The sequence below is a fragment of the Streptomyces sp. NPDC021100 genome, assembly GCF_044333095.1.
Lineage (GTDB): Bacteria > Actinomycetota > Actinomycetes > Streptomycetales > Streptomycetaceae > Streptomyces.
The window spans coordinates 661,423-719,093 of sequence record NZ_JBIRQH010000001.1; the positions used below are offsets into that span (position 1 = coordinate 661,423).

At 70.1% G+C, this 57,671-nt stretch carries 46 protein-coding genes (2 of these 46 only partly in view); 18 read left to right on the forward strand and 28 right to left on the reverse strand.

The window, feature by feature from the left end:
* On the reverse strand, positions 1-338 hold the start of the coding sequence (locus ACH4PU_RS03035) for an ABC transporter substrate-binding protein (protein WP_398264916.1). It extends 1,291 nt beyond the left edge of the window; only the first 338 of its 1,629 coding nucleotides appear in the window; its start codon is at positions 336-338; its stop codon lies beyond the left edge, outside the window.
* 609 nt (positions 339-947) lie between these two features.
* Here ACH4PU_RS03035 and ACH4PU_RS03040 point away from each other — a divergent pair.
* From ACH4PU_RS03040 to ACH4PU_RS03055, 4 genes are all read left to right on the forward strand, one after another.
* On the forward strand, positions 948-1,109 hold the full coding sequence (locus ACH4PU_RS03040; RefSeq protein ID WP_398264918.1) for a hypothetical protein: 162 nt from the start codon (positions 948-950) through the stop codon (positions 1,107-1,109).
* Between the two features lie 89 nt (positions 1,110-1,198).
* Positions 1,199-4,285 (forward strand): lantibiotic dehydratase, encoded by a 3,087-nt coding sequence (locus ACH4PU_RS03045; RefSeq protein WP_398264920.1) that lies wholly within the window; start codon positions 1,199-1,201, stop codon positions 4,283-4,285.
* A 1-nt stretch (position 4,286) separates the two neighbouring features.
* Positions 4,287-5,609 (forward strand): lanthionine synthetase C family protein, encoded by a 1,323-nt coding sequence (locus ACH4PU_RS03050; protein WP_398264922.1) that lies wholly within the window; start codon positions 4,287-4,289, stop codon positions 5,607-5,609.
* Between the two features lie 390 nt (positions 5,610-5,999).
* Entirely contained in the window at positions 6,000-7,091 is a 1,092-nt protein-coding gene (locus ACH4PU_RS03055; RefSeq protein ID WP_398264924.1) for a cytochrome P450, read from the forward strand.
* 67 nt (positions 7,092-7,158) lie between these two features.
* Here ACH4PU_RS03055 and ACH4PU_RS03060 read toward each other — a convergent pair whose 3' ends face one another.
* From ACH4PU_RS03060 to ACH4PU_RS03090, 7 genes are all read right to left on the reverse strand, one after another.
* Entirely contained in the window at positions 7,159-8,328 is a 1,170-nt protein-coding gene (locus ACH4PU_RS03060) for an ABC transporter ATP-binding protein (protein WP_398264926.1), read from the reverse strand.
* Positions 8,321-9,373, reverse strand: coding sequence for an ABC transporter ATP-binding protein (locus tag ACH4PU_RS03065; RefSeq protein WP_398264929.1), 1,053 nt, complete (start codon positions 9,371-9,373; stop codon positions 8,321-8,323). The genes ACH4PU_RS03060 and ACH4PU_RS03065 overlap by 8 nt, the downstream gene beginning before the upstream one ends.
* Positions 9,374-9,384: 11 nt before the next feature.
* The gene (locus tag ACH4PU_RS03070) at positions 9,385-10,398 is read right to left on the reverse strand and encodes an ABC transporter permease (protein WP_398264933.1); all 1,014 of its coding nucleotides are present in this window, start codon (positions 10,396-10,398) and stop codon (positions 9,385-9,387) included.
* On the reverse strand, positions 10,391-11,317 hold the full coding sequence (locus tag ACH4PU_RS03075) for an ABC transporter permease (RefSeq protein ID WP_398264936.1): 927 nt from the start codon (positions 11,315-11,317) through the stop codon (positions 10,391-10,393). Before ACH4PU_RS03075 ends, ACH4PU_RS03070 begins: the two co-directional genes overlap by 8 nt.
* 93 nt (positions 11,318-11,410) lie before the next feature.
* Positions 11,411-13,039, reverse strand: coding sequence for an ABC transporter substrate-binding protein (locus tag ACH4PU_RS03080; protein ID WP_398264939.1), 1,629 nt, complete (start codon positions 13,037-13,039; stop codon positions 11,411-11,413).
* 486 nt (positions 13,040-13,525) lie between these two features.
* Entirely contained in the window at positions 13,526-15,433 is a 1,908-nt protein-coding gene (typA, locus tag ACH4PU_RS03085) for a translational GTPase TypA (protein WP_398264942.1), read from the reverse strand.
* Positions 15,434-15,751: 318 nt separating this feature from the next.
* Entirely contained in the window at positions 15,752-17,848 is a 2,097-nt protein-coding gene (locus ACH4PU_RS03090) for an ABC transporter family substrate-binding protein (protein ID WP_398264945.1), read from the reverse strand.
* A 332-nt stretch (positions 17,849-18,180) separates the two neighbouring features.
* Between ACH4PU_RS03090 and ACH4PU_RS03095 the strand changes: the two genes are divergently transcribed.
* The 5 genes from ACH4PU_RS03095 to ACH4PU_RS03115 all read left to right on the forward strand — a co-directional run bounded on the left by ACH4PU_RS03095 (position 18,181) and on the right by ACH4PU_RS03115 (position 24,134).
* Entirely contained in the window at positions 18,181-18,456 is a 276-nt protein-coding gene (locus ACH4PU_RS03095; RefSeq protein ID WP_185941779.1) for a hypothetical protein, read from the forward strand.
* A 68-nt stretch (positions 18,457-18,524) separates the two neighbouring features.
* A complete protein-coding gene (locus ACH4PU_RS03100) occupies positions 18,525-19,367 on the forward strand; it encodes a hypothetical protein (RefSeq protein WP_185941780.1) in 843 nt (280 codons plus the stop codon).
* 13 nt (positions 19,368-19,380) lie between these two features.
* On the forward strand, positions 19,381-21,330 hold the full coding sequence (locus tag ACH4PU_RS03105) for a fumarate reductase/succinate dehydrogenase flavoprotein subunit (RefSeq protein ID WP_398264950.1): 1,950 nt from the start codon (positions 19,381-19,383) through the stop codon (positions 21,328-21,330).
* Positions 21,327-22,106 carry a succinate dehydrogenase/fumarate reductase iron-sulfur subunit gene (locus ACH4PU_RS03110; RefSeq protein WP_398264953.1) on the forward strand — a complete coding sequence of 260 codons (780 nt, stop codon included), beginning with the start codon at positions 21,327-21,329 and terminating at the stop codon, positions 22,104-22,106. Before ACH4PU_RS03105 ends, ACH4PU_RS03110 begins: the two co-directional genes overlap by 4 nt.
* A gap of 54 nt (positions 22,107-22,160) precedes the next feature.
* On the forward strand, positions 22,161-24,134 hold the full coding sequence (locus ACH4PU_RS03115) for a TPM domain-containing protein (protein WP_398264956.1): 1,974 nt from the start codon (positions 22,161-22,163) through the stop codon (positions 24,132-24,134).
* A 159-nt stretch (positions 24,135-24,293) separates the two neighbouring features.
* Here ACH4PU_RS03115 and ACH4PU_RS03120 read toward each other — a convergent pair whose 3' ends face one another.
* From ACH4PU_RS03120 to ACH4PU_RS03140, 5 genes are all read right to left on the reverse strand, one after another.
* Positions 24,294-26,843, reverse strand: a complete 2,550-nt coding sequence (locus tag ACH4PU_RS03120) for a SpoIIE family protein phosphatase (protein WP_398265361.1) — start codon at positions 26,841-26,843, stop codon at positions 24,294-24,296.
* A 191-nt stretch (positions 26,844-27,034) separates the two neighbouring features.
* Positions 27,035-27,448, reverse strand: coding sequence for an ATP-binding protein (locus ACH4PU_RS03125; protein WP_398264959.1), 414 nt, complete (start codon positions 27,446-27,448; stop codon positions 27,035-27,037).
* Positions 27,449-27,673: 225 nt separating this feature from the next.
* Positions 27,674-27,883 (reverse strand): SPOR domain-containing protein, encoded by a 210-nt coding sequence (locus ACH4PU_RS03130; RefSeq protein WP_398264962.1) that lies wholly within the window; start codon positions 27,881-27,883, stop codon positions 27,674-27,676.
* 158 nt (positions 27,884-28,041) lie between these two features.
* A complete protein-coding gene (locus ACH4PU_RS03135; RefSeq protein ID WP_398264965.1) occupies positions 28,042-29,694 on the reverse strand; it encodes an APC family permease in 1,653 nt (550 codons plus the stop codon).
* A gap of 402 nt (positions 29,695-30,096) precedes the next feature.
* On the reverse strand, positions 30,097-30,849 hold the full coding sequence (locus ACH4PU_RS03140; protein WP_398264968.1) for a GntR family transcriptional regulator: 753 nt from the start codon (positions 30,847-30,849) through the stop codon (positions 30,097-30,099).
* A 263-nt stretch (positions 30,850-31,112) separates the two neighbouring features.
* On the opposite strand from ACH4PU_RS03140, the gene ACH4PU_RS03145 reads away from it, so the two are divergent.
* Positions 31,113-32,504 carry a M1 family metallopeptidase gene (locus ACH4PU_RS03145; protein ID WP_398264971.1) on the forward strand — a complete coding sequence of 464 codons (1,392 nt, stop codon included), beginning with the start codon at positions 31,113-31,115 and terminating at the stop codon, positions 32,502-32,504.
* Positions 32,505-33,050: 546 nt separating this feature from the next.
* Here ACH4PU_RS03145 and ACH4PU_RS03150 read toward each other — a convergent pair.
* The gene (locus ACH4PU_RS03150; RefSeq protein WP_398264974.1) at positions 33,051-34,670 is read right to left on the reverse strand and encodes an endonuclease NucS domain-containing protein; all 1,620 of its coding nucleotides are present in this window, start codon (positions 34,668-34,670) and stop codon (positions 33,051-33,053) included.
* Between the two features lie 279 nt (positions 34,671-34,949).
* Here ACH4PU_RS03150 and ACH4PU_RS03155 point away from each other — a divergent pair, with 279 nt between their 5' ends.
* Positions 34,950-35,249: a hypothetical protein gene (locus ACH4PU_RS03155; RefSeq protein WP_398264977.1), complete on the forward strand. Its 300-nt coding sequence runs from the start codon at positions 34,950-34,952 to the stop codon at positions 35,247-35,249.
* 18 nt (positions 35,250-35,267) lie between these two features.
* Here the strand turns inward: ACH4PU_RS03155 and ACH4PU_RS03160 are convergent, their stop codons facing one another.
* The 3 genes from ACH4PU_RS03160 to ACH4PU_RS03170 are packed head-to-tail and all read right to left on the reverse strand — an operon-like array spanning position 35,268 to position 37,616.
* Positions 35,268-35,729 (reverse strand): hypothetical protein, encoded by a 462-nt coding sequence (locus ACH4PU_RS03160; protein WP_398264980.1) that lies wholly within the window; start codon positions 35,727-35,729, stop codon positions 35,268-35,270.
* Positions 35,726-36,262: an NUDIX domain-containing protein gene (locus ACH4PU_RS03165; RefSeq protein ID WP_398264983.1), complete on the reverse strand. Its 537-nt coding sequence runs from the start codon at positions 36,260-36,262 to the stop codon at positions 35,726-35,728. Before ACH4PU_RS03165 ends, ACH4PU_RS03160 begins: the two co-directional genes overlap by 4 nt.
* Position 36,263: 1 nt before the next feature.
* Entirely contained in the window at positions 36,264-37,616 is a 1,353-nt protein-coding gene (locus tag ACH4PU_RS03170) for a tetratricopeptide repeat protein (protein WP_398264986.1), read from the reverse strand.
* A gap of 223 nt (positions 37,617-37,839) precedes the next feature.
* Between ACH4PU_RS03170 and ACH4PU_RS03175 the strand changes: the two genes are divergently transcribed.
* The 4 genes from ACH4PU_RS03175 to ACH4PU_RS03190 all read left to right on the forward strand — a co-directional run bounded on the left by ACH4PU_RS03175 (position 37,840) and on the right by ACH4PU_RS03190 (position 40,850).
* A complete protein-coding gene (locus ACH4PU_RS03175; protein WP_398264989.1) occupies positions 37,840-38,589 on the forward strand; it encodes a hypothetical protein in 750 nt (249 codons plus the stop codon).
* Positions 38,590-38,667: 78 nt separating this feature from the next.
* Positions 38,668-39,579: an aminoglycoside phosphotransferase family protein gene (locus ACH4PU_RS03180; protein WP_398264992.1), complete on the forward strand. Its 912-nt coding sequence runs from the start codon at positions 38,668-38,670 to the stop codon at positions 39,577-39,579.
* Position 39,580: 1 nt separating this feature from the next.
* The gene (locus ACH4PU_RS03185) at positions 39,581-40,273 is read left to right on the forward strand and encodes a class I SAM-dependent methyltransferase (protein ID WP_398264995.1); all 693 of its coding nucleotides are present in this window, start codon (positions 39,581-39,583) and stop codon (positions 40,271-40,273) included.
* A gap of 31 nt (positions 40,274-40,304) precedes the next feature.
* A complete protein-coding gene (locus ACH4PU_RS03190; RefSeq protein ID WP_398264998.1) occupies positions 40,305-40,850 on the forward strand; it encodes an HAD domain-containing protein in 546 nt (181 codons plus the stop codon).
* 120 nt (positions 40,851-40,970) lie between these two features.
* On the opposite strand, the gene ACH4PU_RS03195 is transcribed toward ACH4PU_RS03190, so the two are convergent.
* The 6 genes from ACH4PU_RS03195 to ACH4PU_RS03220 form a co-directional block, all read right to left on the reverse strand.
* Positions 40,971-41,543 (reverse strand): hypothetical protein, encoded by a 573-nt coding sequence (locus ACH4PU_RS03195; RefSeq protein WP_398265001.1) that lies wholly within the window; start codon positions 41,541-41,543, stop codon positions 40,971-40,973.
* Between the two features lie 169 nt (positions 41,544-41,712).
* Positions 41,713-41,949: a hypothetical protein gene (locus ACH4PU_RS03200; protein ID WP_398265004.1), complete on the reverse strand. Its 237-nt coding sequence runs from the start codon at positions 41,947-41,949 to the stop codon at positions 41,713-41,715.
* A 262-nt stretch (positions 41,950-42,211) separates the two neighbouring features.
* Positions 42,212-43,909, reverse strand: coding sequence for a relaxase/mobilization nuclease domain-containing protein (locus tag ACH4PU_RS03205; protein ID WP_398265007.1), 1,698 nt, complete (start codon positions 43,907-43,909; stop codon positions 42,212-42,214).
* Positions 43,899-44,474: a hypothetical protein gene (locus tag ACH4PU_RS03210; RefSeq protein ID WP_398265364.1), complete on the reverse strand. Its 576-nt coding sequence runs from the start codon at positions 44,472-44,474 to the stop codon at positions 43,899-43,901. Before ACH4PU_RS03210 ends, ACH4PU_RS03205 begins: the two co-directional genes overlap by 11 nt.
* A gap of 315 nt (positions 44,475-44,789) precedes the next feature.
* Positions 44,790-46,070, reverse strand: a complete 1,281-nt coding sequence (locus tag ACH4PU_RS03215) for a DUF3631 domain-containing protein (RefSeq protein WP_398265010.1) — start codon at positions 46,068-46,070, stop codon at positions 44,790-44,792.
* Positions 46,071-46,545: 475 nt separating this feature from the next.
* A complete protein-coding gene (locus ACH4PU_RS03220) occupies positions 46,546-46,740 on the reverse strand; it encodes a helix-turn-helix transcriptional regulator (protein ID WP_398265013.1) in 195 nt (64 codons plus the stop codon).
* Positions 46,741-46,869: 129 nt separating this feature from the next.
* On the opposite strand from ACH4PU_RS03220, the gene ACH4PU_RS03225 reads away from it, so the two are divergent.
* Both ACH4PU_RS03225 and ACH4PU_RS03230 read left to right on the forward strand, forming a co-directional pair.
* Positions 46,870-47,370, forward strand: coding sequence for a helix-turn-helix transcriptional regulator (locus tag ACH4PU_RS03225; protein WP_398265016.1), 501 nt, complete (start codon positions 46,870-46,872; stop codon positions 47,368-47,370).
* A 156-nt stretch (positions 47,371-47,526) separates the two neighbouring features.
* Positions 47,527-48,513 carry a tyrosine-type recombinase/integrase gene (locus ACH4PU_RS03230; RefSeq protein WP_398265367.1) on the forward strand — a complete coding sequence of 329 codons (987 nt, stop codon included), beginning with the start codon at positions 47,527-47,529 and terminating at the stop codon, positions 48,511-48,513.
* 124 nt (positions 48,514-48,637) lie between these two features.
* Here ACH4PU_RS03230 and ACH4PU_RS03235 read toward each other — a convergent pair whose 3' ends face one another.
* From ACH4PU_RS03235 to ychF, 5 genes are all read right to left on the reverse strand, one after another.
* Complete coding sequence (locus ACH4PU_RS03235) at positions 48,638-51,577, reverse strand: type I restriction endonuclease subunit R (RefSeq protein ID WP_398265019.1); 2,940 nt, start codon at positions 51,575-51,577, stop codon at positions 48,638-48,640.
* Positions 51,574-52,722 carry a restriction endonuclease subunit S gene (locus ACH4PU_RS03240; RefSeq protein WP_398265022.1) on the reverse strand — a complete coding sequence of 383 codons (1,149 nt, stop codon included), beginning with the start codon at positions 52,720-52,722 and terminating at the stop codon, positions 51,574-51,576. The genes ACH4PU_RS03235 and ACH4PU_RS03240 overlap by 4 nt, the downstream gene beginning before the upstream one ends.
* Positions 52,719-54,224 (reverse strand): N-6 DNA methylase, encoded by a 1,506-nt coding sequence (locus tag ACH4PU_RS03245; RefSeq protein WP_398265025.1) that lies wholly within the window; start codon positions 54,222-54,224, stop codon positions 52,719-52,721. The genes ACH4PU_RS03240 and ACH4PU_RS03245 overlap by 4 nt, the downstream gene beginning before the upstream one ends.
* The gene (locus tag ACH4PU_RS03250; protein WP_398265028.1) at positions 54,221-55,714 is read right to left on the reverse strand and encodes an N-6 DNA methylase; all 1,494 of its coding nucleotides are present in this window, start codon (positions 55,712-55,714) and stop codon (positions 54,221-54,223) included. Before ACH4PU_RS03250 ends, ACH4PU_RS03245 begins: the two co-directional genes overlap by 4 nt.
* Positions 55,715-55,939: 225 nt before the next feature.
* The gene (gene ychF, locus ACH4PU_RS03255) at positions 55,940-57,028 is read right to left on the reverse strand and encodes a redox-regulated ATPase YchF (protein WP_398265031.1); all 1,089 of its coding nucleotides are present in this window, start codon (positions 57,026-57,028) and stop codon (positions 55,940-55,942) included.
* 199 nt (positions 57,029-57,227) lie between these two features.
* On the opposite strand from ychF, the gene ACH4PU_RS03260 reads away from it, so the two are divergent.
* Positions 57,228-57,671 carry the 5' portion of a DUF6542 domain-containing protein gene (locus ACH4PU_RS03260; RefSeq protein WP_398265034.1) on the forward strand. 192 nt of this gene lie beyond the right edge of the window, so only the first 444 of its 636 coding nucleotides appear in the window; it begins with the start codon at positions 57,228-57,230; the stop codon falls past the right edge of the window.

The window sequence follows — 57,671 nt, forward strand, 5'->3', positions numbered from 1 at the left end:
GTGATCTTCTCCCCGTTGCTGAACGTCCAGCCGTCCTTGAGGCGGACGGTGAAATTCTGGGCGTCGTCCGACTCGATCTTCTCGGCCAGCATGTTCTCGGCGGCGCCGGTCTTGGGGTCGTACCGCTTGAGCCCCCGGAAGATCAGGTCCAGCACCTTCCCGCCCTGCACCTCGTTGGTGTTGGCCGGCTCCAGCGCGTTCTGCGGATCCCCCCACGACGCCCGCACCACCCCCACCGTCCGGCCGTCCACCCCGCCTCCGCACCCGGCGGCGGCCACCGCGGCGAGTCCGACGACGCACAGGGCCGCCCCGGCCCGGCTCCGCACGCCTCCTCGCATGGACTGCCTCCTCGGGGCCGGGGACCGGGTCGGGGCCGGGGTACGGCGGGACGCCGACGCACGGACACATGCGGGACGCCGACGCAGGGACAAATATCACCAATCGGATCACTTGGTGCACTCCCACAGGCGCTGAACGTGCGCCTCGGCGGGGAGAAACCGCCCGGATGCGGGAGTGACAGCCGCCGGCGGGGGCGAGCCGCACCAGGGCACGCCAAGGCGGGGGCGGCGGACCGCCGGCGGCCCTCGTCCGCCGGAAACCCTCCGGAGCGGAAGCCCCCGCGGACGGCGCGGCACGGAGGTGACACAGAATCCCCTGGGACCCGGACGCTCCGGTTCTGTTTCCCTTTCTTTACCGTCCCGCATCCTCCCGTCATGACGCTGTGCATTCCGCCGGGCGCCCTGCGTGGCGCGTCACGCGGGACATCGCAGACGAATACACGGCGGGCGCGACAAGGCGGACACCCGCTTCCGGAACCGATGCACGGCCATCCCTTGATCGCCGCTATTCACCGTGCCTAAAGTCACCGGCAAGTTCGCGAACTCGAATTCCGACTCGCGGGGCTTCACCGCCGCGCGACGAAACGTCAGGGGATTTCTATGCCGAACATGGACTCCGTCGACGCCGCCCAGGATTACCTGGACGTCACCGACCTCGACTTCGACGTGAATGTCCCGGAGACGGACTTCACCGCCACCAAATACGTCGGTGGCACCAGCACGTGCAACAGCTGGGGGGGCCACGTCACCCGCTGTTGGAACTGCAACTGACGACCGGCTCTCACCGGTACCCGGGGGCGGCTTCGGCCGCCCCCGGCTCGCGTCCCGGCCGCGGTCGGCCGCTCACGAGGGGGCAAGACTTGCCGTTCGACCACTACGAAACCGCCGGACCGCTGTTCGTCCGCATGGCCGGTGCACCCCGTACCCGGTACCTCCCCACCGGGGAGACGGACCCCTTGGCGCACATCCGGCGGCTCGCGGCCGACCCGCTGCTGCGCGAGGCGGTGGGAGTCGCCAGCGGCAGCCTCGCCGACGCGCTCGACCGGCTCGACGCCGGCGACGAGCCCGGCCCCAGGGACCTGGCGCGCACCGCCCTCTCCCTGACCCGGTACGCGCTGCGGCACAGCGGCCGGCCCACCCCGTTCGGCCTGTTCGCCGGGGTGGCCGTCGCCCATATCGGACCCGCACGCGTGAAGTTCACCGGGCCGGGCCGGAAGTCCGCCCGGGTGGACGGCGCCTGGCTGGCGGAACGCGTCCGGCGGTGGCTCGCGGTGCCGGAGGTCCGGTGCCGGATCTCCGTGGCCGTCAACGACCTCTGCCGGGTACGCGGCGACCGCCTGCTGCTGCCCGCCGAGCGCGGGGAGGTCTCCGTACGCCGGAACGCCCTGGTCGACTGGGCCCGCGAGACCGCCGCCGCCCCGGTCCCGTACGGCGAACTGCTGGCGAAGGCGGCCGCGACGTTCCCGGACGTGCCGGCCGAACGCGTCGACGGCGCCCTGGCCCAGCTGCTCCGGCACGGCTTCCTGCTCGGTTCGCTCGGCGAACCGGACGTCGACGGGCGGACGCTCGACCGTGTGGCGGAGGCCGTCGCTCCACTGCCGGACGCCGTCGCCGAACTGCGCGGCGTCCGGGCGGCCCTGGCGGCGTACGAACGGACGGACCCGGGGGCCGGTGGCCCGGCCTGGCGCGCCGCCGTGGCGGCCGTCGCCCCCGGCGGCCCGGCGGGGCCCCCGCCCGTCCAGGTCGACCTGGGAGCGGCCGCCGACGTCCGCCTGCCCGAGGCCGTCGCCGAGGAGGTCCGGCGGTACGCCTCCGTGATGTGGACGCTCTCGCCCCGCTGGGCGGCCCTGCCGCACCTGCGGGACTACCAGGACGCGTTCGTCGACCACTACGGCACGAACGGCCTGGTCCCGCTCGGCGAGCTCGTGGACCCGCACCGCGGCCTCGGCCTGCCCGCCGCCTACCAGGACCCCGCCGCCGCACCGCCCGCGCACGACCCCCGGGACGACACCGCCCGCCGGCGCCGCCTGCTGCTGGCCGAGCTGGTGCAGGAGGCCCTGTCCGCGCACGGCGGCGAGCTCCGGCTCGACTCCGGGGTGCTGGCCCTGCTGACGCAGGAGGAACCGTCCGACGCCGAGCGGCGGACGACGCCCCCGCAGTCGCTGGAGCTCTGCTTCCAGCTGCTCGCCGACGACCTCCCGGCCCTGGACCGGGGCGAGTTCCGGCTGGTCGCGGGACCGCACACGGGCTCCTGGACCGCGGGCGCCACCGTCGCGCGGTTCGCCGGGCTCCTCGGCGCCACCGAGGACCTGGCCCGGCTCCTCGGCCGGCTCGACGACGGCCGGGCCCTGCCCGCCCAGGTCGTGTTCCGCCCGAACGACCCGCGCGTCCTCAACCCGATGCGCGTCCCCGCGCTGGTGCCGCACCGCATCCCGGTGGGGGTGTACGCCGATCCCGGCCGGCCGGGCCACCTCGACTGGCGCCGGCTGCTCGTGGGCGTCGACGCGTCGGGGCTGCGGCTGACGGACCCGGCGACCGGCCGCACGGTCCTGCCGGTCGTCCCTCATATGGTCAACCCGCACAAGCTGGCCCCCGGCCCGGCCCGGCTGCTGGTCGACATCGGCCACGGCCGGGGGCGGCCGTGGACGGGCTGGGACTGGTACGGGCTGGAGGACCTGCCGGTCCTCCCCCGGGTGACCCTCGGCAGGATCACCCTCTGCCCGCGCCGCTGGAAGCCGGACCGGCACCTGCGCGCGGCGGCCGCCGATCCCACGCGCTGGGACGCCGCGGTGGCCGCCTGGCGGGACCGCCACGGGGTGCCGGACCTCGTCCAGCTCGTCGTCGACGACCGGGGCCACGGCCTCGACCTCACCGACCCGTGGCACCGCCGGGTGCTGCGGCACGAGGTCCGCGCCGGCGCCCCCTTCGTCGTCACCGAGGACCCGTCGGCCGACGGCACCGGACTGGGCTGGGCCCACGGCCACCGGACCGAGGTGGTGGTCCCGCTGGTCCACCGCCCCGAGCCCGCCGGGCCGGCACCCGCCGCCGCTCCCCGGGCCGCCGCGCCCCTGACCGTCACGCCGTCCCCCCGCACCGGACGGCACCTCCCCGGAGAGGACTGGCTCTACGCGAAGCTGTACGCCGCGGAGGACGCCCACGCCGAGCTCCTCGGCCGGTGGCTGCCCGACCTCGTGCGGGAGGCCGGTGAGGACGCCGACCGGTGGTTCTTCCTCCGCTACCGGGACCCGGACCCGCACCTGCGGCTCCGGTTCCACGGCGAGCCCGGGCCGCTGCACGGCCGCGTCCTGCCCGTTCTCGCCCGGCACGCCCGGTCCTGGCAGGACGCCGGGCTGCTCCGCCGACTGGTCCTGGACACCTACGAGCCGGAGACGGGACGCTACGGCGGCCCCGACGCGCTGCCGCACGCCGAACGCCTCTTCCACCTCGACAGCCGCTCGGCACTCGGCCAGCTCGCCCTGCGCGCCCGGGGCGGACCCAGGCCGCCGGACGAGGTCCTGGCCGCCGCCAACCACGCCGCTCTGCTGGAATCGCTGGGCGACTGGGACTGGTGCGCCTGGGTCGACGCCGTCTTCCCCAAGAGCGCGGAGCACACCGCGTTCCAGCGGCACCGCGCGGCGGCCAGGGAAGCCGTTCTGCCGGGCCGGGCGGCCGCCGGCCTCGCCGCCCTCCTGGGCGCGCCCCACCTGGCGGAGCTGTGGACCGGCGTCCCGGCGGGCCGGGCCTACGGGCCGCTGGTGGTGCCGCACGACACCGCCGCCCTCCTCGGTCTGCTCCACATGCAGCACAACCGGCTGTTCGGCATCGACCGGGACGGCGAGGAGCGGGGCTACGCCGTGCTCCGCGGCATCGCGCGCGACCACCTGGGACGCCGCCGCCACGCCGGGACCGGCACCGGCCCCGGCACGGACCAGGGAAAGGACGCCTGACGTGCGGGCACCCCGCCATGCCGACGAGGCCCGTGCCGTGGCGGCACAGGTGCTCGGCCGGCTCACCGACCCGGAGGCCGTCGAGGCCGGGGCGGGCTATCCGGACCTTCCGGCCGGTCCCGGCGCGGATGCCGACGACCTCTGGGTCGCCCTGTCCCTGACCAACGGCTTCCCCGCCGTCTCGGTCGCCTTCAGCGGCGCCACCGAGCGCCACCCCGCCCACGTCGCGCACGCCCACGCCCACCTGCGGCGGTCGCTCGCGGCGGTGGCCGAGGGCGGCCACCCGCCCGGCGGCCTCTACGCGACGACGAGCGCCGCCGCCTACGCCCTGTTGATCGCGCACCGCGCCACCGGTGGCTACCGCGACGCGCTCGCCCGGCTGGACGTCTACCACCGCGAGCTCGTCCGGCGGGCGCTGCCCCGCGTACCGGCCGAACCCGTCGCCTCCAACGCCGAGTTCGAGGTGATCCGCGGCATGAGCGGCGTGGGGCGGCACCTCCTCGCCCGAGGCGAGAGCGCCGCGGAGGAGACCCGCGCGGTGCTGGAGTACCTGACCGCCATGGCGCTGGGCGGGATCACTCTGCGAGAGCAGGCGGTCCCGCACTGGTGGACGTGGGCCGCGCCCAGGGCGGGCCAGGAGGCCGAACTCCCGGACGGCCACCTCAACCTCGGTCTCTCACACGGCGTGAGCGGACCGCTCGCCCTGCTCTCGCTGGCCTGGCGGTCCGGCGTGGCCGTCGACGGACAGCGGGAGGCCGTCGAGGCCCTCGTCGGACTGCTGGAGACGTGGGCCGTGCCCGACGGCGAGGGGCTGCGGTGGCCGCCGTACCTCACCCTGGACGACTGGGCCGCCGGGCCCGGCGCGCCGGCCGCGCCCTGGCAGCGGCCCTCCTGGTGCTACGGCTCCCCCGGCGTCTCCCGCGCCGTCCAGCTCGCCGCCCTCGCGCTGGACCGCCCCGACTGGCACGACCTCGCCCACCGCTCCCTCCTGCCCCTCCTCTCCCGTCCGGTGGCGGACTGGGGCCTGGAGGACGCCGGCCTCTGCCACGGCTCGGGCGGCGCGCTGCACGTCCTGGGGCTGCTGCGGCGGCACATCGACGACGAGCGTCTCGACGCCGTCGTCGACGAGCTCGCGGCCCTGACCATCGGCCACTTCCGCGAGGAGCACCGCTTCGGCTTCCGCGCCTCCGTCATGAACGCCCCGGAGGGCGCCGACCTCCCCGGCTTCCTCGACGGCGCCGCCGGCACCGCCCTGGCCCTCGACGCCTACGCGCACGGCGGGCGGGTGCACGCGGGGTGGGACATGGCGCTGCTGGTCGACTGAGGCCGGACGGGAGCGGATTACCGCAAGGCGTCCTCGGAGGCACGGGAAGCGGAAATCCGAGGACCGCCCTCCGATTCCCTTCCGGCTCCCTTCCGTCCTTTCCCTGTCCCCGGGCCCCACCCCCTCAGTACGATGCGTCGTCTCGCATTCAATTACCAACCCCCGTCGGTTGCAGCGCAGTTCGGCGGTCGCGGACGACGAGGAGGAACGCGGATGAGCGAGCCGGAACCACGGCATCCGGGGACGGGACGGATGTGTACCAGGGAATCCCCCGTGTCCGGGAATTCCGCCGGGTCGCGATCACCCGCCGGCGCGCTTTTCGACCCGCTTTCCCCGGCTTTTCTCCAGGACCCCTATAAGGTCTATACCAAGTTGCGGCAAGAGGACCCGGTGCACCGCCATCCCGAATCCGGGCTCTGGGTGATATCCCGCTACGAGGACTGCCTGACGGTGCTCCGCGACGACGCGCTGTTCACCGCCGACCCGCGCCGGCTGCGGGATGCCGGAGCACTCGGGCCGGAGCGGGCCGGCACGCTCGCGCCGGAGGACCGGGCGCCGGTGCGGGAGCTGCTGACCGACGCCTTCCGGGCCCAGGACTTCGGCCAGCTGGCGGCGGACGTACGGGAGTTCACCCGGCGGCTCCTCGCGGAACCGGGGACGCGGACGGAGACGGACTTCGTGACCGACCTCGCGATGCCCGTCGCCTCCTACGCGGCCGGGGCGCTGTTCGGCGGCGGACTCGCCCGGCGGGACGGCTTCCTCGACACCTGCCGGGACGCCGCCCGCGGCATGACGGCCGGGGCCACACCCGAGGAGATCGAGGCCGGACTGCGCGCCCGGGCCCTGCTCGGCCAGATGCTGCGCGCCGAGTACCGGTACGCGCACGGCGGCAGCGACCGCCGCGGCGGCGTCCTGCGCTACCTGCGGCTGCACGAGGCCGAGCGGGCGGTCGCCCTCGAAGCGCTGACCGGAGCGCTGTGCGCGCTGCTGTTCGCCGCGCTCAACTCGGGCCCGCGCCTGCTCGGCAACGCCCTGAACGCCCTCGTCCGCACCCCCGGAAGCCTCCACCGCCTCGCCGCCGCGAGCGGCCCCCGGCTGACGACCGCCCTCGACGAGCTCGTCCGCTACGACAGCCCGTTCCAGGCCCAGGACCGGGCGGTGACCGCCGCGACGACGCTCGGCGGACGCCGCCTGGCCGCCGGCGACCGGGTCCGGGTGCTGCTGGGCTCGGCCCACCGGGACCCCGAGGTGTTCCCCCACCCCGACCGGCTGGACCTCACCCGCACCCCGAACCCGCACTTCGCCTTCGGCCTCGGCCCCCACGCCTGCCTCGGCGTCCCCCTGGCCCTCCTCGAAGCACGCGTACTCCTCACCGAGTTCGCCACCGCCCACCCCCACGCCACCCCCGCCGCCCCGGGCCGCCACGAACCCCACCCCACCCTCCGCGGCTTCCTCACCCTCCCGATCGCCCTCGGCCGCTGACACGCGTCAGGGGCTCCCCGGACCGGCCGGGGAGCCCCTGAACGAACGCGACGGGCGGACAACGCGGTTACGCGGCGCCCACCACCTGCTTCTCCTCCGCGAAGTGGCAGGCCGACTCGTGGGCCGCCGGGATCTCCTTGCCCGCGAAGACCTCCGGCACCGCCAGCAGCGGCACCTCCTCGGCGCACTTGTCCTGCGCCTTCCAGCAGCGGGTGCGGAACCGGCAGCCGGACGGCGGGTTGGCCGGCGACGGGACGTCACCGGTCAGGATGATCCGCTCGCGGCCCTCGCGGGCGTCCGGGTCGGGCACCGGCACGGCCGACAGCAGCGCCTGCGTGTACGGGTGGGTCGGGTGGTCGTAGATCTGGACGTCCGTCCCGATCTCGGCCATCTTCCCCAGGTACATCACGCCGACGCGGTCGGAGATGTGCCGGACGATCGACAGGTCGTGGGCGATGAAGATGTAGGAGAGGTTGAACTCGTCCTGCAGTTTCTCCATCAGGTTGACGACCTGCGCCTGCACGGACACGTCCAGCGCGGACACCGGCTCGTCGCAGATGATGATCTCGGGGTTCAGCGCCAGCCCGCGCGCGATGCCGATGCGCTGCCGCTGGCCGCCCGAGAACTGGTGCGGGTACCGGTTGATGTACTCCGGGTTGAGGCCGACGACGTCCAGCAGCTCCCGGACCCGCTTCCGGCGGTCGCCCTTGGGGGCCACCTCCGGGTGGATGTCGAAGGGCTCGCCGATGATGTCGCCGACGGTCATCCGCGGGTTCAGGGACGTGTACGGGTCCTGGAACACCATCTGGATGTTGCGGCGCACGGCCTTCAGGGCGCGCCCGGACAGCTTGGTGATGTCCTGGCCCTTGTAGAAGACCTCGCCCGCGGTGGCCTGCTCCAGCGTCATCAGCAGCTTGGCGACCGTGGACTTGCCGCAGCCGGACTCGCCGACGATGCCCAGGGTCTCGCCCTGGTAGAGGTCGAAGGAGACCCCGTCCACCGCCTTGACCGCGCCGACCTGCTTCTTGAACAGGATGCCCTGCGTCAACGGGAAGTGCTTGACGAGGTTCCGCACCTGGAGGATCGGCTCGCCGCGCTCGACGGGCGCGTCGAGGACGGCCTCCACCTCGGCGGTGGTGCTCGCGTCGGCCACGTGCACGTCGGAGACGTTGGGCGTCGCGTCCACGGTCGCGTCCTCGGTGGACTTCCCGGCAGGCTTCTTGCCGGTCTCAGCCATGGATCGTCTCCTTCCAGAAGTGGCAGGCGCTGGACCGGCCCGGCAGCGCCGCGCCGTCCGCCTCCGCCACGTCGTGCAGCGCCGGGATCTCCGTACGGCAGATGTCCTGCGCCTTGGGGCAGCGCGGGCTGAAGGCGCAGCCCGCGGGGATGTGCAGCAGGTTAGGCGGCAGGCCCTTGATCGCGTAGAGCTCCTGGCCCTTCTGGTCCAGGCGCGGGATCGAGTCGAGCAGGCCCCGGGTGTACGGGTGGGCCGGGCGCTTGTAGAGCTCGTGGACGGGCGCGGTCTCGACGATCCGGCCCGCGTACATCACCGCGATCTTGTCGGCGACGTCGGCGACGACGCCCAGGTCGTGGGTGATGAGGATGAGCCCCATGTTGAACTCCCGCTGGAGTTCGGCCAGGAGGTCCATCACCTGCGCCTGGACGGTGACGTCCAGGGCCGTGGTCGGCTCGTCCGCGATGATCAGGTCCGGCTCCAGGGCCAGCGCCATCGCGATCATGATGCGCTGCCGCATGCCGCCGGAGAACTGGTGCGGGTAGTCCCCGACCCGGTCCTTGGCCGCCGGGATCCGGACGTGGTCCATCAGCTCGATGGCCTTGGCCTTGGCGTCCTTCTTGGACATCCCCTGGTGGATGCGGAACATCTCGCCGAGCTGGTAGCCCACGGAGAGCACCGGGTTCAGGGAGGACAGCGCGTCCTGGAAGATCATGGCGATCTTCGCGCCCCGGAGCTTGCGGCGCTCCTCGCCGGACATCTTCAGCATGTCCTGGCCGCGGAAGAGGATCTCCCCCTTGGGGATCTTCGCGGGCGGCATGTCGAGGATGCCCATGATGGCCTGCGCCGTCACGGACTTGCCGGAGCCGGACTCGCCCAGCACGGCGAGCGTCTCACCCGCGCTGACCGAGTAGTTGACGCCGTTGACGGCCTTGGCCACGCCGTCCCGGGTGTGGAACTCGACGTGCAGGTCGCGGACTTCCAGCAGGGGCCCGGCGTCCGGGCCCTTCCGCTCGGGGGCGTCCGCCGTCTTTTCGATGGTGGTCACGTACGCCTCCCTCAGCGCAGCTTGGGGTCGAGGGCGTCGCGCACCGCGTCGCCGAGCAGGATGAACGCGAGCACGGTGAGGCTCAGGAAGCCGGCCGGCATGAGCAGGGCGTGGGGACCGTCGCGCAGGTCCTTCTGGCTGGCGGAAATGTCCACACCCCAGGAGACCGTCGGGTCCTTCAGACCGATGCCCAGGTAGGACAGGGTCGCCTCGGTGGCGATGTAGCCACCGAGCGCGATGGTGGCGACGACGATCACCGGGCCGAGCACGTTCGGCAGGATGTGCCGGAAGAGGATCCGGCCGGTGCCCGCACCGAGTGCCCGGGCGGCGGTGACGAAGTCCGCCTGCTTCTGCGTGATGACGGCACCGCGCATCACACGGGCGATCTGCATCCAGCCGAAGGCGGTCAGGGCGAAGGTCACCGTCCACACCGTGCGGTTGGTGAACGCCTGGAGCAGCACCAGACCGCCGAGGAGCAGCGGAATACCGAAGAAGATGTCGGTGATGCGGGAGAGCACGGTGTCGATCCACCCGCCGAAGTACCCGGCGAGCATCCCGATGATGCCGCCGACGACGGTGACCGCGAGGGTCACGCAGACGCCGACGATGATCGAGGCCCGGGCGCCGTGGACGGTACGCGCGTAGACACTCTGCCCTTGGACGTTGTAGCCGAACCAGTCCGCCTGGAAGAAGTGCGACCAGTTCGGCCCGGTGAGGTAGTGGTTGCGCAGGTCGGCCTGGCGCGGGTCCACGTCGGTGAAGAGCGTGGGCCACGCCGCCATGAGGATCAGCAGGACCAGCAGGATGCCGGACGCCCAGAAGAGCCAGCTGCGGCGCAGCTCGCGCCAGGCGTCCTGGCCGAGGCTGCGGGCCTTTTCGGAGGACGTCTGCTGGCCGGCCATGGTGGTGAGCTCGGCGGCGGCCGCCACGGTCGCGGCAGAGGTGTCCGCGAAGCCGCCGGACAGGCTGGGGCCGGTACCCATGACCTCGCTGGGGGTCACCTGGGGGGTCTTCTTGTCAGGCATAGCGGATCCTCGGGTCCAGGACTGCGTAGAGCAGGTCGACGACCAGGCTGCTCACGAGGTAGACGAGCACCAGGACCGTCACGACCCCAACCACGGTGGGGCCTTCGCTGGTGATGACGGCCTGATAGAGCGTGTTGCCCACGCCGGGCACGTTGAAGATGCCCTCGGTGACGATCGCGCCGCCCATGAGCACGCCGAGGTCGGTGCCGAGGAACGTGACGACAGGAATGAGGGAGTTGCGCATCAGGTGCACCCCGACGACCCGGCGCCGGGGCAGGCCCTTGGCCACCGCGGTGCGGACGTAGTCGGCGCGGAGGTTCTCCGCCACGGTCGTCCGCGTCAGCCGGGTGACGTACGCCAGCGAGAGCAGGGCCAGCACGACCGCCGGGAGGATCAGCTGGGTGATGTCCTCCGAGTCCCGGACGGTCGGTGCCACCAGCTTCCACTTCACACCGATCAGGAACTGGGCCATGTTGCCCAGCACGAAGACCGGGATGGACACCACGATCAGCGTGAAGATCAGGACCGCCTGGTCCAGGAACTTGCCGCGCCGCAATCCCGTGAGCACACCGAGGCCGATGCCGAAGACCAGCTCGATGACGAACGCGAACAGCGCCAGCCGGATGGTCACCGGGAAGGCGTCCGCCAGCAGGTCGGAGACGGGCCGGCCGGTGAAGCTCTGCCCGAAGTCGCCCTGCAGGAGACCGCTGAGGTAGTCCCAGTACTGCTGGATCAGGGGTTTGTCCAGCCCGTAGTCATGGCGCAGTTTCGCAACTGTCGCCGGATCGGCCGCCTTCGCGCCGAACATCGCCTTGACGGGGTCGCCCGGCAGCGAATACACCATCAAGAAAATAAGCAGCGTGGTCCCGATGAACACCGGGATCATCTGGAGCAGTCGCCTCGCGACAAAGCGCCCCATCGTTCCTCCTGTCGCCGACGGGCCCAGCGGCCGCCGCCTGTTCCTCGTGGGAGGCGGACGGCCACTGGGCCTGCGTCACTGCAAACGTCCCGGTTACTTCTTGACCTCGACCTCGGTCCAGACGGCCTGGCGCTGGTAGTCGATCTTCACGTTCTGCACGCGCTTCGAGTAGCCGGCGACGGTGTGGTCGGTGAACAGCGGGATCGCCGGCATGTCCTCCATGAGCTTCTTCTCGGCCTCGAAGTAGCCCTTGTTGGCCTCTTCGGGCGTCTTGGCCTCGTCCGCCTTGTTCATCAGGGCGTCGACGTCCTTGTTGCTGTAGCCCATGTCGTTCGCGCCGGCACCGGTACGGAACTGCTCGGTGACGAAGTTGGCGATGTTCGGGAAGTCCATCACCCAGGCCATACGGAACGGGTTGCTGAGCTTCTTCTCGGTGATCAGGTCACGCGACTCCTGGAAGGTGGACTTCGCGTCGGTCACGCACTCGACACCGGCGTTCTGCCGGATGTCGTTGCAGACCGCGTCCACCCACTCCTTGTTGGCGCCGTCGGCGTTGTAGGTGATGGTCACCTTGTTGCCCGGGACGCCGCCGCCCTGCTTGATGAGGTCCTTGGCCTTGGCCGGGTCGAACTTGCAGTAGTCGCCACAGGCGCCGTCCTGCCAGCCCGGGATGCCCTTCGGCGTGAAGCCGGTGGCCGCGTCCTTGCTGCCCTTGAGCGCGGTCTTGGCGATGGTCTCGCGGTCGATCGCCATGGACAGGCCCTGGCGGACCTTGGCCTTCTCCGGCTTGCCCCACTCCTTGTCGTACAGCGGGAAGCCGATGTTGGTGTTGCCGCCGTACGGCTGGCTGATGGCGCGCTTGCCGAGGTCCTGCTGGAACTTGCCCACCTGCGAGTTGGGCACCTGGTACATGATGTCGATCTTGTCCGACAGCAGTTCCGCGTAGGCCGCGTCGTCCTTGCTGAAGAACCTGAAGTCGATGCCGCCGTTCTTGGGCTTGTCGTCACCCTTGTAGTCGGCGAACTTACGGACCTTCAGCTGGACCTTGTGGGCCCAGTCGCCCTCCATCTTGTACGGGCCGTTGCCGATGGGGTGCTCGCCGAAGGCCTTGGGGTCCTTGTAGAACGCCTCGGGCAGCGGGAAGAAGGCGTCGTAGTACAGCCGCTGCTTGAAGGTGGACACCGGACGCGTGAGCTCGATGGTGAACTCGTTGTCATTGACGACCTTCAGGCCCGACATCGCGTCGGCCTTGGGGTCGCCCTTCTCCGGGTGGACGTCCTCGTAGCCCTTGATGGCCTCGTACCAGGAGGAGTTGAGCTGCGCGTTCTTGGCGTTCGCGGCCCAGTTCCACGCCTTGACGAAGGAGTTCGCGGTGACCGTCTCGCCGTTGTGGAACTTCCAGCCCGGCTTGAGCTTGACGGTGTAGTGCTGGTTGTCAGTGGTGTCGACGCTCTGCGCCTGCGCCATCTGCAGCTTGTTGTCGATGTCGAAGGTCACCAGGCCGCGGAACATGTTGGCCATCATGTAATGGCCGCCGACCTCATTGGTGTTGGTCGGGATGAGCCCGCGCTGCGGCTCGGTGTTGTAGTACGTGAAGACGCCGTTGGGGTCAACGGCCGCACTGCCCTCGTCATCGTCCTTGTTGCCGCCGCCACAGGCAGTCGCCGCCATCGCGACGACTATCGCACCCACGACCCACTTGGCGCTCTTGGCACCGCGCATGGGTATCCCTCCTCAGGAGTCCACTGTCACCAGATAGGAGGAACCGGCCCCTACGCGCTGACACCCCTGACAGCGCTCACAGGAACCGGAACCCCCGAATGTGCTCGTGAGCCCCCGCACTCCCCACAGCGCGTGACCCATTGACCCGAGCTAATGGCCCCACTATTGAGCACTGCCGCTCCTTAAACCACACTTACTGGGTCTCGCTTTGGTCACATCGATCACTGCCACATGCCCGAAATACGGACAAAGACGGCCCAGACAGACACGTACGAAACGGGCTGTTGACGCCACATCGGGAGGGGAGCGTCCGTTATCCGGACGACTCGTGCGCCGTGGCGCGAAAACGCCGAGAGGCCCGGCACCCCTCGCGGGGTACCGGGCCTCTGCGTCACCGGGCCGGGTCAAAGGCGAACTGACGCCAAGTCAGCCCGCCTTGACGCGACTCGGCGGCGCTTGACGCGACTCGGCCGTGCTCAGCGCGACTCAGCCGTGCTTGGCGCGCGACGCGGAGCGGCCGCGCTCCTTCTGGTCGAGGACGACCTTGCGGATGCGGACCGCCTCCGGGGTGACCTCGACGCACTCGTCGTCGCGGCAGAACTCCAGGGACTGCTCCAGCGACAGCTTGCGCGGCGGGACGATCGCCTCGAAGGAGTCGGCGGAGGAGGAGCGCATGTTGGTGAGCTTCTTCTCCTTGGTGATGTTGACGTCCATGTCGTCGGAGCGGGAGTTCTCACCGACGATCATGCCCTCGTACACCTCGGTGCCCGGCTCGGTGAAGAGCACGCCGCGCTCCTGGAGGTTCGTCATCGCGAACGCGGTGACGGCACCGGCGCGGTCGGCGACCAGGGAACCGTTGTTACGGGTCTTCAGCTCGCCGAACCACGGCTCGTGGCCCTCGTGGATGGAGTGGGCGATGCCCGTGCCACGGGTGTTGGTCAGGAACTCCGTACGGAAGCCGATCAGGCCGCGGGACGGCACGACGAACTCCATGCGGACCCAGCCGGAGCCGTGGTTGGACATGTTGTCCATCCGGCCCTTGCGGGTGCCCATGAGCTGCGTGACCGCGCCCATGTGCTCCTCGGGCACGTCGATGGTGATGCGCTCGACCGGCTCGTACGTCTTGCCGTCGACCTGCTTGGTGACGACCTGCGGCTTGCCGATGGTCATCTCGAAGCCCTCGCGGCGCATCTGCTCCACGAGGATGGCCAGCGCCAGCTCGCCGCGGCCCTGGACCTCCCAGGCGTCGGGACGCTCGGTGTCGAGCACCCGGAGGCTGACGTTACCGATCAGCTCGCGGTCCAGCCGGTCCTTGACCTGGCGGGCGGTGACCTTGCGGTCCTTGACGGCGGCCTTGGCGTCCGCGCCCTTGCCCGTGCCGCCACGGCCGACCAGCGGCGAGGTGTTCGTACCGATGGTCATGGAGATCGCCGGCTCGTCCACCGTGATCAGCGGCAGCGCGACCGGGTTCTCCGGGTCGGCCAGGGTCTCGCCGATCATGATGTTCGGGATGCCGGCGACGGCGCAGATGTCACCGGGGCCGGCCACCTCGGCCGGCTTGCGGGTGAGCGCCTCGGTCATCATCAGCTCGGTGATGCGGACGTTCTGCACGGTGCCGTCGCGCTTGATCCACGCGACCGTCTGGCCCTTGCGCAGTTCGCCCTGCTCGACGCGGAGCAGCGCGATACGGCCGAGGAAGTTGTCGGCGTCGAGGTTGGTGACGTGGGCCTGGAGCGGCGCGTCCTCCTCGTACGTCGGGGCCGGGACGTGCTCCAGGATGGTGGAGAAGAACGGCTCCAGGTTGGTGCTGTCCGCCGGGACGGTGCCGTCCTCCGGCTTGGTCAGCGAGGCGATGCCGTCGCGGCCGCAGGCGTAGACGATCGGGAACTCGATCTGGTCCTCGTCCGCGTCCAGGTCCAGGAAGAGGTCGTACGTCTCGTTGACGACCTCGTCGATGCGGGAGTCCGGCCGGTCCGTCTTGTTGATGCAGAGGATGACCGGCTTGCGCTGCTGGAGCGCCTTGCGGAGCACGAAGCGGGTCTGCGGCAGCGGGCCCTCGGAGGCGTCGACCAGCAGCACGACCGCGTCCACCATCGACAGACCGCGCTCGACCTCACCACCGAAGTCGGCGTGGCCGGGGGTGTCGATGATGTTGATGGTGATCGGGGCCCCGCCGTCCTTGGGGTGATACTTCACCGCCGTGTTCTTGGCGAGGATCGTGATGCCCTTCTCACGCTCCAGGTCGTTCGAGTCCATGACGCGGTCGTCAACGGAGTCGAGCTGGTGGGCGGCGAAGGCGCCGGCCTGCTTGAGCATGGCGTCGACGATGGTCGTCTTGCCGTGGTCGACGTGGGCGACGATGGCGACGTTACGGATGTCGTGGCGCGTGGGCATACTTGCGGCGCTTCTCCCGGGATCGTGGATGCCCGCGCGTCCGGTCCGGTACGCGGGCCTGCCGGGCGATCGAGCCACGGCCTTTACTCCATGGTACGGGGAGTTCGGGCCGGAGGCCGCGCGGGGAGCAGTGCGGGGCCCCTGACCTGCGGTGTCATGCCCCGGACCCGCCCCTTCACCGTTTCTTTCAGGGCTCCGCCCCGGACCCCGGGCACCGCGGCTCCGCCGCGAGGTCCTCAAGCGCCGGACGGGCTGATTCAGCCCGTCCGGCGCTTGAGGACAACCACGCGGAGCGCGCTGCCGGGACCGGGGGCACCCCTACCGCAGGAACCCCATGTCCTGATACCGCGGGCTGGCCAGCCCGAAAGCTCCGACATTCGCCAGCGCCCGCCGCGAGGCGACCAGCTCCGGCCGCTGATACAGCGGCACGGACCCCGCCGCCGCCCAGATCCGGGCATCCGCCCGCACCACCAGATCCCGCGAGGCCTCCGCGTCCAGTTCCGTCGACGCCTGTTCGAAGAGCCGGTCGATCTGGTCGGTGCCGACCCGCGTGTAGTTCTGCTCCACCTGGAGCGACCCGTCCGCCGCCGGCCGCGGCTTGGCGAAGATGGGCCGGGCGTCGGTGGCGGGGAAGGCACTGGCGGGCCAGGAGTAGAGGGCGAGGTCGAAGTCGCCGGAGGCGATGTGGTCGCGGAAGAAGCCCGCGTCGTCGACGGTGACGAGGTCCGTGTGGATGCCGACGGCGTCGAGCTGCCGGGCGATCCGCTCCCCGACCTGCCGCAGCGGCTCCGCGCCCGTGCCCTTGGGGAGGACGAACCGGAGGGCCAGCCGCTTGCCGTCCTTGAACCGTACGGGCACGGTCTTCGCCGCGCTCCCCTTGCCGCCTCCGGCGTCCCCGGCGTCCCGGGCGCTCTTGTCGTCACCGCCGGCCCCCGCACCGCCTCCAGGCCCGTCCTCCTCCCCCGCGTCCGCCGGCTCCGGCAGATTCTCGGGCTTGTCGGCCGGCACTCCGGCCGCCGGCTCCGGCGCCGATCCGGGGGCCGGTGACGCCGGGATTCCCGGGGATGCCGGGTCGGGAGCCCCATGCGGCTCCGCCTTGTCGTCCCGCCCATGCCGCGCCCCCGCCCCGTCGGCCTGAGCCGGCCCGCGCCCGGCCGGCCCGCCCCGGCCCTCCTTCCAGCCGGCGTCGGCGAGCAGGTCCCGGGCCGCGCCCGGGTCGGCGGGCCCGACGGCGTCGCTGTTGTCCTCGTAGCCGAGCTGCCCGGCGACGAGGACGTGGCTGCCCAGCGGGTCGGCCGGCAGTCCGAGGGTGCCGAGGACGTACCGGGCGAGCTCCTTGCGGTCGACGGCCCGGACGACGGCCCGCCGCACCCGCTCGTCGGCCAGCGCCCCGGAGGTGCCGTTGAGGGCGAGCTGCGTCCACACCGGTTCCAGGGCGCGGTGGACGACGAGGTCGTGCAGCCCGGTCGCCGCCTCCGGCTTGTTGGCGTCGTCGGCCTTCTTCGCCGGGGCGTTGGCCCGGTCGATCCGCTCGGCCGCGGCCGGGGTGATGTCGGCGAGGTCGACGCCGCCGTTGGCCAGCGCGTCGGCCCGTTCGCCGCGCGGCACCGCGCGGAGCACCAGCCGGTCCAGCTTGGCCCGGTCGCCCCACCAGCGGGGGTTGCGGACGAGCGTCAGCGTGCCCTGCCCGTCGTTGCGCTCGCCCACCTGGAACGGTCCGGCCGCGAACTTGAGCTCCTTGCGCATCGAGTCGTTGAACGCGTTGCCGCTGGCCATCGCCGCCCGGGGGTAGAGCGGGGTGAAGAGGGAGGCCCAGTCCACGTACGGCTTCGCAAAAGTGATCTTCACTTCGCGGGCGTCCGCACCGCGTTCGACTTTGTCGATCCGGTCGTAGCCGGCGTTGCCCGTCGACCAGAACGCGCTGTCCTTGCCGCGCAGCGCCTTCCACTGGGCCTCGAAGTCGGCAGCGGTGATCGGCGTGCCGTCGCTCCAGACCGCGCCGGGGTGCAGCCGGTAGACGACGACCTGCCGCGGCTCGCGCGCCACCACCTCGGCGGAGAGCAGGTAGTCGGGGTTGCGCTGGGGGCGCCCGCGGCCGTCGAGGGTGAAGAGGGCGGGCAGCACCGCGCCCGCCACCTGCCGGGTGGCCGCGTCGGCGTCCGACTGGAAGGCGTTGTAGGTGGCCGGCAGCGCGTCGACGGCCCAGGTCAGCGTGCCCTTGTCGGCGATCTTCGCGCGCGGCGCGGCGGCCACGTCCTGGATGCCGGCCGGCGGTTCCGCGCTCTCCCCGGAGCCCCCGCAGCCGGCCAGCGCGGGCAGCGGCAGGAGCGCGCCCGCGGCGAGCAGGGCGGCGGAACGGCGGGTGCGGCGGAGGCGGCGGACGCGGGGCCGCTCGCTCGTCGAGAGGGGGGACATGGGCGACAACCTCCGCCGTACGGGGTCCGGATCCACGATCAGGGGGTCGGTCAGGGGCCGGTCAGCCGGTCCAATGAACCGCTGATCGGATCTACTGGCGACCACTGAAAGCGACGGCCCGCGCGAACGGGGTGCCGACACGGCGCCTCCCCGGCGCACGCCACCCGCCTGGACGAACGTTTGGGCAGCGGCAGGGCTCGCGAGGAATGCGCTCCCGCGAAGGTGCAATCGGGGCCGCTATCTTCCCCTGAAGGGGTGTGACGCGCGACACTCTCTGTCGCATCGCAGTCGCCACCCGCAACCGCCCGTTCCGCGGAAGTGAGGGCAGATCCGTGTCCCTGAACGACGACCTGACAGCGGTTCAGCGCTGCCTCGGCGAACTCGACCGCGCCCTCGGCCGGCTGGAGCGCCGGCTGGGCAGCGGAGGCCCGGAGCTGCGGCGGATGCGTTCCGACGCCGGCCACCTGCGCGAGAGCCTGACGCTCCTGTGCGAGGCCCAGCCCCCGGAGCGCCCCCGCCCGGCCATGGTGCAGATCCCCGACACCCCGTACGACCCCGCGCTCTGGCGGGACGCCGACGAGGAGGGCATCGGCTCCCGCGCCCCGTAGCGCCGCCGGCGGCCTCCCTGACCCCCGCGCCCGGCATCCCCACACCCCCGCTCCTCGACGGAGTCCCTTTGTCCACTGGCACCGACCCCAGACCGTCCGCCGCCGCCGGCTCCCCGGCGCGCGGCGGCGTCCACCACTCCTCACGGGCCTCGATCGCCCCCCGCCACCTGCGCCGCGACCGCTGGTGGCTGCCGCCCGCGGCCACGGCGGCCGGGCTGCTGGCGTTCGTCGTCTACTCCACCTGGCGGGCGTTCGCCGACGAGCGCTACTACGCCGCGCCCTACGTCTCGCCGTTCTACTCGCCCTGCCTCGCCGAGCGCTGCGTCCCCATGAAGGACGGCGCCGACTGGGGGCTCTTCGGCTCCTGGTGGGCCCTGTCGCCCGCGCTGCTGGTCCTGATCTTCCCGCTGGGCTTCCGGCTCACCTGCTACTACTACCGCAAGGCGTACTACCGCGGGTTCTGGGCCTCTCCCCCGGCCTGCGCGGTCGCCGAGCCGCACGCGAAGTACACCGGGGAGAGCCGCTTCCCGCTGGTGCTGCAGAACATCCACCGGTACTTCTTCTACTTCGCGGTGATCGTCGCGGGCATCCTCACCTACGACGCCGTCCTGGCCTTCCGCGACGAGCACGGCGCCTGGGGGCACATGGGTCTCGGCACCCTCGTCATGCTCGCCAACATCGGCCTGATCTGGGCGTACACGCTCTCGTGCCACTCGTGCCGGCACATCGTCGGCGGGCGGCTGCGCACCTTCTCCAAGCACCCGGTGCGCTACCGCATGTGGGGCCTGGTGAGCCGGTTGAACGCCCGTCACATGCTGCTCGCCTGGGCGTCCCTGATCAGCGTCGCGCTGGCCGACCTGTACGTGTACCTGGTCGCCGGCGGCGTGTTCGACGATCCGCGCTTCTTCTAGGAGAGACCTACTGATGACTCGGGTGGACCGGCAGTCCTGGGACGTGGTCGTGGTGGGCGCGGGGGGCGCCGGGCTGCGTGCCGCGATCGAGGCCCGCGAGCAGGGACTGCGCTGCGCGGTGATCTGCAAATCGCTGTTCGGCAAGGCGCACACGGTGATGGCCGAGGGCGGCATCGCCGCCTGCATGGGCAACGTGAACGCGAACGACAACTGGCAGGTGCACTTCCGCGACACGCTGCGCGGCGGCAAGTTCCTCAACGACTGGCGGATGGCCGAACTGCTGGCGCAGGAGGCCCCGGACCGGGTGTGGGAGCTGGAGACCTGGGGGGCGGTCTTCGACCGGACGCCGGACGGGCGGATCTCGCAGCGGAACTTCGGCGGGCACGAGTACCCGCGGCTGGCGCACGTCGGCGACCGGACCGGCCTGGAGCTGATCCGCACGCTCCAGCAGAAGGTCGTCGCCCTCCAGCAGGAGGACTTCCGGCGGCACGGGGACCACGAGGCCCGGCTGAAGGTGTTCCAGGAGTGCACGGTCACCCGGGTGCTCCGCGACCGCGACGTCGCCTCCGGCGCCTCCCGGGTCTCCGGCGTCTTCGGCTACGAGCGCGAGTCCGGGCGGTTCCTCGTCCTGGAGGCGCCGGCCGTGGTGCTGGCCACCGGCGGCATCGGCAAGTCCTTCAAGGTGACCTCCAACTCCTGGGAGTACACCGGCGACGGGCACGCCCTGGCGCTGCTCGCCGGGGCCCGGCTGGTGAACATGGAGTTCGTCCAGTTCCATCCGACGGGCATGGTCTGGCCGCCGTCCGTGAAGGGCATCCTCGTCACCGAGTCGGTGCGCGGCGACGGCGGGGTGCTGCGCAACAGCGACGGCAAGCGGTTCATGTTCGACTACATCCCCGACGTCTTCAAGGAGAAGTACGCGGAGACGGAGGACGAGGGCGACCGCTGGTACACCGACCCCGACCACAACCGCCGGCCGCCGGAGCTGCTGCCGCGCGACGAGGTGGCGCGGGCGATCAACTCCGAGGTGAAGGCGGGCCGCGGCTCGCCGCACGGCGGGGTGTTCCTGGACGTCTCCACGCGGATGCCGGCCGACGTCATCCGCCGCAAACTGCCGTCCATGCACCACCAGTTCAAGGAGCTGGCGGACGTGGACATCACCGCGGAGGCCATGGAGGTCGGCCCCACCTGCCACTACGTGATGGGCGGCGTCGAGGTCGACCCGGACACCGCGGCGGCGGTCGGGGTGCCGGGTCTTTTCGCGGCCGGCGAGGTGGCGGGCGGGCTGCACGGCTCCAACCGGCTCGGCGGCAACTCCCTCTCCGACCTGCTGGTGTTCGGGCGGCGCGCGGGCCTGTACGCGGCCCGGTACGCGGCCGGTCTGGACGCGGCGGGGCGGCCGGCGGTCTCCGACGCGGACGTGGCATCGGCGGAGGCGGAGGCGCTGCGGCCGTTCGGCGCCGAGGAGAGCACCGGCGGGGCCGCCGAGAACCCGTACGCCCTGCACCAGGAGCTCCAGCAGTCGATGAACGACCTGGTGGGGATCATCCGGAAGGCGCCCGAGATGGAGGAGGCGCTGCGCCGGCTGTCCGGGCTGCGGGCCCGCGCCCGGCGGGCCGGGGTCGAGGGGCACCGGCAGTTCAACCCGGGCTGGCACCTGGCGCTGGACCTGCGGAACATGCTGCTGGTCAGCGAGTGCGTGGCGCGGGCGGCGCTGGAGCGGACCGAGAGCCGGGGCGGGCACACCCGCGACGACCACCCGGGCATGGACCGGCGCTGGCGGAAGGCGCGGCTGGTCTGCCGGCTGGCCGACGACAGCACCGAACCGGCCGCCGAGGACCCGGCGCTGGGCCGCATCCGGCTGGAGCGGCAGGAGCCCCCGGCGATCCGCCCCGACCTGCTGGAGCTGTTCGAGAAGGACGAGCTGAAGAAGTACCTGACGGACGAGGAGCTCACCCGATGAGTTATCAGGCCCGCTTCAAGGTGTGGCGGGGCGACGCCGGCGGTGGCGGCCTCACCGACTACGAGGTCGCCGTCAACGAGGGTGAGGTCGTCCTCGACATCATCCACCGGCTGCAGGCCACCGCCGCGCCGGACCTCGCGGTCCGCTGGAACTGCAAGGCGGGCAAGTGCGGTTCGTGCAGCGCGGAGATCAACGGCCGGCCGCGGCTGATGTGCATGACGCGGATGTCGGTGTTCGACCCGGCGGAGACGGTCACGGTGACGCCGATGCGGGCGTTCCCGGTCGTCCGCGACCTGGTGACGGACGTGTCGTACAACTACGCGAAGGCGCGGGACGTGGCCTCGTTCGCCCCGCCGCCGGACCTCAAGCCGGGCGAGTACCGGATGCGGCAGCAGGACGTGGACCGGCTCCAGGAGTTCCGCAAGTGCATCGAGTGCTTCCTGTGTCAGAACACCTGCCATGTGGTGCGTGACCACGAGGAGAACAAGCCGGCGTTCGCCGGGCCGCGCTTCCTGATGCGCGTCGCCGAGCTGGACATGCATCCGCTGGACGCCGCCGCCGAGGCGGGCGTCGACCGGAAGGCGGCGGCCCGCGAGGACTACGGGCTCGGCTACTGCAACATCACCAAATGCTGCACGGAGGTCTGCCCGGAGCACATCAAAATCACCGACAACGCGCTGATCCCGCTGAAGGAGCGGGTCGTCGACCGCTCCTACGACCCGCTGGTCTGGCTGGGCAGCAAGATCCGCCGCCGGGGCGCCGGGCACGGAACGTAATACCACACACCCTCCCGGTAGCGGCTCCGGCAAACCGGTCATACCCTCCGAAGTGTGACGCGGCTTTTGAGGCGGTACGGGCCCGGGGCGCCGGGCCCGGCCATCGTCGGCGCCCTCTTCGCGCTGTGCGTCCTCCTCCTCCCGGCGCCGTCCGTCGCCCGTGCCGAGACCCCGCTCGACCTGGACGCGACCGGGCACGTCACCGACACGGTCGGCGCGCTCGGCCGCCGCCGGCCCCAGGTCGAGGCCGCCCTCGCCCGGCTGGCCGGCCGGGACGTCCAGCTCTACGTCACCTACGTGCACGACTTCTCCGGCCGCACCGGCCGCGAGTGGGCCGACGCCACCGCCGACCGCAACGGCCTCGGCCCCCACGACGTCCTGCTCGCCGTCGCCACCTCACCCCGGCAGTTCGCCGTCTCCGCCGCCCAGGACTCCGGCTTCCGCGCCGAGCAGCTCCAGCAGGTCGCCACCGTCGCCATCAGCCCCGCCCTGAAGGCCCACGACTGGGCCGGGGCCGCGATCGGGGCCGCCGACGGCTACCGGTCCGTCCTGGCCGGCCAGGCCGTCCGGCCGCCCGTCATCGTCCCCGGCCGCAGCGACCCCGGCAGCAGCGGGCTGCTCCCGGGCGACCGGCGGTTCTGGGCGCCGGTGGCGGCCGGGGCGCTGCTCTGCCTGGCCGGGCTGCTGCTGCGCCGGCAGCGGCGCCGCCGGGCCCGCCGGCGGGTCACCGTCGTCCCGTTCCGCGCGCCCGTCACCGTCTCCGCCTCCACCGAGCCCGGCCTCGCCCGGATGGCCCAGCCGCTCACTCCGCTGCCCGACCTGGAGACGGAGGCGTCGCTCAACCTCGTCGCCACCGACGACGCGGTCCGCACCAGCGCCGAGGAGCTGTCCTTCGCCGTCGCCCAGCTCGGCGAGGCGGCGACGCTGCCGTTCGCCGAGGCCGTCGGCTACGCGCGGAGCGAGCTGGCCGCCGCCTTCCGGCTGCGGCAGCGGCTCGACGACGCGCCCGCCCACGACGACGACTTCCGCCGGCACGCCCTCGACGAGATCTGCTCCCGCTGCACCAGCGCCAACCGGCGGCTGGACGCCGAGGCGGCCGCCTTCGACCGGCTGCGCGCGCTGAAGGCCAACGCGGCGGTCGTCCTCGACCGCACGGAGGACGCCGCCCGGGCCCTGGAACCGCGCATCGACGCCGCCGAGAACGCCCTGTTCGCCCTCCGCCGCCGGTGCACCGAGGACGCGCTCGCCCCCGTCTGGCGGTACCCGGCCGAGGCCCGCGACCGGCTCGCCTTCGCGGGCGCCGCCCTGGAGGAGGCGCACACCGCGCTCGCCGAGGGCGACCGGGACCGGGCCGCGGTCTCGGTCCGCGCGGCCGAGGCCGCGCTCTCCCAGGCCCGCACCCTGGCCGCCGCCGCCCTGCGGCACGCCCACGAACTCAACGGCGCCACCCGGCGGCTGGCCGCGGCCCTCGCGGACGCGGAGGCCGCCGCGGCGGGCCGCGCCGAGGGCGCCGCCTTCGACCTGCTCACCGCCGTCCGCCGGGAGGCCGCCTGCGAACGGACCGACCCGCGGGCCGTCCTCCGCCGCATCGACGAGGCCGCCGCCGCCTTCGACGACCTCCTGCCCCCCGACGACCCCGGCCGCGCCGCCCGGACCCGCACCCGGACCGGCCGCGCCGTCCTCGCCGCCCGCGCCCGGGTCGCGGGCGCCCGCGACTTCATCGCCACCCACCGGGGCGCCGTCGGCGCCCGCGCCCGCACACGGCTCGCGGAGGCCGAGCGGCACCTGGCACTGACCCGCGGGGACCCGACCGAGGCCGACCGCGCGGAGACCCTCGCCCTCCAGGCGCGTACGGCGGCGGAACGGGACGTGGGCGTGTACGGCGTCGCCCACGCCATGCCCGACACGGCACGGCCGGCGCGGGCGTTGGGGGGCGCGCTGCTCGGGGGCATCGTCCTCGCGGGGCTGCTGCCGGCGACGTTCGGCGGCGGCGCGACGCGGGGGCGCCTGGCGGCGCCGGAGCGGTGAGGGTGCCCCGGCCCCGCCCTTTCACCGTTTCTTGCGGGGCAAGCCCCCGCACCCCCGAAACCGCGCTCCGCGCGAGCGGCGAAGCCGCGAAAAAGGGGGTCTGGGGCGCAGCCCCAGGAAACGGCGAAAGGGCGGGACCGGGGCACCCTCCCCCGAGCCTCAATAGAGGCTCATCAGAGCCTCCACCGCATCCGGCGCCCCCGCCTCCCCATCCGGCAACGTGAGTTCGAACCACACGGTCTTCCCCTGCGGAGGAATCCGCCGACTCCCCCAAGCCGCACTCAGCAACCCCACCAACTGCAGGCCCCGCCCCCCCTCATCCGTATCCCGAGCCCGCCGCCGCCGAGGCTGCACCGACCCCGCGTCCCACACCTCGCACACCAGCGTCCGGTCCAGCAGCAGCCGCAGCCGGATGTCCCCCTCCCCGTACCGCAGCGCGTTGGTGACCAGCTCGCTCACCAGCAGCTCCGTCGTGTCGACCAGACTCTCCAGCCCCCACTGCGGCAGCATCTCCCGGGCCAGCTCCCGGGCCCGCGCGACGGACCGCGGCTCGGGAGGCAGCGTCCAGTCGCCGACGTGCCCGGGCGGCAGCCCCCGCAGCCGGGCCATCAGCAGAGCGATGTCGTCCTCGCCGTGGTGGGTGTCCAGAGCGGACAGGACGTGATCGCAGACGTCCTCCAGCGGCCGGGCCGGATCGGTGAGGGCGTCGCGGAACGCCTGGAGCCCCTCGTCCAGCGGATGGTCACGGGACTCGACCAGACCATCGGTGTACAAGGCGAGCAACGCCCCGTCGGGCAGTTCGAGGACGGTCTCCTCGAACAGCTCGCCGCCCACCCCGAGCGGCATCCCCGGCTGCACCTCCAGCAGCCGCGCCGGCTTGCCCTCCTCGACCAGGACGGGCGGCAGGTGCCCGGCGTTGGCGACCGTGCAGCGCCGGGTGACCGGGTCGTACACCGCGTAGACGCACGTCGCCAGGTAGACCTCGGACAGATCGGCGGGGCGGACGCTCCCCCGCACCCCGCGCGAGGCGGACTGCTTGCCGCCGGGCCGGCCGAGGCCGTGGGCGATCTCGTCGAGGGCGGACAGCACCTCGGCCGGTTCCATGTCCAGCATGGCCAGGGTCCGTACGGCGGTGCGGAGTTCGCCCATGGCGACGGCGGCCCGCAGGCCGCGGCCCATCACGTCGCCGACGACCAGAGCCGTACGGTGGCCGGGCAGCTCGATGACGTCGAACCAGTCGCCGCCCACCTCGGTCGCCGCGTTGCCGGGCAGATAGCGGCAGGCGATCTCCAGCCCGGCTGCCTCGGGGTCGACCGGGGGCAGCAGGCTGCGCTGGAGGATGAGGGCCCGCTCGTGCTCGCGCCGGTAGAGGCGGGCGTTGTCGATGCAGACCGCCGCCCGCGAGGCCAGTTCCACGGCGACGGCCGTCTCCCGCTCGCCGAACGGCTCGCTGCCCTTGGTGCGGGTGAACTGGACCAGCCCCATCACCGTGTCCCGGGCGACCATCGGCACGGCCAGCGTGCACTGCGCCGACATGCCCGGCTCGGGCGGTTCGGCGCCCTCCCGCCCGCCGCCGGGGACGGCCTGCACCTGGGCGGTGCGCAGGGCGCCGGCGCACGGCGAGTGGAAGGGGTACCGGTGCACCTCGCCGACCTGGATGGCCTTCTCGTCGGGCTCGTCGGAGGCGACGGGCGCGCCCGACACGGCGCTGGCGAAGGCGACGCGGCGCAGCTCGGCGCTGCCGTCGGCCAGGCCGGGCGGCGCCTCGTCGCCGGCGAGCAGCCCCTGGTAGAGGTCGACGGAGGCCAGGTCGCAGAACTGCGGGACGGCGACGTCCAGCAGTTCGCGGGCGGTGGTCTCCAGGTCGAGGGAGGTGCCGATGCGGGCGCTCGCCTCGTTGAGCAGCGCCAGGTTGCGCCGGACACCGGCGGCCTCCCGTTCGGCGCGGCGGCGGCCGGTGACGTCGGTGGCGATGGCGGCCACACCGATGGGCCGCCCGCTGCCGCCGTGCAGCCGGTAGAGCGACACCGACCAGCGGCGGCGTTCGGCCTTGCCGGGGATCGGCCCCATCAGTTGGAGATCGGCCACCGGCCGGCCCGTGTCGAGGACCTGGCGGAGGGCGAGCGTCAGCCGTTCGGCCTCGGTGCGGGGCAGGAACTCATGCGGCCTGCGGCCCCGGTGCCAGGCCACCGGACGGCCGAGGGCCTGGGCGAAGCTCTCGTTGACGCGAAGCAGCCGCAGGTCCGTGCCGAAGAAGAAGAACCCGAGGGGAGATTGGCCGAAAACGGCTTCCGACGCCGCGATGTCGGTCTCTATTCCCTGGAGCGCCCGGACGTCGACGGCCACGCAGAGCGCGGCGCGCTCGCCGCGCTCGTTCCGGCTGGGCATCACGTAGACCTCGGCGAGGCCCTGCTGCCGCCCGTCGCGCTGGTACGGGACGAGGCCGGTCCGGGCGCGGGCGTCCCGCTCGTCACCGAGCGGCAGGTCGCCCGGGCCTCCGGGGTCGCCGGGGTCGCCCGAAAAGAGGACCCCTTGCTGCGCGGCGGCGAACACGTCCTGGGGATCCCGGCCGACCGCCTGACCCGGAGTTATTCCGAAGAGCTCGGTGGCGCGCTCGCTCCACTGCTCGATCCGGCCGTCGGGCCCCAGCGAGAACGACGCCACGCGGATGTAGTCGTAGAGGGATCCGGGCGGGCTGTTCTGCCACATCGAGGTCGTGTCCTTACCCTCTGGGCCGCCCGCCTCGGCGCCCGCTGGCTTTTCGCTCACGTGCCCGTCCCCTCCGGCTCATGTGCTCGCACCGGCATCAGAAGGCCGAGTATCCAGCACGGGAGGCCCTCGGAACACGGACTTCACGATCACAGCACGGTCTCGACCCGCAATGGGTCTTCCCCGGGTTCCTAACCTGGCAAGCTCAGTTCGAACCACACCGTCTTGCCGTTGTCACCCCGGCGGGTACCCCAGCTGCGGGATGCCAGTGCGACGAGCTGCAGTCCGCGCCCGCCCTCGTCGTCGGCTTCGGCCACACGTTCGCGGGGCGGATCGGGCAGCGGATCGGAGACCTCGACCTGCAGCACACGGCCGGCGCGGGAGTACATCCGGACGCCGATGGGGCCGGTGGCGTGCCGCAGGGAGTTGGTGACGAGCTCGCTCACGAGGAGGACGGTGACGTCGGTGACGTCCGCCAGGCCCCAGGCGAGCAGGGTGTCGCGGACGAGCGTACGGGCGGTGCGCACCGCACCGGCCTCGGCGGGGAAGCTCCATTCGGCGAAACCCGGAGTCGATGCCAGTGCGCTGTCGCTCACGCCGACCACTTCCCAGACCGCTCTGATGCGACCCAGCCGGAATGCCCGGCTTGGGACCAATAATCAGCACATACCCGGTATGAGGGTCGGTGTATCGCTTCGGCCCGCAGTCGGGTTACGCCCGGTTACGACGCGCCGGCGGGGCAGGCGGGACGGATGTGAGGTACAGGCACGGCGCGATCGGACGTGACGAGAGGGGCCGGGCTCCGGAAACGGCCACGGGTGGCCCCCCGGTCAGGGGGCCACCCGTACGCGTTCGACTATGTAGAGCTGTCGGCGGCCCCTCTTGTCCGGGGCCTTGTCCGGCGTCTCCAGGCTCTCGTCCAGGCGGTCGGCCACGCGCTCGGCCTCCAGCCTGGTGGCGTACCGCCCGACGCGGTAGCGATTGCCGTTGTCGTCCTGGCGGATCACCAGCCAGGGCAGGACCGGTTCGCTCTCACTCATCGCCCCTGCCCCTCCGCCGTCGCACCCTTCGGGAAGAAACCGCAGTCCGCATATGCCCGAGCGTACGCCCGACCTTTACGCAGCGGATACGGGTTTTCACGAAGAGGTGCGCATTCGGCCATGCGTACGCGCGCCGTCCGGCACACGTACGCGCGCCGTCACGCCTTGGAGGCCGACGGGACCGCGTCCACGGGCTCGCCCGCCGCCTCGGCGCGCTCGATCTCCGCGATCTCCTCCTCGGCGGCGACCAGGGAGGGGTTGCGCCAGGCGCTCCGCACGCCCCACGCGTAGAAGACCAGGCCGATCAGGGCGACGACCAGCAGGTCCCAGCCCTCGCCCAGGTAGCCCTTGCCGTTGTAGTCCTTGCCGCCGGCCCACGAGACGAAGGCCATGACCAGCAGGTACGCCACCATCCAGGCGCCGGCCTTGAGGTGCGGCTTGAGCTCGGCCCACGGCTTGCGCAGCTCGTACCAGGCCCAGATCGGCAGACCGACCGCCATGATCAGGATGACCTTGCCGGTGAGCGGCCACTTGCCCCAGTAGAGGACCAGCGAGCCGAAGACCATCGCGATGGGCGCGATGACGGGCATGGCGCGCAGCTTCACCGGACGGTTGATGCCCGGGGCGATGCGGCGCAGCGACATCACGGCGACGGGGCCGGTGATGTACGAGATGACGGTCGCGATCGAGACGATCTCGGCCAGCGAGCCCCAGCCGCGGAAGACCGCGAGGAAGAGGAAGGCGATGACCAGGTTGAGCAGCAGGGCCGGACGCGGCACGCCGGTCTTCGGGTCGACCTTGCCGAAGATGCCCGGCAGGTGGCCGTTCTCCTGGACGCCGTGGATCATGCGCGAGGTGGTCGCGGCGTAGATCATGCCGGTGCCGGACGGGGAGATGAAGGCGTCCGCGTAGAGGACGATCGCCAGCCAGTTCAGGCCCCAGGCGATGGCCAGGTCGGCCAGCGGGGACTTGTAGGTGAGGGCGCTCCAGCCGTCGCCGAGGTCGGCGGCGGGGACGGCCATCAGGAAGGCGACCTGCAGCGCGATGTAGATGACCAACGCGATCAGGATCGAGCCGATGACGGCCTTCGGCAGCGACTTGCCCGGGTTGCGGGCCTCCCCGGCCATGTTCAGCGGGGACTGGAAGCCGTTGTAGGCCCAGACGATGCCGGAGGTCGCCACCGCGGTGAAGACGGCGCTCCAGCCGTTGGGCGTGAAGCCGCCCGCCACCTTGATGTTGTGGGTGTCGAAGTGCGACCACATCAGGGCGCCGGCGGTCAGGACCGGGACGACGACCTTGAAGACGGTGATCGCGTTGTTGGTCTTCGCGAACAGGGTGATCGCGAACCAGTTCAGGAAGAAGTAGAAGACCAGCAGGACGCTGGCGAGGGCCACACCGGAGCCGGTGAGCTCCTTGCCGTCGTACAGCTCCTTGGCCCAGCTCCACTTCCAGGAGCTCATGTACTGGACGGAGGCGGTCGCCTCACCGGGGATGACGGAGACGATCGCGATCCAGTTGGCCCAGGCGGCGAGGTAGCCGGCGAGCGAGCCGTGCGAGTACTGGCCGTAGCGGACCATGCCGCCGGCCTTGGGGAACATCGCACCCAGCTCGCTGTAGGTCAGGGCGATGGTCAGCGCCACGACGGCGCCGATGACCCAGGCGAGGATCGCCGCCGGCCCGGCGATGCCGGCGGCCCGCTGGGCGCCGAAGAGCCAGCCGGAGCCGATGATCGACCCGAGGCCGACGGCCGTCAGGGCCACCGGACCGAGGGTCCGGCGGTAATTGGAGTGGGAACCCTGTTCGGTACTCAAGCCCCGGCTCTCCTTTTCTTTCTTACTCCCCCACAGCAGGACACAAACCGCGCCATCGTACGAGCGATTTGGCCGGGCCGGTTCTGCCAAAAGCCCCTGAGCTGGGGCTATGTGAGTTTTGCAACACAAGAAACCGGGGCTTTATATGGGTGAATACCGGGGCACACCGCACAGTTCCTACCCTCGGGTAAGGAGTGCGAGTAAGGGGCTCTTTCCGGCCACGCTCCTGACTGGCGAGTCAGTTCCACCGGACGTCGGAAGCGTTCACGAGGACGACATGCCGCCTTCACCGTCAGGTGGTACGCGAAACGGCGGCCGAGCGGTTCCGCCGGCGCGCTGTGAGCCGGACTACTCCGGCCGGACTACTTCACCGGAAGCCGGGCTACCGCACCGGGAGGTGGGCTACTTCACCGGGAGGTGGTACGCGACACGGTGCCGCTCGGCCAGCATCACCACGTCCGCCGTCTCCACCGCCCGCCCGCCCGCGAAGTACGTCCGCGAGACGACCAGCACGCAGTGGCCCGGCACCCCGCCCAGCGCCAGCGTCTCCTGCGCCAGGCCCGGGCGGGCGCTGATCTCCTCGGTGACGTTGTCCACGACGAGGTCGATGGCCGCCATCCGCTCGACCACCCCGCGGCCGGCCAGCGGGCCCTCCTCGGGCAGCATCACCGGCGTCCGGCCGGTGACGGCGAGCGGCTCCCAGGAGGTGGAGAGCATCGCCGGCTCGCCTGCGCAGCGGAACAGGTAGTCGGTGCGCATCACCCGGTCACCGGGCGCGATCCGCAGCCGCTCGGCGACCGCGGGCGAGGCGGACAACTGCTCGCTGCGCGCTTCCCAGGTGCCCTTGACCCGGGGGTCGGCCTGCTCCTGGCGGAACGACGAGGACTCCCCCACCCCCCGGTAGCCGGTGCGCACCACGGCGCGCCGCTCGGGCCGTTCCCGGACGTAGGTGCCCGACCCGGACCGGCCCTCCACCAGCCCCTCGGCCATCAGGACCTTGCGGGCCTCCAGGGCGACCGTGTCCGAGACGCCGTACTGCTCGCGGATGCGGGCCTGGGAGGGGAGGCGGGTGTGCGGCGGCAGCTCGCCGGCGACGATCTTCTGACGGAGATCGCCGGCGACGCGGAGATATGCGGGCTGGTCACCGAATGCCACGTCCACTCCCAAGGTTGACTTTCCGCAACAGCTTCGCAACTCACCGTTGCGATCCGCAACTAAGGGCCAAGGAATCACTAGATGTGGTGAATTGCAGCTCAGAAGGGTGTGAGCGCCACCCTGACGCACGTGCAATACGCACTCTCCGGCGGCACATCTGCGACGATGCGGACGATCCCAGTGATCTTCAGAAGGACCGGCCGGCAGGGGGCGATCCGGGCCCTTCGGGAGATCCGGGGAGCCGGTGACCCTAAGGAGCCCCCGTGCGCCGCCGCCCCCTGCTCTGTCTCCTGCTGTGCGCCCTCCTGCCGGCCTGCGCCCCCGCGGGAACGACCGTCCGCCCGGCGGACCCCGCGACGGCCGGCGCCAAGGGCGTGGGCGACCCCTTGTTCCCCACCATGGGCAACGGCGGCTACGAGGTGGAGCACTACGGCCTCTCCCTCTCCTACGAACCGAAGGACGGAAGCATCACCGCCACCGCGGAGATCAGCGCCCGCACCGACCGGGCCCTGTCGTCGTTCAGCCTCGACTTCCACGGCCTCCAGGTGGACCGGGCGACGGTCGACGGCACCCCGGCCACCGCCACCCGCACCGGCGACGCTCTCCGTCTCACCCCCGCCGAGGAACTGGCCTCCGACAGCGCCTTCACCGCCACCATCACCTACCACGGCGTCCCCGAGGCGCTCACCGATCCCGACGGCTCGCAAGAAGGCTGGCTGAAGACCCCCGACGGCGCCGTGGCCCTCGGCGAGCCCAACGGCTCCATGACCTGGTTCCCCGGCAACCACCACCCCTCCGACAAGGCCGCCTACGACCTGACCGTCAGCGTCCCCGAGGGCGTGACAGCCGTTTCCAACGGCGAACTGAGCAAACAGGAAACGGCGAACGGCCGGACCTCCTTCACCTGGCACACCGCCGAACCCATGGCCAGCTACCTGGCGACCGTCGCCATCGGCTCCTTCACCCTCGACCGCACGGCCGCCGGCACGGTCCCGCAGACCGTGGCCATCCACACCGCCCAGGCGAACCGGGCCACGGACGTCCCCTCCTGGGTCGGCTCCATCACCGACTGGGGCACCGGCCTCTTCGGCCCCTACCCCTTCTCCTCCACCGGCGCCACGATCGGCTCGGGCCCGTCCATCGACTACGCCCTGGAGACCCAGACCCGCCCCTACTTCAACCACGCCCCCGACGAGATCTCCCTCGTCCACGAGATCGCCCACCAGTGGGTCGGCGACTCCGTCACCCCCGCCTCCTGGCAGGACATGTGGCTCAACGAGGGCTTCGCCACCTACGCCGAGTGGCTCTGGCAGGAACAGCACGCGGGCCCCACAGCGGCGGACACCTTCGCCGAGTACTACGCCCGCCCGAAAACGGACGACCTCTGGGCATTCCCACCCGCGAATCCCCCCTCGGCCGAGGACATCTCCGGCGACCCGGTCTACTACCGAGGCGCGATGACCCTCCACCAACTCCGCGAAACGGTGGGCGACACCACCTTCTCCTCGATCCTCCACACCTGGACCACGGACCACCGCCACGCCAACGCCCGCACCACGGACTTCACGGACCTCTGCACCAAGCTGGCGGGCAAGGACCTCACCCCCCTCTTCCAGAAATGGCTGTACACCGCCGGCAAACCGGCGACGCCCTAGCCTCGGTCACACGCCGCCCCGAACGCGCGAGGGGCCGGGCTCCAAGAGCCCGGCCCCTCGCGCGTCAGCGGTGAGGCGTTCCGTCCGGTCAGACGTTGAAGCGGAATGCCTGCAAGCTGCTCCTGACCTGCGGCGAAGCCTTGTAAAGCGCCCTGACCAGGCGTTTCTCCGTTGGCGAGCGTTGGGGTCCGACAGTCTCTTACGAGTGTCCTGCGGACTGTCTGCGGACTGTCCTACTGGGTCTCGAAGGCGTCGACGTGCCTGCGCAACTCCGCCGTGACGCCTTCGTCGCCGCCCTCGACTGGGCAGCGGCCATGGTTCCTGTTCGACGTTTCGCTACAGCGAGGCTACTCCCGAACCAGACGAGGTGCTGGGCGGGAACGAAGGCGTCCTGGAAGCACCCGGCGATGGCAGCGGCTTCGCCGGCGGTCAGGTCAGTCGCACCAGGGACCGGAGCAATGGATCAGTCCAGCCTTTTTGGCCTGCCGCGCGCTGACCCGCCCATTGCAGTGCTCTGGGGCCAGCCACAGCTGGATCCTGTAAGAGCTAGACGGTATGAACGAAGGCTCGGTACTCCTTGGCCACCAGCTCCACCTCGCGGGAATGCCTGTTGAGGTACTGCCCGATCGAGACGATCTCGCCATCAGCCGCAATGCTTGCGTACGCCTGTGCGTACCCGCGAGGGTCCGTGTCCGAGGAGTAGACGCGAGCACCCTGATCTTGATGTACCCAGATGCGGTGCTCGTCGGCCATGGTCGCCTCGGCCCAAACGGGTCCGACCTTCTCCAGGAGCACATAGTGCAGCCCCAGGAGGTCCAAGAGCTCTCGATCACGTTCCCACACTGTCCCCGCGTACATGTTGCTCATAAGGAACAGCGGGTCTCGGTACACGAGCCGCACGGCATCGGGGAAGGACATGCCTCGGCCGTTCCAGCACAGGGCGCCACGTACCGAGTGCCGCAGCCCTTGGCAGGGTACGGCTTCGCCCACCACCACGGGCAGGAGGTTCTCCATGCGGTCCGGCCACCCATGGATGATTGCTTGCAGGAGGTCGCAGGGGTTGTAGACGTGCAATCCGACGTCTCCCTCACCAACCTTCGGGCCCACTTCGTCGAGCCAGCCGTCCACGAGTGACTCCCACTCATAGTTGCCGGCCAGGCTCTGCCGAGTCTCCTGCCTGAACGCCTTCCAGCGGCTGGCTACCTGCGGGCTGGCGGTGCCCGTGTAGAGGATCTGGCTGTCTCCTCGTTCGTCCCCGGCAAGGAAGCGGAACAGGTCCTGCTGTTCGAAGGCGGCTGTGTCGTCGTAGGCGCCGGTGCCTCGGAAGCCTTGGATGGCCCAGTTGGGGTTCTCGGCGAGATTCTTCAAGAGCCCTGGCCGGGCAGATTCCATGTTCATTCCACGCAGCTTGCTGCGGGCAAGGCGGTTGCAGATCTCGGAAAGGGCCAGGTACTCAGCCTGGTGCTCGGCGGCGAATGGCTCGGGCCCGTCGTAACCACCCAGGAGATCCGCCGAGGCTAGTTCCTCGTTCACCCGGCCTACCGCCAGGTACAAGCCGAAAGGCGCAGGGATGTAGTGCTTCTCCGCTACCCGGTCCAGATCCGCCGCCAGCAGGTCGAGCGCCCCCAGCTCGTCCGCGACCTTGCTGATGATCCTCCAGCCCTGCTCACGCTGTTCCTCCGTGGTGAAGAAGAACAGGTTGTGGATGGGGGTGACGCGGGGCTCGAATGCCCGGGGCAGAAGCTCCACCCGCTCGGCCCCGATGGGGGTACCGCTGCTGTCCAGGAGCAGTCGGTACCCGCGAAGATCATGACTCCAGTCGCGCGCGGCGTGACTGACCGCGATCAGGAGTTCTTCCCAATCATCCGGCATGGCAACGATCACTGCACGGATGCGGTCCGGCGCAAGGTTCTTCTCCCGGCAGAGAAGCTCGGTGTACTTGTTGACCTCGTGCAGGGCTTGCCGTGCGCTGGACCGGGACCGCTTTAGCTCGATGACCACCCACATGTGATGGCGGTCACGGGCCAGGATGTCGATGCTCCCCCTGGTGCCGTGTGCGTTGGGCAGCGGGTACTCCTCGAACTGAACCGGCCGGAGCCCTGGCTCGATCAACTGCAGGTTCTGTACGAGCGCGTCGCGCAGAACGTTTTCAAGAGGCGGTCGCATGGCCGAAGGCTAAACCGGAGGACTGACAACGACACTACGGTGGAACACAGTTGGCGAGTCTTCTGTACTTCATCCGCCATCCTGGCGAGCACAACCGCCTCTCGGGCTACCCATGCTCCTCATGAGCTCCGGGATCCCATCGAGGAACTTGCCCTTCCTGCCAGGATCCCCCTACACCCGATAGCCGGTTGCGGCGCTGGCAGCACGTACTACCTGTGTGGTGAGGCTGGGGCCGAGGAGAGACCCGTCCTGTACGCCGACTCGGAGGGCCAGGCCACATTGATCGGCGCCGACCTCGTCGAGGCCATCACACTCATCGCCGTACTGCCCTTCTGGCGCGACCTGGCAAAGAGCTTCGCGATCAGCGAGCTTGGCTCGGACCTTCGGGCCGACCACCCGGACTTCGACGCCGAGCGCGACCACCTTCTGCACGCCCTCGGGCTTGCCTCCGTCTCCGAGGAGGAGGCTGCCGCTTGCCTGCTGGCTGTGGCTGCACGCACGGCCCCGGACTACGTGCCGCGCGTACCGGACGGCGATCACCTGCCATACGAGCTTCTGTTTCCGAGCAGCCCTGCATAGCGAAGCCAGCGCTTGACGTCAGTACCGGGCGATGACCTGTCGCAGGTCCGTGCCCAGGAGGTCCTCCAGCGCCTGGATGCTGGCTGGTGGTAGTGGCAGCTCGCATTCTGGGTCTGTGGTGACGAGGCTGTACCTGGCGAAACCCGCAGCTTCGACGTAGTCGAGGGCGTTCAAGTCCGTCTGGGCAGAGCAACAGGGCATCGTCACGGCAAGCGCGTCGAAATAGCCGTCCAGAAGGGCTGCCGTGTCCATCGCGTCGCCCCACCAGTCTTCGATGTCGGAGCCGCATACGGGGCACCGGACACCACACCAGTTCTCCCCGGGATCAATGAAGGCTGTGCTGGGGATGTCCCAGACGTCGTAACCGCCCAACGCCTCAGGAACCAGTTGTCGTAACTGGGCTTGCGCAGCCTCGCTCGCAGCGGGCGCAGGCGCAAAGTGCGGGTCCTTGGGTATGAGGTGGAGCAGTGTGATGCTCACGCTGCCGACCAGCCGTCCAGCGAGACCTCCGAGCCGTCATTCAGGTAATGGTGGAGGGCGCTGGCGGTGGTGTCGACGAAGGCTTCGGGGATGGCGTTGGCGTCGACCCAGCGGACCTGGGAGTGCTTGCGGGGTTCGCGGTTTTCGGGTTCGCCGGTCCAGTCGTGGGCGGCGAAGACGACCGTGAGGAAGCCGTTAGGGGCTTCGACGCCCCAGGCGCCGTGGATGATGTGGGCGATCTTGAGAGACTCGGGCTTCACGGTGAGTCCCGTTTCCTCGTAGAGCTCGCGCACGGCAGTTTCGGTGATGGGTTCGCCCGGCTCGCTCTTGCCGACGGGGAGGTCCCACTGGCCCTGGGCGAACTTGGCGTTTTCGCTGCGCTGAAGGAGGACGACGCGGTTGGTGGCCTTGTCGTGGACGATGACGGCCGCGACCAGCAGGGTCATCGATTCGAGCGCCGGCTTGAGGGCCTTCGGCTGGTCGTCGGTCTGCTGGGTCACGGTGTTCCCTTCATCGGGCGGGTTGTTGGGCATGTTAGGCGAGGGCCTCTCGGGCGCGGCGGGCGAGATCGGCGGCGCCGGGGACGCGGCGGCGCTGGTAGACCGCGAGGGTGGAGCGGATTGAGGTGATCGCCTTCCGGGTCCGGTCGGAGGTCATGCCCTCCATGAGGGCCAGGGCCTGGGTCCAGGCGGCGACGGCTTCGTCTGCGCGGGCCTGGGCAGCGAGGCTGTCGCCGAGGTCGGCGTGGGTGAGGGCGTGGACGCGCTTGTACTTCGCGGGGTCCCAGCGGGTGAGGGCGTCCCGGTGCTGTTGTTCGGTGCCGATGTGGTCGGCGAGGTCGGTCAGGGTGCGGGCGGTGTGGCTGGCTACGGTGCCCGCGGCGGGGCCGCTGACGCGGGAGTAGGTGGGTTGGGGTCCGTCGTCGCGGAGGAGGGCGTCTTCTGCGGCGAGCAGGGCGCGCGCGGCCAATGGGTTCTCGTTGACTGCGGCGTAGGCGCGGGCGTGGGTGATGTGGAGGAGGGCCTCGGTCTGGCCGTCGACGTGGCCGAGACCTGCGCCTAAGGCGCCTTCAACGAGGTCGACACAGTAGTGGGGCTGCTTGAGGCTCAGGGCCTGGTGGGCGAGAGCGCGCATCATCCAGGCGGCGTGGCCGTGGGGGTCGGCTTCGCAGGCGAGCTTGTAGCCGACCTGGTAGTAGCGCTGGGCGGCGCCTTCCTGGCCGAGGTCGTGGTGCTTCCATCCGGCGAGGTAGGCGAGTTCGGCGACGGCGCCGAAGGCGGCCCTGCGTAAGGCTTCGCTGGGGAAGCGTCCGCGCAGCATGGGTGCAGCGGTGTCGGCGAGGTACGCGGCGACGGTGGTTAGGCCGTGCCCGCCGCCGAGGCGCTCGTCGGCCGCACTGAAGGCCGCGGTGATCTGGCGTACGACGTCCACGTCCTCCGCCCCGACCAGGGACGTGCCGGTACGGGCGCGGAGCATGCGGGCAGTGGCTTCGTGGTCGTAACCGAGCGGCATGGCGACCCCGGCGGTGGTGAAGGCCGCGATGGCGAAGCGGCGGCGCTCGACATCGGCCCGACCCAGGTCGGTAGCCGCGAGGACGGGGTCGGATTCCGTCGGCGCATCGGCATCACCGGCCTGGAGGCCGATCTCGGTCTGGGTGACCGTGCGCCCTGCTCGGCGGGACAACGCCTCGGCCAGGTACTGACCTACCCGGCCCGACGGAGCACGGGTGCCGTTCGCCCAGTGCGAGACGGCCGACTTGTTGGTCTGGAGGATCTCGCCGTTCTCTGCGGCGATGCGCCGCACGTCTCTGGCGAGGGCCTCGTAGGTGCAGCCGACCACGTCGATGACATCGCGCAGACGGGCGTTGGGTTCTCGCTGCGCCGCCACGATCGCCTCCGCCCTGGAGCTGTAAACCGCGTATACCGCTTCAACTGCCTTCCACCGTACCCACTGAGCGTGACCACCGGTTCACTTATCAGCAGCCGCCCGGAACGGCGCGACCGTGATCCAGACTTCCCCTTGGTCCGGGCGGCACCCCGAAGTTCCGTACGCCCACACCAGGCTCGGGCATTCCTGTGCCCGCGTCTGGACGATCAGAGACGGAGACACGGTGACCACCATCGACACCACGGCCATCACGGTCGAGCTGCCCAAGGCGTTCGACCCGCGCTGGAGCCGCCTGCCCGGCATTCAGGTCGACGGCCAGCGCATCACGATCGACCCGGCCGAGTACTTCTTCCGCTTCGAGTCGAACACTTGGCTCGTCGCCGACTGGGAGCTGGTCAAGTCCCAGCTCCTGGACGTGGACGAGACGACCGAGAGCGCGGTCGAGCAGCTCGCGCTCGACTTCATCAAGCAGCACAGCGAGTCCACGTCCGACGCGGCCCGCGTCGTGGCCACTGCGTACGAGGTGTACGCGTACCTCTTCCGCGACGAGCACCTGGCCGGCCTCGGCCTGCCGCAGATCACCGCCGACCACCTGCGGATGCTCCGCGAGGCGGCCACACTCATGGCGCTCAACAAGGTCGAGCTGGACGGGCACATCTCCAACGTCGGCCCGTGCTGGTTCTTCCCCGCCGCCACCTCCGTCGTCTTCGACCTGGACGACGAGGTGGGCGGGATGCTCGACGAGGTCTACCACGGCGGCTGGTTCAACGAGCACCGCCGGATCGAGTCCATCAAGGCCCACGCCGCGCTCGGTGGTCGGCTCGTGCACGGCTGCCAGTCCGTGCCGGACCAGTCCGGCGGCGTGGTCGCGCCCTACGGTGCCTCGATGGCGAACTTCCGCGACGACCTCGCGGCCTTCAAGGCGGGCTGGATCGAGCAGGTCTACGCCCACCGTGTGAACCCCGCCGCGTAACCCACCCGATCAGGCTCCGGGGCGGGCCGGCATCCCTCGCCCGCCCCGGACGCCACCACCCCTCCCCGGAGCCCTCCCGTGACCACGAACCCCAGCGCCGAACTCCTCGACAGCCTGATCACCGCGACCGGCCAGACCACCGCCGCACGGAAGGAGGTACGCGTGTGGTCCATGTCCGGCGTCGAGCGCGTGACCTTCCCGGACGGCACCACGGCCATCTTCAAGTACGCCAAGAAGCCCTTCGACAGCGAGGACCAGGCCCTCCGCCTGGCCCACACACTCGGCGTACCCGTCCCCCAGGTCCACGCCTCCGTCGTCCTGGACGGCTGGCTCGGCATGCTCATCGAGGACCTCGGACCGTCCGTACGCGAGGCCGACGACCTCGACGGCGTCGCCGCGGCCGTGATCCTGCACGGCACCCGTGCGGCTCCGCCCTTGCCCGTCCTTGACCAGGAGCGGCTGCGCACGCTCCCGGCCCGGGCACTGGAGCACCTCGAACACCTGCGCAAAGCCGACCGGTGGCAGGATGCTGACGACGTCGCGGACGCGCTCAACCGGATCGCCCAGGCCGCCGAGGCCCGCTCGGCCGGAGCGACGCTGGAACCGTTCGGCTGGGTGCACTCCGAGTTCCACCCCACCAGCCTCCACATCGGCAAGCACGGGTGGCGACTACTCGACTTCGCCCGCGCCTTCACCGGCCCCGGCCTGCTCGACCTCGCCAGCTGGCACGGCACCATCGAGCCCCCACACCCCGTGCGCCTGCGCGTCTTCCTGGAGCAGTACGTCACCGCCGACGGCACACCCGACGCCCTCGCCCCGCGCGGCGGGCTCACCGCCGAACACTGGGCCCTGGGCTGGCACCGCATGTGGGCCGTCGAGTGGTTCATGGAGCAGTCCATCCGCTGGATCAACGACCCGACAACCGACCCCGCCTACATCAAGGCCGTCCGCCGCCACCTCACCGACGTCCTCCACCTCCTGGAGATCTGACGTGCTCGCCCAGGCATCCCCCTGGCACGCCCACGCCGCTCAGCGCACCGCCGCCGGACTCGCCGAACCCCTGTCCGTACCCGCCCGGATGGAATGGACCACGAGACCCGGCCAGGGGCCCGGGGCTGACGTCCTCGGCCACGGCCTGCGCGGCAAGCGACTCCTGGAACTCGGCTGCGGCCCCGGCCACAACGCCGCCCACCTCGCCACCCGTCACGGCGCCCACGTCACCGGCGTCGACCTGGTCGGCCTCCAGGTCCGCCGCGCCCGCTCCCACTACGGCCGACTGAACAATCTCACCTTCATTGCCGGACACGCCCTGGACTACCTGCACGCCTCTGACGAGCAGTTCGACGCGATCTACTCCGTCTTCGGCGCTGTCGGCCTCGTCGCCCCCGAGCTCCTGCTCCCGGCCATCGCCCAGCGCCTCACGCCCGGCCGGGTGCTCGCCTTCTCCGTCCCGCACCCGCAGCGTGGCGGCCGCAGCCCTTCGGGGGACGACCGGCCTCGCCGCGACTTCGTCACCCTGCCCGACCGCACCCGGCTCCCCATCGCCCGCTGGGAGTTCTCCACGGACCGCTGGGAGAAGCACCTTAGCCAGGCCGGCTTCTGGCTCACCTCAGCCCAGGAGTTCCACGACCCCCGCATGGGCCACTGGCCCACCGCCCTGCTGATCCGCGCCCGCAAGCTCTGACAGCTGCGCTCATCCGGCCTATGGAGGACCGATGCGCCCGCCCTACCTGCTCCTCGACATCGACGGCGTCCTCATACCCTTCCCCAACACGGACGGCTCGACCCCGGCCACTCACGCCCGCCACGACGTCGTCCCCGCTGGCCGCAGCGCCGACAACCCGGTCACCGTCTGGCTCAACCCCGACCACGGACGCCTTCTCATGGACGTCATCCGAACCGGCCTGCTCACCCCCGTCTGGTGCACCAGCTGGCGCCAGGACGCCACCACCCTCATCGGGCCCCTTCTCGACCTCCCGGCCCTGCCGCACGTCGACCTGCCACGTCCCCAGATCACCACCAGCCACCCCAACGGCTACCTCTGGAAGCGCGACCACGTCGACGCCTGGCTGGGCGACGCCTGCGCCGTCTGGATCGACGACGACTTCACCAGCCTCGACCACGCCTGGGCGGCGGAGCGCACCGCCAAGGGAACACCGACTCTCCTCGTTCAACCCGACCCGCACCTCGGGCTGCAGCCCGAGCACCTGACTGAGGGCACGACGTGGGTCGCGCAGTTACCCGTAGCCCGAGCCGCCTGACGACTGTTGCCCTCGCTGCCACGGACAGCGAGGGCAACAGGGTGCGTAACGGGCGGCCCGAACGCGACCTCGACTGATGGGCTGGCGTATTCGGGCTTCCTCGTCATGAGTCACGCCACGTCAGGCCGTCGACTCGTTGAGGCGGTACTCCTCGGAGGGCATCGAGTCCCATTCGGTATTCGCGCCGTCGCGCGTCACCATGAACAACGGGCGCGATCGGAGGACCGGCCCGACTAGTTGCCCGCGCATGACGACCCCGGGATCATCCGGTCCTGCGTAGCCCTCGGGCGTGTAACGGAAGTACACGTCCATTGCCTCGGCATACGCGATTGCGTCGCTCTCCAGCTCCGACAGGTCTCGCCCGACCAGCGGGATTCCGTCGTATGCGACCTGGGGACCGTACACGGCGTCGACAGCAATGCAGAAGAGGCCCACAGCTTGACTCACATAGGTTGTGACGGCAGACGGAGAAGGAGTCGCCCCGTGACGGCGGACCTCGACCTTCCAGGTCGGCGAGAAAATCGCGTGGTGCGGTGCACAATCGCTGACCTTCGTCTGGCCGAGTGTCTCGGCCGCCTCGACCACTTCGTCGACGGTCATACCGAACCGGAACGGTCCCACTCCGACAGCCGGCGCATAGGACCACTCATCCCGTCCGGCGACTCCGAAATCGGCTTCGGCCTTGAACGCCATAGTCGCCCCTCTAGAGACACCTGAGAACTCACCGGCGCCCATCATGTCAATCACCGACCAGCAGACTGCCGGGTGCGGCCGGGCGCGAAAGGCTGTGGACTCAGCGATCGCCTCCGGCGACGGCTTCCGATGTCCACGCGAGGGCTGGATAACGGGCCCCGCTGATCGTCTACGAGGTCGCCGTCCTGGCGGCCGACGACTGCGGAGTGGGCCACGGCTGGTCGTCAGGTGTCGTTGCGGGGCGGCCGGCCAGTACGTAGTCGCGGTACTCATCGCCCGCCATGGACTGGTTCACCCAGCGTTCGAGTGCGGCTCCCGTTTGGCTTTCGGCGGCCTGCATGGCAGCAAGCGGCTCGCTTGTGGTTGCCAAGAGCAGGCCGAAGTCCTCTTCCTCGTCGTCGAACAACGGCGGCAGCGAATCCAAGTCGCCCGTCAGGGGTTCGCAGTCGAGAGCGGCGTGGAGGTAGACCTCGTAGGAACCTCGGGCCGGTCGTATTTCGACCCAGCGGACCCCCGGCCTCTGGGGGTCCCGGCCGGTCCGAGGAACTGCTCGACGGAACGCCCCCGCTTGAGGGCGCCGAGGATGAATGGTTCTGCGAGATAGCGCACGCCGGAAGGCTACGGCGTGATGAGGATGCGCGTCCGCAGAAGGGAATCTGATCGGGGCGTCAGCGGTGTCGACTGCACTCTCCCGGCCTCGTAGCCACTGGTGTGGCCGGAGGGCGCGGCGTGGCAGACATGGACGACGTGCCGCTGATGAAGCCTCGGTTGCGAGCCGCTTGCGCCCGCCGGTTCGGCTCAGCGGTGATGCGCCAGTTGAGGACCTCGGCGGGGCGTTCCGCGCTGTCGAGTTCCCGCTGGGTGCCCACCTCGGCCAGGAGGCGTCGGGGGTTGTGGCCGGCGGTCTCGGCTTGGGCGAGGGTTGTGGTCAGGGCGGTCCAAGTGGGGTCGGCGAGGATCCGGTCGGCATGGTCGGGGAGGGCCGCGCGAACGTCTTGCTCGTAGCGGCGGGCGGTTGCGGCTCGTGGTGCGCGGCGGGTCAGGTCCGCCAGGACGGTTGGGGCGGCCTGCTGGTAGCCCGCCTGGAGGCGGCTGAGGGCTTCCTCGGCCGCAGCGGCCTGCTGTTCGTGGCCGCGCTGTTCGTGCCACTTGGCGGCGGCGCGGGCCAGGTGCACGGTGGCGAAGAGCAGGGCGATGGCGAGCCCGCCCGGCTCGTTGGAGGCGTAGGCGAGTTCCTTGGCGGCCTTGCGCAGGGCGGTGGCGGCCTGGTGGTCGGCGCGGGTGGCGGAGCGGCGGGCGCGGTTGAACGCCATCGCCGCCGCCCGCAGTTCCGCCCGGTGAGGGCCGGTCATGGCGCTGGCGATGCTGTACAGGGCGTCGCCGAAGGCGGCCAGGTGGCCCTGGGCGGTGGCATCGTCACCGGAGGCGAGGACGGTGCATGCCGCGTGTATGGCGGTAGTGGTGTGGCGCCATGGGTCGGCAGGGTCCGCCACATGCCGGGGGCGGTCGGCCATCTCCTGGTCGGGGAGGCGTTCGCGGAGGCGGTTGATGGAGAGGTCGGGGGCGAGTTTGGAGCCGCCGTACCAGACGGGTTCGTCGGCCGCGTTGGTGTCGCCGGGGGCGGCGAGGCTGTAGCCGATGACGTCGCCGGTCTCGGGGCCGAGGCGTGTCTTGACCTTGATGCCGAGGGACTGGAGCACGGTGAAGTAGTCGGCTTCGGTTTGTACGGCGGCGGCGACCGCGTACGCCTGCTCGCGCAGCCACTGCCGTGCCGTGACCGTCTGGCCCTGGCGCTCGGCCTTGGCGCGTTCGGCGCCGGTCGGGGTGCGGGGCGCGGTGAGGTCGCCGGACTTCAGGCGGCGCAGGCCGAACTCGATCTCGATCTTGCGGCATTCGGCTTGGGCGCGCTGTCCGTCGTGGTGGGTGCGGGGGCGGCGGCCGTCGGCGCGGACGGTGGTGGCCATGATGTGGATGTGGTCGTCGGCGTGGCGTACCGCGATCCACCGGCATGCCTTCTCGTCGCCTTCGGGGGCGATGCCGGTGGCGTGAACGATGCGGCGGGCGACCTCGGCCCACTCGGCGTCGGTGAGGTAGCGGTCGCCGGGCGCGGTGCGGACCGGGCAGTGCCAGACGTGCTGGGGCGGCTTCTTGCCGCCCAGCTCGCGGGTGCGTAGGTCGACGTGGGTGTCGAGGCGCTGGGCGAGCTGGGTGTAGGTGGCTGCCGGGTTGCGGCCGGGGTCGGGGGCGCCGGCCATGTCCCAGGCGGCGACGATGTGTGCGTCGGTGTGTTCGTCTCGGCGGCCGGGGCCGAAGAGGTAGGCGATCAGTCCGCGGGTGTCGGAGCCGGTGGAGACGTCAGGAACCATGCGCGGTGCCCTCCGTCAGGAGCTGGTCGATCAGTCGGTAGCTGCTCTCGGCCGCTTGCTCGACGCGGTCCAGTACCGTCTCGGCGCGCTCGGGCACTGTTCCTCGGTGGATGGCTGCGGTGATCTGGTTGAGGTTCCTGCCGATGCGGTTCAGCGCGACCGTCTGTGCCTCGACAGCCTCGATCAGAGGACGGACCGGGTCGTCCTCCGGGCTGCCGACCAGCCCCGCCTTGCCCAGGGCGACGGCCAGGGCGGCGTCCCCGACGAATCCGGCGAACTTCTGACCGCGCTGGTGAGCGGCGGCGCTGATCACACCGACCGCGGTCCGCGTGAAGCGGATGGTCTTCTCTTGGTCGCGCTTCTCCACCGTGCGCTTGCGGTTCATCAGCGCGGGCAGAACGGGGGCGTCGAGGTCCCGCCAGGAGGGCTGCTCGGCGGGCGGTTGGACATCGGTCGGCGGCTGAGTGGGAGGGGTGACGGGGGCGGCTGCGGGTGGGCAGCTGGTCTCGGCTATGCCCTCCTCCGGCTCGGGCGCCCCCTGGCGCTCGGCCTTCTCCTCCGCCACCTCTGGGGCGGGGGCAAGCGCGGACGAAGCCTCGTTAGAGGCTCGTTCGCTCCAGCTTGCTGCTGATCGGAAGGCCGGGCCGAAGAATCCCTTGCGGCGGCGGGCGGGGGCGTGGTCGGTGCTCGTTTCGGGCATGGTGGTGCTCCGGTGATTGTGTGCGGTGGGGCTTCGTCACGTCCGTCGCATCCGTCCCGTAGCTGGTCAGGACAGGTACGGAGGCGGTCGCAGGTACGGAGTGATCCGTATCGGCGAGGAACTCCGTCCCCGCGCTGACCTGCGCGGGGACGGATGCGACGGATGGATACGGAGCTGGTGTCAGCGAGTGGGCCGAGGGCCGGCAGGCCCGCCGGGCGGGCCGATGGGCAGCGTCCCGGACGGAGGGGCCGGTGGCTTGCCCTGGGCTCGCCGTGCGACCACGGCCTCGACGACTGCGGGGGCCGGTTGGGCAGGGTCGGGGCAGTAGCGGGCCCAGGCGTCGAGGAACTGGTTTCGGGCGTATGCCTTGGCCTGCCTACCGTTCTCGAAGCGGTGGTTGGCCGGGCTAATGCCGAAGTCGCGCAGCAGGTTGGCCAGGTGGTAGGCGTTCAGGCCCTTCGTCCCGCACTCGGCCCACGGCCCCTCGGCGTCCTGGATGAGCGCGGCGAGCAGGTCGTGGCTGCGCAGCGCCTCTTGGCCGCCGTGCTGCTCGAAGACTCGGCGGATGTCGCGGAGCAGCCGGGTCTTCAGCGTCGTCTGTTCGTCCTGGGCCAGCTCGGTGCGAGTCATCGCCAGGCAGGCGGCGCGGGCCCGCGAGGGCCAGTGGCCGCCGGCCAGGTCGGCGACGATGACCAGGGGCTCCCAGGTGTCGGCGGCCCGGTCTTCGACCGGCATTTGCGGAACCAAGCCCTCTGCGGTGCTCCGCAGCGGGGCCAGCCAGGCGGCCAGTCGGTCGCGCAGCGCGTTCAGTTCCGGGACGGAATACCGCGAGCGGAACGGGGCTATGCGCTCACCCGGCTTGCGCTTCTGCATGCGGAGCACGACCGCCCGGTCCATGATCGTGTCTGGCAGGTCGCCGATCCCGGCGAGCGCCGCCATGGCGAAGGTGGGAAACGCGGTCGCCTTGTGTTCCGGGCCGGAGATCCGCCAGGCGGGGCGGTTGCGCTGGTGTCCGGCGTTCAGCAGGCCGCGCAGGTCCTCTTTGTCGCCGGCTTTGGGGCCGAAGATGGTGTCGGCCTCGTCCACCAGCAGCGTCGGCGGGTCCTCGCCGATGACGCGGAAGACCACCGCCGGTGAGGTATTTACCGTCATCATCGGCTTGTGCACGGTCTCGTGGAGCACGTCCAGGACGCGGGACTTGCCGCAGCCCTTCGTTGGTCCCACCACCGCCAGGCGCGGCGCGTGCTGGAGGGCAGTCTGGATGTGGGAGGCCGCCACCCAGAGAGTGACCGCGGTCAGGGCCTCCTCGCTCGGCAGCACGACGTACCGTCCGATCGCGGCGCGCAGCTCGTCCAGTACGGCGGTCCCGTCCTGGTCCCGGTCCGCCGTGAGACCGGCGTGCTTGCGGTCCCCAGTTTCCGGTCCGGGTTCGGCCCCCGTCCCCGGATCACCGTGGTCCACCGGGACCGACGGTCCGGGTTCGTCGGCCGACTGACCGGAACTTTCCGTCCGGTCCTCGGCTTCCGGGCCGGGTCCACGGTCCGGGTTCCCGGTCCGGTTGGTCAGGCCACTGAGCTGGGAGTTCTCCGCCGGTCCGGGTTCCTGGTCCGGGTTGACCGGAACTCCGGTCCGGGTTCCAGTCGCGGACCGGTGCGGTTCCGGACCGACCAGACCAGCGGCACGGTCCGGGTGTTCGCCGGTCCCTGGAGAGGCGGACCGGCCGTCCGCTCGGTCCGGACCGTGCCACGGGATGCCCTGCCCGGGGACCGCGACCGGCGGCCAACCGCCTGCAGCGGAAGCGGTCGACGGGGTGGGGGAGGAGATGTCCTCCATAGGCGTTCCTTTCTGGCGAGGGGCGGAGCGGAGCCTGTTCCGCCTTCTCGTCGGGTGGTCGTTCAGGGATGAGTGAGGGGCCCCAGAAGCTTCGGGTCTGTGGCTACGCGGCCAGGCCCCACTCGTTCTGGCCCTCGATCAGCGTCTGCTCGTACCGCAGCAGCTCGGCCTCGGGGTACAGGACCCGCTTGCCGACCTTGATGCCGCGCGGCCCCCTCCCGATGTGGCGCCAGTAGCGGACGGTGCTCTCGGCGGTGCGGTAGCGCTCGGCGACCTCGGCGGTGGTCAGGTATCGCATGCATTCCCATTCGACTAGAGGGCGTTTCGGATCTGAATAATGTTGTACCGGACGATCCCCGGTTACTCGAATCGGGAAGCTCGTGTTTCAATCTGCATAGCGGGGATCGTTGTGATGGATGGAGGCGTGATGGCAGGCGACAGGCCCGAGGGCGGCGAGGTACCGCTGCTCTACAGCGAAGGGAACGTGGCCGCGCGCGTGGCCCTGGAGCGCGAGGTCAGAGGGTGGAGCACGACTGAGCTGGCGGAGCGGGTGACCAGGGCCGGCGTCAAGATGAACCAGACTGCGGTCTGGCGCATCGAGAACGGCACTCCTCGCCGGCGCATCAACCTCGATGAGGCCCTCGCCTTCTCACGCGTCTTCGAGCTTCCTCTCGAAGAGCTAATGTCCCCGCCCCTGGAGGGGCTCGACATCGACAGCCGGCGCCTCGTCCAGGAGGCCGTCGAGGCGTTCTACGAGGCCCGCGACGCACGCGACCGCCTCCACCACGCCGTGGTCGCCATCGCCGACCACATCAAGGCCCACCCCGACAGCCCGCGGGCCATCCACGAGCAGTGCCTCCGCCTCATGGGCGACGAGCGCGACGCTCGCACGCTCAGCAACGACATCGAGGACCGCGGCCACTACTGACAACCGACACGAAGGAGAAGCCACCTGGCCAACATCCAGAAGCGCCCCAACGGCAAATGGCGGGCCCGCTACCGCGACCTCGACGGCAAGGAGCACGCACGCCACTTCGAGCGCAAGATCGACGCCCAGCGATGGATCGACGAGGTCACGGCCAGCCTGGTCACCGGTCAGTACGTCGACCCGCGATCGGCGAAGAAGCCCTTCAAGGAGTACGCGGAGGAATGGCGGGCCATCCAGCCGCACCGGCCTTCCACGGCCAAGGCGGTGGCCCAGCACCTGCGCTGCTACGTCTACCCGGCTTGGGAGAAGCGGTCACTCGGCGCCATCAAGCCCGGCGACGTACAGAGTTGGGTCACCAGCCTGACCACCACGCACGGGCTGGCCGCCAGTACCTCACGGACGGTCTTCAACACGGTCAACGCCGTCTTCCGGGCGGCCGTCCGTGACCGGATGATCCCTCACAACCCTTGTGCCGAGGCGAAGCTGCCCTCGGTGCCCCGGAAGAAGATCGTGCCGCTGGCCGTCGAGCAGGTGCGGACGCTGTCCGAGGAGATACCCGCCCGCTACAAGGGCCTCGTCCTGCTCGGCGCGGCCACCGGGCTCCGCCCCGGCGAGCTCTTCGGCCTCCAGGTCCGCCACCTCGACCTGCTGCACGCAACCGTCTCGGTCGAGCAGCAGGTCCAGCAGACCGCCAAGCACGGTGTGTACGTCTGCCCGCCCAAGACCGATCGCTCCCACCGCACGGTCCCGCTCCCCCGCATGGCGGTGGATGCGATGAAGGCCCATCTGCGGGACTTCCCCGCCGATGGCCCCGAGGGCTGGCTCTTCACGGCGCCGCAAGGTGGGCCCGTGGTCTACACGCACTTCATGGACGCGTCCTGGCGGCCCGCCTGCGCGAAGGCCGGCATACCGAAGGGCACCGGACCCCACGCCCTCCGGCATCACTACGCCAGCCTGCTGATCAAGCACGGCGAGTCCGTGAAGACGGTCTCCGAGCGTCTCGGCCACACCAACGCGGCCATGACGCTGAACATCTACACCCACCTGTGGCCCGACTCCGAGGAACGGACCCGGGCCGCCGTCGACAAGGCGTACGCGGACTGCCCTGCGGACGGCGAGACGCTTGTCACTGAAGCGGCATAGCGGCTACCCCCGGCTGGCCGAAGCCAGCGCGCTGCCGACTCAGTGCGGACGGTGAAGGCCACCCGACCTGCTCCGCTGCAGATTCCCCGCAGCGGAGCCTGAGACTCCCAAGACTTCGGCGACTCTAGTAGTACTCCCGGATGTATCCCAGCGCCTTCCCGAAAACATCCTGGTCGCGGATCTTGAACTTGATGTAGAGCGCCTTGCGAAGTGCCTGCTGGACAAGGCGATCGCCTTCATTGGTGCCCTGCCAGCCGTCAAAGCGGACGGTACGGACAACGGAGTCGACCTCGTCGACGACCTTCTCGGCGATGATCGGGGTCTCCTCGCCCTTGAGCGACTCGAAGAGGTCGGTCAAGGCGGCCTTTCCGCGCTCCTCGCGGGGCACCTCAGCGGCGGCCTTCTCCGCTGCGACCGTGTCACGCGCCAGCGCGAAGAGCTCCTTGAGGAACTCCAGCGATGCCTGCTGAGAGTGGGTGTACTTCTCGCGCAGAGCATTCAACCGCTGACCAAGCTCGACGAAGGCCGGGTTGCCGACGTGCTTGGCAATGCGGGCGGTGATCCACTTCTCGACCTCAACGGGGTCGATGTCCTTGCGGTCGCCGGTCATCAGGTCCTCGATAACCTGCGCATCGAGGACGATGGTGTCCAGGTCGGTGCGGGGGACCTCGACGGTGACGTGCTCATTTATGAGGTCAAGGGTCTTGGCGCCCAGCGTGTGCCAAACCAGTCGGCCGGTGACGTCCGTGGGTTGCACCGACTGGTAGACGTCGGTCAGCCAGCGGTAGTCCGCTTCGTATTCGGACAGGCTCGGGTCCGGGGACAGGGTCTCCCACAGCTGGGCAACGACGCTGTACGCGGCTCCGAAGGTGTCGCGGGACTCATCGGAGTCGATCGCAGTCTGGGCCTGGATCAGGCCCTCATAGCCGCCGACGGTGCGGTCGACACCCGGGAAGAACGCCAGAGCAGCCTCGATCGCGGGGCCGAGCTGCTCGCGGAGTACAGCGATGTTGGAGATGACCTGCTGGACAGACTTGTCGTCGAACTCGAAGGCCTTGGCGACGTCGTCGAAGATGCCTAGGTAGTCCACTATCAGGCCGTGGGTCTTCGCCGGCGGATAGACCCGATTCGTGCGGCAGATTGCTTGGAGCAGGGTGTGCTCGTACAGGGGCTTGTCAATGTACTGGGCATAGAGGATCGGGGCGTCGAAGCCGGTGAGCAGCTTCGCGGTCACAATGATGATCTTCAACGGGTCCGCCGGGTCGTTGAAGCGGGCGGTGATTCGCTCCAGCTCCTCCCGACCAGGTGTCCACTGCTTCCACGCCGGCTTGTCACCTCGGCTGGTGGACATCACGATCGTGGACGCGTCCGGGCCGAGCAGGCGGTCAAGCTCTTCCTTGTACGCCACGCAGGTGGCCTTGTCGTAGACCACGACCTGCGCCTTGAACCCCTGCGGCTCGACCTTCGCGGTGAAGTGCCCGGCGATGTCGGCGGCGATTTTGCGGACCCGGTCGGGGGCCTTGATCAGCACTTCCAGGGAGGCGGCCTTCCTCGACAGGGTGGTGCGGTCTTCCTCATTGAGCCCGTGGCGGTCGGCGAGCTCGGCGAAGGCCGCGTCGATCGACTCCTCATCCAGGTGGATCTCCGAGAGGCGCGGCTCGAAGTGCAGCGGCAGGGTGGCACCGTCGCGGATGGAGTTGGAGAAGGAGTAACGCGAGAGATACCCGTGCTCGTCGGCCTCGTCCCCGAACCACATGAACGTGTTGCGGTCACGCTTGTTGATCGGCGTCCCGGTCAGCCCGAACAGGAACGCGTTGGGCAGCGCCTCGCGCATCTTGCGGCCGTAGTCGCCCTCCTGGGAGCGATGGGCCTCGTCGACCATCACGATGATGTTGTCGCGCGCGTCCAACACACCCGGGGCTTCGCCGAACTTATGGATCGTGGTGATGATGATCTTCCGCGCGCCCGCAACCAGGAGTTCCTGCAGCTCCTTGCGGGACTCCGTTGAGACGAGATTCGGTACGTCCGAGGCGTTGAACGTCGCGGTGATCTGGGTGTCCAGATCAATCCGGTCAACCACGATGATCACCGTCGGCGAGGTCAGCCCCGCCGTTGCGCGCAACCTCTGCGCGGTGAACACCATCAATAGCGACTTCCCCGACCCCTGGAAGTGCCAGATCAGCCCTTGCTTGATCTGCCCATGCATCACCCGCTCCACGATCAGGTTGGTCGCCTGGAGCTGCTGGTACCTCGCGATCACCTTGATCTTGCGGTGCTTCTTGTCGGTCGCGAACAGCGTGAAGAACCGCAGGAAGTCCAAGATCGCGTCCGGATCCAGAACGCCCTCGACCGCCTCCCTGACTACCGAGAGGCCTACCTTCACCGGCGTGTGGTCGTCACCTGACTCATCCGCTCGCCACGGCCCCCACAGCTCCACCGGCATCCCGACCGAGCCGTAGCGGAAGTCCTTGCCCTCGGTGGCGAAGTTGAGCACGTTCGGCACGAAGAACGCCGGCACGTTGACCTCGTAGTCCTCCTTGACCTGCGCGGCAGCGTCGATCCAGGAGTACGCTGGCCGCACCGGCGACTTCGCCTCCCCCACGACGAGGGGGAAGCCGTTGCACCAGATCACCAGGTCGAAGCGCCGCTCCAGTCTCCCGACCCCGTAGGGCACCTCGGTGGAAACGATCCAGTTGTTCGCACTGTGCTCGCCGGGGTGGTCGAAGTCGATCAGCTTGACGGTCACATGCTCGCCGTCGGGCCCGAACGGCATCGACTTCTGCCCCGTGAGCCATGCCGCGAACTCCTCGTTCGCCACCACCGGATTCGGCGTGTTGCGCGCGGAGACCAGGATCGCGCGCAGCCGGTAGATCACCTCATCGGCCAGACGCGGATCGGCCTCGATGGTCGGGTTGAGGCGAATTAACGCCTCCCGCACTTGCTGCTCCAGCAACACCTCGTCGGTGCGCCGCGGCAGATTGCTCCCCGGCACGAACCGTACATCGACCGACTCCACCAGATCCCGAACGAAGTCCCGGACGGTGTTCGCCTCGTTGAAGGTCATTTGGCACCTCCAAATATCTCAGTAGTAAGTCCACTTCGGGATCTTGCGAGTCGAGATGCCTCAACATTGGCACCTACGGTTGCGATGCGTCTTGCCCGGATGACCGCGTGCAGGGTCCTGCGATCCGCAGGCCACGGAACCTCGACCTTCATGAGATCGCTCTTGTTGAGCTTACGCACGATTGTGGTGGTCTCCCGAGCCTGCAGCGCTGCACGGCCACGTGGATGAGCCAGGATGGCCTGCAGAAGTTCAGCGTCGTCGGCCGGTAGCCCAACGATGGACGTGATCTGCTGGTTTGAGATACCTGGCTCGGTAACGACCGCGGACTTGCCGAGATCGCCACCGATACATGCGACAGCGACTGCATTCTTCGACACCATCCGACCCGATTTCGCGCCAGCGAGACTCACACGCTGCCTAGCGGACGCGATGAACTCACCATCGATCTCGGATGGCGTGTAGAAGGGAACATCCTCACTGTTCCAGTAGTCGGCGTTCGCCTTCGAAGGCGTCGAACCAGTAACACACTCGCCGATAACTCCGATGGCGAACTTGCGTTCAACCTCCCACGCATGACGAAGCACGACGGCCGCCGCATCCCAAACACGTTCAGCTCGCTCCCGGATGCTCAACCTGTACCTCTCCAGCGCCCAGAGCAGGTCAGCAAGACGCTGCTGTTCGTCGAGGGGAGGGAGGTCGAACTCATACGCGGCCAGCTCGCCCCAGTTCAGGTAAGGGTTGACCGAGCCACGTGAGTGGGCGATCGCATACGCGTGGAACCTCTCGGCCGAGAGGACGAAAGGAAGGAACTCCTGCAGGAGCAAGTTCTCGTCGAGGGTCTCCAGTACGAAGGTCTTCTCGCCTGTGATGCCCTCGAATTCCGGGACGGCGACTTTGCGAAGATACGTTCGCCTGGAGACGTAGAGGACGTGGCCTGGCTTGAACCGCTTGTAGAACATCGGCCCTATCGGGTCGCGCCCGATAACGCCCCAGTCGGCGATCGAGAGACTGCCGCTGGGAATGTGCTCGCCAGCGAGGAACCGCTCCAGACCAGAGGTCTCGGCGTCGACGCGGTCGGTGACGTGCCTGACCACATCACTAAGGGTGACGCGCTTCCAAGCGGTCTTGTCGAGGTTCAGGCTCATGCCAAGGCATCCCTTCGCATCAGGGACAGGACATCGACGACGGCCGCATCAGAGCTCTGGGCAGAACTACGCCAGGCAGCGAGGGCCTCGGTGAGGTCGAGCTGTTCTCCCTCGCCTCTGTCCATGGCCATTCCGACGTACGTCGGAATGGCCAGGCTGAAGCCCTTAGCCGCAATCTCATCGAGCGTGGCGACCGTCGCGAACTGCTTGAGGTCCGTGAAGCCACGGTAAGCATCGAGGATCTTCTGCTGGTGAGTCTCGCGCAGGAAGGCCTGCCCTTGTTCGCGGGAGACCTCATTGAGGGCGTTGATGAAGAGAACCTTGCCTTGGCGCTCGGTGGGCTTGCGTGTCCGCAGGATGACGACGACGGCCGGCATCGGGGAGTTGTAGAACAGGCCCTCGCCGAGGCCGAGCACACACTCGACCAGGTCGGACTTGACAAGCCGCTCACGCATGGCAGCCTCGTCACGGCGGAACAGGACCCCGTGGGGGAAGAGGATCGCGGAACGCCCAGTGGTGGGGTCCAGACTCTTGGCGATGTGCTGGAAGAAGGCGTAGTCGGCGCGCCCCTGGGGTGGTAGGCCCCACATGTTGCGCCCGTAGGGGTCCTTGGCGAACGCGTCGCGGTTCCATGCCTTGATGGAGTAGGGCGGGTTGGCCAGGACGACGTCGAAGGTTTGCGGGCCGCCGTGGGCGTTGAGGAAAGCAGGCCTGCCGAGGGTGTCGCCATGGGCGATGCGGCTGTCAGTGACACCGTGCAGGAACAGGTTCATACGGGCGATGGCAGAGGTGCCGTAGTTGAGCTCCTGGCCATACAGGCGCAGGTTTCGCCACTCCTTGCCTTGACGCCTGACCTCGGCTGCGGTGGAGATGAGCATGCCGCCGGTGCCGCAGGTCGGGTCGTATACAGACTCGCCGGGCTGGGGCTCAAGCATGAGCGTCATCAGGTGCACCAGGGTGCGGTTGGTGTAGAACTCCTGGGCGGTGTGGCCGGAGTCGTCGGCGAACTTTTTGATCAGGTACTCATAGCCCTGCCCGAGCTCGTCCTCGGGCAGGTTCGCCACCGACAGCGTCTTGGTCGAGAAGTGCTCGATCAGGTCCGAGAGAGTCGAGTCGGGGAGCAGGTCCTTGTTGGTCCACTCGCCGTCGCCGAAGACGCCAGGGAGGGTGTCGGGGTTGGCGGACTCGATGGCCCGCATCGCGGCCTTGAGCGTAGTGCCGACATTGCTGGTGACCTTGCGCAGGTCGGCCCAGTGGGCGCCATTAGGGATGGCGAAGCGATGGTTCTCCGGGAGGTCAGCGAGTTCCTCGTCGCCGTATGCCTCAAGGGCGGCGGCATGTTCCTCGTCGTAGACGTCGGAGAGGCGCTTGAGGAAGACCAGCGGGAAGATGTACTGCTTGTAGTCGCCGGCGTCGATCAGCCCTCTCAGCAGCACTGCGGCGCCCCACAGGTAGGACTCCAGTTCCCGCTGGGTGATCCGCTTCGGGCTCGTCGCGGTCATGCGCCCAGCCCCCATTTCACCAGCTCGGCCTCCAGCGCTGCGCGGGTCTCGCGGGCCTTCGCATGCGCGGTCTCCAGGTCGGCCAAGGCCTGCTCCAGGGTGATCTGCTCGCCGACCTCAGCCGGCTCGACGTACAACGGGATGTTCAGGTTCCAGCCGTTGGCCTTGATGTCGTCCAAGGTCGCGACCGCGGCCAAGCCGGGCTGCTCGGCGTACTCCTGATATGCCTTCAGGAGGGTCTCGGCGTGGTCGGGCTCAAGGGTGTTCTGGTTGCGGCCGCGCTTGAAGAGCGACTCTCCATTGACGAAGAGCACCTTGTCCTGCTGCTCGGCGGGGCGCTGGCGGCGCAGGATCAGCACGCAGGCGGCCAGGCCGGTGCCGTAGAACAGGTTGGGCGCCAGGCCGATGACGGCCTCCACGAAGCCGGCTTTGAGGATGTGCTCGCGGACGCGGCCCTCGGCGCCCTGGCGGAACAGCGCGCCCTGCGGGAGGACGACCGCGACCCTTCCTCCGGTGGGTGCCGCGGAAGTGAGCATGTGTTGGGCCCAGGCCCAGTCGGCGTACCCCTTCGGCGGCACCCCGCCCAACTCATTACGGCCCCACGGATCGGAGGACCACTGCTCGTGACCCCAGTTCTTCAACGAGAACGGCGGGTTGGCGATCACGCAGTCGAACCGCGCCAACCGGCCGTGGTCGAAGTAGGCCGGGGCACGCAGCGTGTCGCCGCGCTCGACGTGGAAGTCCTCCATGCCGTGCAGCAGCAGATTCATCCGGGCGATCGCGGAGGTGGTGAGCACCTTCTCCTGGCCATACAGCCTTCCGAGCACGGTCTTCGGGTCACCGCCGCGGGCCTTGATGTGCTGGATGACCTCGATCAGCATGCCGCCGGTGCCACAGGCCGGGTCGTAGACCGTCTCGCCTTCCTGGGGGTCGAGGATGTTGACCAGTAGCGTGACCACCTCGCGCGGGGTGTAGTACTCGCCGGCCTTCTTGTTGGACTGGTCGGCGAACCGCTTGATCAAGTACTCATACGCCTGCCCCAGCACGTCGGGAGCGGCCTGGGAGATCGAAAGGGTCTTGATCGAGAAGTGCTCGATCAGGTCAATCAGCTTGCTGTCCGGCAGCTTGTCCTTGTTGGTCCAGGTCGCACCGCCGAAGATGCCGTATAGCGCGCCCTGGTTGGCCTGCTCGATACCGCGGAAGGCGGTCTTGAGGGCCTCACCGACGTTCTCGGTGCGTTCGCGTACGTCTGCCCAGTGGCAACCATCGGGGATGGCGAACCGGTGGTTCTCCTCGAACGCCGCATAAGTGTGGTCACCACCGGACTCGTCCAGCGCGCGGGCGTACTCCTCGTCGTACACATCGCTGATCCGCTTGAAGAACATCAACGGGAAGATGTACGCCTTGAAGTCCGCCTGATCGATGCTGCCCCGCAGCAGATCGGCCGCCCTCGCCAGATACGACTCCAGCTCCCCCAGCGTCAGTGCCATTGGAAGCTCCTGCTCCCCCGCGCCGACCACACTCGACCCCACTCGATCACTACTCGTTTCCATACTCTGCCTGGCCGGCTCGCCGTCCCAACGACCACGTGTCGGAGCGTAACGGGATCCGCCGGGGCTGTACCGAATACGCGTCAAGCGCTGCGGACTCTATGCGGACCGCGAAGGCCGCCCGACCCGCTCCGCCACAGGTCAGACGGCCTTTCCGCAGTTCGGCTAGACGTTGAAGCGGAACTCCACCACGTCCCCGTCCGCCATCACGTACTCCTTGCCCTCCATGCGGGCCTTGCCCGCCGAGCGGGCCTCGGTGACCGAGCCGCAGGCGACGAGGTCGTCGAAGGAGATGACCTCGGCCTTGATGAAGCCCTTCTGGAAGTCCGTGTGGATGACACCGGCGGCCTCGGGGGCGGTGGCGCCCTTCTTGATGGTCCAGGCGCGGGATTCCTTGGGGCCGGCCGTCAGGTAGGTCTGGAGGCCGAGGGTGTCGAAGCCGACGCGGGCGAGGGTGGCGAGGCCGGGCTCCTCGGCGCCGACGGACTGGAGGAGCTCCATGGCGTCCTCCTCGTCGAGCTCGGCGAGGTCGGCCTCCAGCTTGGCGTTGAGGAAGATGGCCTCGGCGGGGGCGACCAGGGCGCGCTGCTCGGCCTTGAAGGCGTCGTCCGTCAGCTCGTCCTCGTCCACGTTGAAGACGTAGAGGAACGGCTTGGTGGTGAGGAGGTGCAGGTCGTGCAGGAGCTCCTCGTTGCCGGAGCCCTGGACGATGCCCGCCGAGAAGAGGGTGTCGCCCCGCTCCAGGATCGTCTTGGCCTCCTCGACGGCCTTGACCTTGGCCGCCTTGTCCTTCTGGATGCGGGACTCCTTGACCAGGCGCGGCAGCACCTTCTCGATGGTCTGGAGGTCCGCGAGGATCAGCTCGGTGTTGATGGTCTCGATGTCGTCCTTGGGCGAGACCTTGCCGTCGACGTGGACGACGTTCTCGTCCTTGAAGGCGCGGATGACCTGGCAGATCGCGTCGGACTCGCGGATGTTCGCGAGGAACTTGTTGCCCAGGCCCTCGCCCTCGGAGGCGCCGCGGACGATGCCGGCGATGTCGACGAAGTCGACGGTGGCGGGGAGGATCTTCTGCGAGCCGAAGATCTCCGCCAGCTTGGTCAGCCGGGCGTCGGGGACGCCGACGACGCCCACGTTGGGCTCGATGGTGGCGAACGGGTAGTTGGCCGCCAGCACGTCGTTCTTGGTCAGGGCGTTGAACAGCGTCGACTTGCCGACGTTGGGCAGACCGACGATTCCGATCGTGAGCGACACGTGGCGACTTCCTGATAGTGAGGGCCCAGGGCGAACAAAGGCAGCAAGGGGGCCCGGTCCGGGCCGGTCCACCAGTCTACGGGTCCGCGCCGGGCACCGGCCGGGGCGGACGGCCCCACCGGTCGAACGAACGGCCGACAGGGGGTGAAGAGCGTGTCCAACGCCGGGTTCGCGCCGGTCCTCGACCTAGTTTGGACGGGTGGAGCAACCCGGCGCACGCATCACCCAGCACAGGATCCGTCGCACGGCCCCGGTGCCCCGCCCGGCCGCCCCGGTGGGGCAGGGCAGAGCGGCGCCGGCCGGACGGGAGCGGGCGGGCCGCACCCCGCCGCCGCTGCTGCGCGCGCTCCGGCGGGACCAGCGGGACCAGCCGGTCCGGCTGACCGGCCTGGGCAGCGGGCTCCTCGCCGTGGTGGCGATGCTGGTCGCGGGGGTGCTGGTGGCCCGGCTGGCCGCCGGTTCCCCGATCGCCTACGGGGTCCTCTTCACGCTCTGCTGCGCCGTCTGCGCGCTGGGGGTGCGGCCGGCGGAGCTGGTGGCCGCGCCGGTGAGCGCGCCCATCGCGTTCGCCGCGGGCGCGTTGCCCGTCACGGCCGCCACCGCCGGTTCCGGCGGGCTCGGCGGCCGGGCGATGGCCCTGGTC

Bases quoted from the DNA above. Each gene is read 5' to 3' on its own strand.
- ACH4PU_RS03245 (WP_398265025.1), bottom strand. From the start codon at position 54,224: ATGACCGCGACGAGCCCGAAGCGGATCACCCAGCGGGAACTGGAGTCC.
- ACH4PU_RS03080 (WP_398264939.1), bottom strand. From the start codon at position 13,039: ATGCGCGGTGCCAAGAGCGCCAAGTGGGTCGTGGGTGCGATAGTCGTC.
- ACH4PU_RS03090 (WP_398264945.1), bottom strand. From the start codon at position 17,848: ATGTCCCCCCTCTCGACGAGCGAGCGGCCCCGCGTCCGCCGCCTCCGC.
- ACH4PU_RS03195 (WP_398265001.1), bottom strand. From the start codon at position 41,543: ATGGCGTTCAAGGCCGAAGCCGATTTCGGAGTCGCCGGACGGGATGAG.
- ACH4PU_RS03190 (WP_398264998.1), top strand. From the start codon at position 40,305: ATGCGCCCGCCCTACCTGCTCCTCGACATCGACGGCGTCCTCATACCC.
- ACH4PU_RS03150 (WP_398264974.1), bottom strand. From the start codon at position 34,670: ATGCGACCGCCTCTTGAAAACGTTCTGCGCGACGCGCTCGTACAGAAC.
- ACH4PU_RS03165 (WP_398264983.1), bottom strand. From the start codon at position 36,262: ATGCCCAACAACCCGCCCGATGAAGGGAACACCGTGACCCAGCAGACC.
- ACH4PU_RS03105 (WP_398264950.1), top strand. From the start codon at position 19,381: ATGACTCGGGTGGACCGGCAGTCCTGGGACGTGGTCGTGGTGGGCGCG.
- ACH4PU_RS03040 (WP_398264918.1), top strand. From the start codon at position 948: ATGGACTCCGTCGACGCCGCCCAGGATTACCTGGACGTCACCGACCTC.
- ACH4PU_RS03205 (WP_398265007.1), bottom strand. From the start codon at position 43,909: ATGGTTCCTGACGTCTCCACCGGCTCCGACACCCGCGGACTGATCGCC.
- ACH4PU_RS03110 (WP_398264953.1), top strand. From the start codon at position 21,327: ATGAGTTATCAGGCCCGCTTCAAGGTGTGGCGGGGCGACGCCGGCGGT.
- ACH4PU_RS03250 (WP_398265028.1), bottom strand. From the start codon at position 55,714: ATGGCACTGACGCTGGGGGAGCTGGAGTCGTATCTGGCGAGGGCGGCC.
- typA (WP_398264942.1), bottom strand. From the start codon at position 15,433: ATGCCCACGCGCCACGACATCCGTAACGTCGCCATCGTCGCCCACGTC.
- ACH4PU_RS03240 (WP_398265022.1), bottom strand. From the start codon at position 52,722: ATGAGCCTGAACCTCGACAAGACCGCTTGGAAGCGCGTCACCCTTAGT.
- ACH4PU_RS03235 (WP_398265019.1), bottom strand. From the start codon at position 51,577: ATGACCTTCAACGAGGCGAACACCGTCCGGGACTTCGTTCGGGATCTG.
- ACH4PU_RS03070 (WP_398264933.1), bottom strand. From the start codon at position 10,398: ATGCCTGACAAGAAGACCCCCCAGGTGACCCCCAGCGAGGTCATGGGT.
- ACH4PU_RS03075 (WP_398264936.1), bottom strand. From the start codon at position 11,317: ATGGGGCGCTTTGTCGCGAGGCGACTGCTCCAGATGATCCCGGTGTTC.
- ACH4PU_RS03060 (WP_398264926.1), bottom strand. From the start codon at position 8,328: ATGGCTGAGACCGGCAAGAAGCCTGCCGGGAAGTCCACCGAGGACGCG.
- ACH4PU_RS03120 (WP_398265361.1), bottom strand. From the start codon at position 26,843: ATGTGGCAGAACAGCCCGCCCGGATCCCTCTACGACTACATCCGCGTG.
- ACH4PU_RS03225 (WP_398265016.1), top strand. From the start codon at position 46,870: ATGGCAGGCGACAGGCCCGAGGGCGGCGAGGTACCGCTGCTCTACAGC.
- ACH4PU_RS03220 (WP_398265013.1), bottom strand. From the start codon at position 46,740: ATGCGATACCTGACCACCGCCGAGGTCGCCGAGCGCTACCGCACCGCC.
- ACH4PU_RS03130 (WP_398264962.1), bottom strand. From the start codon at position 27,883: ATGAGTGAGAGCGAACCGGTCCTGCCCTGGCTGGTGATCCGCCAGGAC.